Origin of the sequence: Pantoea sp. VS1, assembly GCF_002207995.1 — a bacterium.
Classification (GTDB): Bacteria; Pseudomonadota; Gammaproteobacteria; order Enterobacterales; family Enterobacteriaceae; genus Pantoea; species Pantoea dispersa.
Genome location: NZ_NHZE01000023.1, coordinates 1 through 53,413, shown reverse-complemented (window position 1 = coordinate 53,413; position 53,413 = coordinate 1). Strand labels below are relative to the sequence as shown.

Here is a 53,413-nt window from a genome sequence, read left to right as displayed (position 1 = left end):
ATTTATGGAGGAGTGTTGTTATTAAATATTTGCCTGTCATATAATATAGACTTTGTTGATATGGTAAAAGTGAATGTTTTGATTGTATTTGGATCGGCATCCTTTATCATCACCATGATAATTTCAGCGTTGTTGACAATAATTATTTTTAGTCAGCATTTCACTGCTCGATTCCTCGTTAAAAATTTAATATATTGTTCTAAGATTAAATCGATAAGAAGATATCCAATCATTTTTTTGTTTTTAGGGTGTTTTTTGTTATCATCCTGGCCATACTTTATCCTGCTACAAAACTTAACATTGATTATTTTTTCAATGTTCTTAATTGCTGTGGTTTTTGCTATTTATATCATGGCTTTGACTAAGTATAGGACTAAGAAGGTTACGCTTTATAAACGCCTTATCCATGTAATCCATTGTCTAATGGCTTTATTCTCACCAATGTTTTTTGGATGTCTTGGTTTCGCGATAATAGTTATGGTCTTTCAAGATAGCCTTAGAGGCGTCAGTTTGTCTAAAGCTTGCATGACCGTTTCTATCCTATACTACTTGGTAATATTCCTCACTTTCCAAATGGCGCTGGCTTATAAAACACATAAAGAATTGACATTTTATTGCTTGGTTTTTTTTGTTTGCTTTTCCATGGTGTTTTCCCTTAGGTTTTCAGATAGTATTTTGATAAAGGTTATAGGCAGGGTGGGATTAGGTTTTGCATCTGAATGTTATTTAAAATCTGATTATGAAGAGCTTAAAATTCCTGATGTTTTCTCAAGGGCAACGATGAGTGATAAGACTATTGAACTTTCTGTGGTGACACATTTAGATAATATTTATTACCTAACAAGTAATTTAAATCCAGAATCTCCGGCACAATTAAGATTTGAATCCGAAAAGCTTAAAAGGATTGGCTGCCCCCCACTTAATGATAAAATCATATCAAATGCGAATGGAAGATAATCCGTTTTTTAGTAGATGAAAGGTCTTTGATTGATTTGTTAAAGCAAGATGTATTCAAAATGACATCCCTATAGCGGCATTAATTGAGCAAGATCCATCAGGCCCACTCCCAGCCACACGGGCATACTCATTCCCCAGAGAGGATGCTATGCCAGTAAACAAAAACCATCACCGCGAGACCTACCGCAAGCGCTTTGACAAAGTGTTCGACTACATCGAACGCCATCTTGATGAAGCGCTGCTGCTGGAGCAACTGAGTGAAGTGGCGCACTTTTCGCCGTACCACTTTCACCGCCAGTTCAGCGCCTGGTGCGGCATGCCGCCCGGGCGTTACATCCAGCTGATGCGGCTCAAACGGGCGTCGTACCGGCTGGCATTCAATCCGCACGAGAAAATCATTGAGATTGCGCTCGATGCCGGTTTTCAGCATGCCGAATCATTCAGTCGCGCCTTTAAGCAGGTATTTGACGTGACGCCGAGTGAATTTCGACAGCAGCCGGTGTGGATTACCTGGCATCAGCGCATGCCTCAGCCACCCGTCAAACGGAGAGAGAGTATGTCAGTTGAGATTAAAATGTTTCCCACCACGTCGGTGGCGATGCTCACGCATCACGGCGATCCGCAGCGCATCAACGAAACGGCGGCGCAGTTTATTGCCTGGCGCAAAAGTAGTGGCGCATCGCCGGTGCGCAGCAGCCAGACGTTCGGCGTCGCGCCGCACGATCCGGCCAGCACGCCCGCAGGGGATTTTCAGTATCACCTTTGCGGCTCGGTGACCGCACCGATTAATGAAGACAACGCCTTTGGCGTCGTTAACAGCACCATTCCCGGCGGACGCTGCGCGGTGCTTCGTCATCACGGCTCGCACAGCGCGTTGACCGAACTGGCGCGATCGCTCTACAGCGAATGGCTGCCCGCCAGCGGCGAAGAGCTGCGCGATTTCCCGTTGTTCTTCCACTATCACAACTTCGTGCATGAAGTGGCGGAACACGAATTGCTGACGGATATCTATTTGCCGCTTAAATGATGAGGAATCCCGATGGCGAAGGTCATCGGGAATGACTTCATACAGTAACACTGTCTGCTAACCTGAAACCTTAATTGCACTGAAACCCGCTGATAGCAAGGCTTGTAGGAGACTTGATGTCGTATGTTTGCTTTCCATAATGTCGTATGTTTGCTGTGATGCAAAAATGAACAGAGAGGACGCAACATGACTATTAAAGCGCGCATGCAGTCACGGCTGAAACGCTCTAAGCGTTATGTTTTCACGCGTGATGACTTCAACGATCTTGCCGGTTACGACCAGATTGGCCGTGTACTGCGGGAACTGGTGAACGACGGCCAGCTGCTTAAGGTTGGCTATGGCGTGTACACCAAAGCAAGAAAGAACGCGATTACGGGCAAGGTAATGCCTGCTGCACCCGGTGGTTCTGCTGCCGTTGTCATCGAGACGCTCGAACGTCTGAAGGTTGATTATCGTCTGGTTGGCGCGTCGGATGCCTATAACAGTGGGAAAACCACGCAGATTCCTGCATCCATGCAGATCAAAACGTCGCCACGTTTTAAACGCACCTTGTCAGTAGGAAGCAGTAAATTAAATGGATGACTTCATAGCGTTATTTCCTGATGTAGCTGATGCATTAGGCATCGAATCTGTCGCTATCGTGGAAAAGGATTTCTATATTGTTGAATTGCTGCGGCTGTTACAGCCTTTGAACTTCGGGAGCCATCAGCTGGTATTTTGTGGTGGAACCGCTTTGTCTAAGGCGGGTATTGCGCTTAACCGCATGTCTGAAGATGTGGATATCAAGCTTGTTCCCGTCGCCGATTTCTTTGCTAAAAACTCACGCACGCACGCACGCAGCGCAAAGCCATTCGTAAACAAATCATCGCCGAAATAACGGAAACCATTGCTGCTTCAGCATTTTTTCGTTTTGATGAGGCGCAGCCTAAAACTATTCGCGATGAGTATCGCTATAGTGAACTTCCCATTCGTTATCCGCAGAAATACGCTCAGGTGCCATGCCTGAGACCCTTCATTAAGCCGGAAATCATTGAGGCGACTTTACTTGAACCGCCTGAAAAGCGTGATATTCAGTCGCTTGTCACTGCCCTGACGCAACAAGGCGTTACGGTGCCGGGTTTTCCCTGTGCAACAGTGCTCGCTACCCAGGCGGAAAAGCTGGTGTCCATGATGCGCCGCACTGCGGCACGAATCAGAAGGCCGCAACGGGAAGACGATGCATCTTTAGTACGGCATGTGTACGATAATTTTTGCATTGCCAGCACCCATGAGATTGATTTAGCACGGCTACAAGCGTATGTGCGTCAGTATATTAAAGAGGATATCGAGCGGTATGGTATTCAATATCCCGAATTCTGCACCTCCCCAATTGCAGAACTCAGAATGGGTTTAGAAGAGCTGGCAGAGAACCCTGTTCACCGCCAGCGTTATCAGCAATTCGTAGTGCCCATGGTTTACGGCCAGTCTCCGGCTTCCTGGGAGGAGGCATTTGCCCGTTTTCGGCAGACGGCTATTGAGGTCCTCAGCGCCGCACGTTAATGCTTAGGCGAAGAGGGCAAGGCATGGCAAAATGCCCTGCGATCCTACCAGCACAGGCGAAGAGGCGACGATGACAGAGCAACTCGAACAGCGTATCTATGAACTGGTGCGGCGCTATGACGGCGTGTATCTGTTCAAGCAGAAAACGCTCACGCCGCAGATTGATATCGACAGCGATCTCAACTTCGAGCGCGACGAAGCCGCCGCGCTGATGGAGGAGTTTTTCAGCGAGTTCGCGGTCGATCGCGCGAATTTCGCTATTGAAACTTACTACCCGGACGAACCGTCGCTGGCGCAAATCCTCAACCCGTTCAACAAGCGTGAAGTGCCGGTGGTGCCGGATTTCACGCTGGGCATGCTGATTGCGTCGGCGCAGGCGGGGCGCTGGCTGTTTGAATAATACGGCAGCGCGCCGCTGCGGTTTGGCGGCCTGCGGCTCAGCGTGCCACGTGCACGCCAAATCCGTGCTCGCCTTCCGCAAGATCCTCGCGCAGCGTCAGCGCCGGAATCGCATATTCACCACCGTTCTGGCGGCGGAAGGCAATCGGTTGATCCTGCGCTAAGCGATCCAGTCGTTGCGCCAGCGCGGCGCACCAGTCGGCGAAGTGTTCCTGCGCCGACTTCTGCACGCGATACAGCACCAGCGGTGGCAACACGCTGAAGCCGGGATAGAACAGCATGCCGTGCTGGATCGGAAACAGCAGATCCTCAATCGGGCCGTTGATGCCGCGCGGCGCGTAGTGCGACTCCCAGCCGCCGGTGGTCACCACCAGCATGGCGCGCTTGCCGGCGAGCGTGCCTTCGCCGTAGCGATCGCCCCAGTGATGATCGTTGTGCTCGCCGACGCCATAGGCAAAACCGTTGGCATACACACGGTCAAACCAGCCTTTCATGATCGCCGGCATCGAAAACCACCACAGCGGAAACTGAAAAATCACCGTGTCGGCCCAGCGCAGCTTCTCCTGCTCGGCGGCAATGTCCGCTGCCTGCAGCTGGTGGTCGTAGGCGAAACGCGAATCCAGCGTGGCATCAAAATGCGTGCCCACCGGGGGCGCCAGCGTATCGGCGGCATCCAGCGGCGCTTTCCACTGCATGGCGTACAGATCTGACACCTGCACCTGATGGCCCGCCTGCTGCAGATGATTCACGGCAAAGTCTTTCAGCGATCCGTTCAGCGAGCGCGGTTCCGGATGGGCATACACAATCAAAACATTCATGGCGGTATCCTGTGAGATGAAAACCGCTGCAGGTTAAGCCAGCGCTGGCTATAGTAGAAATCAATTACTGATATCTCAGGTATAGATAGCATGAATATGCACTCGCTGGATTTGAATCTGCTGCAAACCTTAGACGTGTTGCTGGTGGAGCAGAACGTGACGCGCGCGGCGCAGCGCCTCAATCTGTCGCAGCCGTCGGTGAGCGCCCAGCTGGCGCGCCTGCGGCTGTTGTTTGACGATCCGCTGCTGTTGCCCGGTCCGCGCGGCATGCTGCCCACCGCCCGCGCCGAGGCCCTGCGCGAGCCGCTGCGTCTGGCGCTGGAAGCGCTGGAGCGTGCAGTGGCACCGCCGACAGCGTTCGATCCGGCGCGCGCGGAGCTCACCTGGCGCATTGCCGCCACCGATTACATGTCATCGGCGCTGATCCTGCCGGCGCTGAAACTCATTCGTGAAGCGGCACCACGCAGCCGCATGGCGGTGTTTGCACTCAATCCGCCGCAGGTGGCGCAGCAGCTGGAGAAGGGCGAGCTGGATGTGGTGTTTCACACCGGCGACAACGCGCCGCCGACGCTGCATCAGCGCCGCTTGTTCAGCGAGCGCTATGTGCTGGCCGGCCGGCACGATCATCCGCAGCTGCAGCAGCCCCTGACGCTGGACCGTTTTTGTCAGCTGGAGTTTGTGATGGTTTCGCCGGATGGCGGCGGCTTCAGTGCCGCCACCGATCGCGCGCTGGCCAGGCTCGGCCGCACGCGCCGCGTCGCGCTCTCGGTGCCGCATTTCCTGTTTATGCTCGACACGCTGGCCAACAGTGATTTGGTCGCCGTACTGCCGGAGCGCCTGGTGCGAAACGCGCCGCAGCTCTGCGTGGTTGCACCACCGCTGCAGATTGAAGGGTTTGACATCCTGATGCTGTGGCACGAGCGCCTGCATCGCGATCCCGCCCAGCAATGGCTGCGCCAGCAGATTGTGGCGGCGCTGTAAACCTGAACTCTCGCCGAATAAGTCGCGGTCTTCATGCCCTCAGGCCTTGTCCGTCAAGGCTTGATCCTGCTTTGCTGATGCGATTAGCGCCACCGCTCCACAGCACGCATCATATCAACACGACGAAACACTCGCGTTTTAACGTGCAGGAGAGAAGACCATGCAGATATTTGTCACCGGGGCCACCGGCTGGGTAGGTTCAGCGGTGGTGGAAGAGTTGATCGCGGCGGGCCATCAGGTGACAGGGCTGGCGCGTTCGGCGGAAAAAGCCGTGGCGCTGGCCGTCACTGGCGCACAGGTTATTCGCGGTTCGCTGGAGGACGCTGACGTGCTGCGTGACGCCGCGCAATCCGCGGACGCCATCATTCATACTGCGTTTAACCACGATTTTTCGCGCTTCGTGCAGAACTGCGAGCAGGACCGTCAAGTGATCGAGTTGCTCGGCGAGGCGATTGCCGGATCGGATCGCATGCTGCTGGTGACGTCCGGCCTGTCCGGTATGGCGCGCGGAGCGACGGAGCTGGATCAGCCGCAGCCGGTGTCACCGCGTCAGTCGGAAGCGGCGGCGCAGGCGCTGTCGCAGCGCGGCGTGCACGTGGCGACAGTGCGGCTGGCACCTTCAGTGCATGGCCTCGGCGACCACGGTTTTGTGCCGATTCTGGTGCGGCTGGCGCGTGAGAGCGGGATTTCCGCCTGGTGCGGCAGCGGTGAGAACTGCTGGTCCGGCGTGCACCGTCGCGATGCGGCGCGCGTCTATCGGCTGGCGCTGGAGCAGGGCGTCACTGAACGCGTTTATCACGCGGTGGCCGATGAGGCGGTGCCGTTCCGCGCAATCGCGGAGACGATTGGACGCCAGCTCGGATTGCCCAGCGGCGAGCGCGACCGGGCTCATTTTGGCTGGTTCGCCAACATGGCGGCGGGCAACATGGCGGTCTCCAGCCAGCGCACGCGCACGCTGCTGGACTGGTCTGCAACCCGCCCGGACCTGCTGAGCGAGCTTGATACGCCTGCCTATTACACCCATCTCTGATATCACGCTGCCGCTGCGCGCGGCAGTTTTCCTGGATTATATCGATGAAAAATAATGTATTTATCACCTTGCTACCGGTGACGCTGGCGGTGTTTATCGCTTTTCTCACCATGGGGATGCAGCTGCCGGTGCTGCCGCTGCATCTGCAGCAGAACCTCGGCATGGATACGCTGGCGATCGGCACGGTCATTGGCGCGCAGTTTGTCGCGTCGTTGCTGACGCGTTCGTGGGCGGGCAACTTCGCCGATATGCGCGGCGCAAAACGCGCTGTGCTGGCCGGGCTGTTGGTGGTGGCGAGTTCCGGCGTGATCTACCTGATTTCGCTGCTGTTCATTGATCGGCCTGCCAGCTCGGTGGCCATCCTGCTGCTGGGACGAGTGGTGCTGGCGCTGGGCGAGAGCCTGCTGGCCACCGGCGCGCTCGGCTGGGGGCTTGGGCTGGTGGGGCCGGCCAATGCCGGTAAAGTGATGGCGTGGATCGGTATCGCGATTTACGGCGCCTGGGCGCTGGGTGCGCCGCTGGGCGTGGCGATTTATCACGGCTGGCACTTCACCGGCATCGCCATGGCGATCATCGTGGTACCGCTGCTGCCGCTGATGTTTATCACCCAGGTGCGCGCTGTCGCGCCGACCTCGACCAAACGCACGCCGTTCTACAAAGTCATGGGCGCGGTGTGGCGGCCGGGACTGGGTCTGGCGCTCGCCAGCGTCGGCTTTGGCATGATCACCGCGTTTATCGCGCTGCTGTTTGCGGCCAGGGCCTGGGGCAACGCGTCGCTGGCGTTCACCGCGTTTGGCGTGGCGTTTATCGCGGCGCGCCTGTTCTTTGCCCATCTGCCGGATAAGCTGGGCGGCGCGCGCGTCGCGCTGGTATGCGTGCTGATTGAGGCCTGCGGTCAGTTGCTAATTTGGGGCGCTGATAGCGCGACGCTGGTTTATCTCGGCGCGGCGCTGACCGGTTTTGGCTATTCGCTGGCCTTTCCGGCGTTCGGCGTGGAAGCGGTACGCCGTGCGCCGCCGCACACCCGCAGCCTGGCGATGGGGGCTTATGTGGCGTTTCTCGATATCGCCCTGGCAGTCACCAGTCCGCTGGCGGGCGCGCTGGCCGCCCACCGCGGTGTGGCTTCGGTGTATCTCGCTGGCGCGATTGCCGTGGCGCTGGCAATGCTGGTGGCGCTGAGCCTGATGGCGCGTCAGCCACAACCACAGGCAGCGATGGAATAAGACCCGCCGCAAAAAATTCACTTCTCCCGCGCCGCAAAAATCATCACACTAGCCACCTTTACCATTAGGGAGAGATGGCATGAAAAGCCGATTGCTGCTGGCGCTGACGCTGTTCGCCAGCCTGAGCACGCCGTTGTGGGCCGACGAAGGCGTCTCGTTTAGCCATAAAGACTGGGAGCTGGCTTGTGATAATACGCTGACCTGCCGCGCCGCCGGCTACAGCGCCGAAGAAGGCGCGGGCGGATCGGTGCTGCTGACGCGCGCCGGCGGGCCAGACAGCCTGACGCACGGGCGCGTGGTGCTGGCCGATACCGGCGACGATGATGCGCAGCAGGTGAATGCGCTGGCGCTGTGGATTGACGATCGCGCGCTGGGCGAAGTCAGCAAAGCTGAGAACGATGAGTGGACGCTAAGCGACGCACAGACCCAGGCGCTGATCGCCGCCATCAAAGGCAGCGCCAGAGTGGAGTTTCGCGGTGCGGCCGAGCCGTTTGAGCTCTCCGGCAACGGGGCCTTTGCCACGCTGTTAAAAATGGATGAGGCGCAGGGACGGCTGAACACGCCGGGCGCGCTGGTGCGCAAGGGCAACCAGCCGGAAGCCAGCGTGCCGGCGGCAGTGGCGATGCCGGTGATTCAGCAGGTCCATGTGCTGAAAGCCGCGCCGCGCCCGCTGACGCCAGATGAACTGGCACAGGTCAAGCCAAAGCTGATTGCCTCGCTAACCGATGACGACAGCTGTGACAATCTCGCGCCGTCCGACGATCAGCCAGAAGAGGGCGCAGAACCGCCTACGCTGACGCCGGTAGATGCGCAGCACGTGCTGATCGCCGCGCTGTGCTGGCGCGGGGCTTACAACGAAGGCTATGGTTTCTGGCTGCTGGATAACGCGCTGCAGGGCACGCCGCAGCTGATCACCGATTCCGGATCTGATTATCACGACGGCGTGATCAGCGAAGCGCAGAAAGGGCGCGGCATTGGTGACTGCTGGAGCACCGCTGCATGGGTGTGGGATGGCCGCCAGTTCGTGCAGAGCAGCGAGGCCACCACCGGCATGTGCCGTGCCATCCGCGCCGGCGGCGCATGGCAGCTGCCAACGCTGGTCACCGAAGTCAAACCGGCGGGGTAATGTTCAGCGTGCGTCGCCAGGCGGCTGGGGCACTTAATCCGTCACGGATTTTGCCGCGTCCCAGACGGCCATGACATGGGCGATGGCGTTATCGATCTGCGCACCGTTGACGCCGTCGCGCACCAGCACCGACACGCCCAGCAGAAAAGCATCGAGGGCGATGGCGAGGGCGGCGGCATCGGTGTCGGCGCGCAGTTCGCCGCTGTCGATGCCGCGCTGCACGCAGGCCGTCATACCTGCCAGCGTGCGGGCGCGTGAGCGCGCCAGCGGCTGGGTGACGTCCGCGTGTTCGGCGGAAGGCGCACTCATCACGCCCAGGCCGACCATACATCCCAGCGGATGACCGGACTCACACTGCATGCTGGCAGAGCGCCGCAGCGCGGTCTCCATTGCGGTACGGGGCGGCAGGCTGTTATCCCACAGCGGCTCCACCACCTGCGCGTAAGTCGACAGATAGCGCTGCACACACTCCTGAAACAGCGCCTGCTTCGAGCCAAAAGCCGCGTAGAAGCTCGGTGCGGAAATACCGCCGGCAATTCCCGCCTTCAGCTGCGTTAACGATGTCGACTCATAGCCGTGCTGCCAGAAAATCTTCATCGCCTGTTCAATGGCCGCATCACGATCGAACGTACGCGGCCGTCCCATGGTGGCCATCTCAGTGCTCCGTTAAGCTCAATGCTTAAATACTAATCGATACATAAGTCGTTGACAACGGTCTCGCGCGTCAACTAATGTATCGATCAGTATATATCTGTGCCGACGGGCGGCGGATAGCGTATCCGCAGGGTTGTTCCTGAACCGTAACAGGTTGTCGCACTTCGCCAATTTATATACTGATCGGTACATATAATTTCAACGCCAGGCGCGCGCCTTACCTGCACGCTGATGACATCGGGAACGCTGATTGTGACGACTTTGAATACCGCCGCGGATAAAACCCGGCCGCTACCGCTGGGCGCGCTGCTGGCGCTGGCCATGACCGGTTTTATCTGCATCATCACCGAAACCTTACCGGCCGGACTGCTGCCGCAGATGGCGGCGGGCCTCGGTATTTCCACCGCGCTGGCCGGGCAGACCGTAACCGTTTATGCGCTTGGCTCGCTACTGGCGGCGATTCCACTGACCATCGCTACCCAGGGCTGGCGCCGCCGTAACGTGCTGTTGCTGGCTATTGTCGGTTTCCTGATTTTCAACTCCATCACCACGTTTTCGACCCACTTCGCACTGACGCTGGTGGCGCGCTTTTTTGCCGGCGCAGCGGCGGGACTCGCCTGGAGCCTGCTGGCCGGCTATGCGCGGCGCATGGTGCCGGTCCATCAGCAGGGCAAAGCGCTCGCCGTGGCGATGGTCGGCACGCCGATTGCGCTGGCGCTGGGCGTTCCCGTCGGCACCTGGCTGGGCACGGCGGTGGGCTGGCGCACGGCGTTCGGCATCATGTCGACGCTGACGCTGCTGCTGATCGGCTGGGTGCTGCTGCGGGTGCCTGACTATCCGGGACAAAGCAGCGATCAGCGTCTGCCGCTGCGCACGGTGTTCATGACGCCAGGCGTGCGCCCGGTGCTGGGCGTGGTGCTGGCGTGGATGACGGCGCACAACATTCTCTACACCTACATTGCGCCGTTCGTTACCCAGGCGGGTCTCGCCGGGCAGGTGGACAGCGTGCTGCTGGTGTTTGGCATCGCGGCGCTGGCGGCTATCGGCCTGGCCGGTCGCCTCGTCGATCACCACCTGCGCGTCGCCGTGCTCGGCAGTCTGGCGCTGTTTGCACTGGTCTCGCTGCTGTTCATCTGGCTGGCGCGCTTGCCGCTGCTGGTTTATGTCGGCGTGGCGCTGTGGGGGCTGACGTTTGGCGGGGCGGCCACGCTGTTGCAAACGGCGCTGGCGGATGCGGCGGGCGAGGGCGCGGATGTGGCGCTGTCGATGAACGTGGTGGTGTGGAACAGCGCGATTGCCGGCGGCGGTCTGGCCGGTGGCGTGTTGCTTACCCACTGGGGCGTGGCGTCTTTCCCGCTGGCGCTGCTGTTGCTGCTGGCGATTGGCTTCCTCATCGCACTGCAGGCGCGTCAGCACGGTTTCCAGGCCGGCGCGCGGCACCAGCGCGTACAAGGTCACTAACCTGCCGGGCTGACTTAAAAATTTAACCCACTGTTTTAAATGGCATTATGACAAAATGGAGATCAATCACGTGTTCAAAAAATTACTGTTAACCCTGCTGCTTGCCTCGGCCGCGCTGTTTTCCGCCGCCGGGACCGCCGCGGATGAATTCCCGCTGCCCGCCGGTTTCACCAGCAGCTATCAAACTGTGGATGGCGTGCGCCTGCATTATGTGAAGGGCGGCAGCGGACCGCTGGTATATCTGGTGCACGGTTTCGGACAGACGTGGTATGAGTGGCACCAGCTGATGCCGGAACTGGCAAAAAACCACACCGTCGTGGCGGTGGATCTGCCGGGGTTGGGACAGTCTGACGTGCCGCATTCGTATCGCGCCACCGACGTCGCGCCGCTGCTTTATCAGCTGGCACAACAGTTCGCCGGCGGCAAAAAATTCGACCTGGTGGCGCACGACATTGGTATCTGGAATACCTATCCGCTGCTGGTGAAACATCAGGACAGCATCCGCCGCGCCATCTTTATGGAAGCGCCGATCCCGGATGAAAGCATCTATCAGTTCCCGGCCTTTACGCCCGAAGGTGAATCCCTGGTGTGGCACTTCAGCTTCTTTGCGGCGCAGGGGCAACTCGCTGAGCAGCTGATCGCCGGTAAAGAGCGCCTGTTCTTTGAGCATTTCATCAAAGAACATGCCGCCAACAAAGCGGTGTTCACCCCGGCGCTGCTGGATCTTTACAGCAAATCCTATGCAAAACCGCACAGCCTGAACGCCGCCTTTGAATATTACCGGGTGCTGAATCAGGGAGTGGCGGACAATAAAGTGCTCTCACGCGAGAAAATTGCTGTGCCGATGCTGGCGATCGGCGGTGGCGGTCACGGCGGACTGGGTGCCTATGAGCAGCAGGTGGTCAGCCGCTACGCCTCGCAGGTCACCGGCAAAGTGTTACCTGGCTGCGGTCACTGGTTACCTGAAGAGTGCCCCGCGCCGCTGAATGCGGCGGTAATGGAATTTCTCGCGTCCGGGAAATAACGCGGTGCGCAGGCCAGTTTTAGCGCTGGCCTGCGTTGAGGTGAGCGTCTCAGGCTTTATTCAGGCAGCACTGCTTAAATTTTTTGCCGCTGCCGCACGGGCAGGGATCGTTGCGGCCGGTTTTTTCACCGGCAAAATGCGGCAGCTGCGGAGCTGGATCGGGCTGCGCCATGCGCTGTTCCTGCCAGTATTCGTGCAGTTCCAGCGCCGCCGGACGAATCGCCTCGATGCTGGCCTCAAACGCGTCCGGGGTGAAGGCTTCACGCTGCGCCAGCTGCTCTTCACTGCCGTGCAGCGCAATCGCCTGCAGCGCCGGTTGCTGTGCCGCCGGCAGCTGCGACCAGTCCGCATCCAGCGCCACGCCACGCATGTAGCCGTAGCACCAGTCTTCCACCACGGTAAACAGCTGGCCTTCCATCTCCTGCTCGCCGAACAGCGGATCGAACTGCTCCGGGTACTCCGCCAGCCGCTCGGCGATGTCGTTAAAGTGCTGGAAGGTCAGCGCCATGAAGCGGTCCATTTCGCGCGCGTTCGCCCACTGGGGAATCTTTTTCTCACCGCCCCAGATCGCCACCAGCCATTCGCTCGGTTCGATATCGTTCGGGCCGGAGAGCAGGGCAGTCAGCATGCCGTCCAGTTCGGCGGTGTCCACCACGGAGTGTTCGTTGCCATATTTTTCCAGCATGTCATCAAGCCAGTTCAGCTCTTTTTCGGTTAACGGACCCTGATTCATCCGGCGTCTCCTGCGGTGTGCATTGGTGGGCAAAAATTGCTGGGCGCGATTATAGCGGCAGCGCGCCTGATTTACCGCTTTTTGCATATCGATAGCCGAAGTGCGCCTAAAAAGGAATCGCCATAACTTATCGCGCAACAGTATTGGCGGGAAACGGCGGCGAATGTCAGCGTAAACGCAGGATTTACCGATAGCGAGGAGACAACATCATGGCGGATACCCTGCCAGTACTGGATCTGGCCCTGCTGGAACTACCGGACGCAGAGCAGGCAGCTTACCTGGCGCAGCTGCGGGAGACCGCGCGTGACGTCGGTTTCTTCTATCTGGTTAATCACGGCATCAACCCGCAACTGCTGCACAACGTGCAGAGTATCACGCGGGCGTTTTTTGCCCTGCCGCAGGCGGAGAAGCAGCGCGTGGCAATGATCCACTCACCGCATTTTCGCGGCTACAACCACGCCGGTGTGGAATACACCCGCGACCAGCGCGATCAGCGTGAACAGTTTGATATCGGTGCCGAACGCGCGGCGCTGACGCTGCAGCCGGGCGATCCGGCGTGGAAACGGCTGCAGGGGCCCAACTTATGGCCGGAGGCGTTACCGCAATTGCGTCCGGTGATGCACGCCTGGCAGCAGGCGATGACCGCCATCGCGCTGCGCCTGCTGCGGGCCTTTGCCAAAGCGCTGGCGCTGCCGCCGGATGCGTTCGACGCGCTGTATGGCACCCAGCCCAATGAGCACATCAAGCTGATTCGTTATCCCGGTCAGGCGGCAGAAGCCAGCCAGCAGGGCGTCGGCGCGCATAAAGACTCCGGCTTCCTCACCTTTTTGCTGCAGGACGATCAGCCCGGTTTACAGGTGGAAGTGTCACCCGGTCACTGGGTGGATGCGCTGCCCAAGCCGGGCGCGTTCGTGGTTAACATCGGCGAACTGCTGGAGATTGCCAGCAATGGGTATCTGCGCGCCACCGTGCACCGCGTGGTGTCGCCGCCGGCTAATCGTGAACGCGTGTCGATCGCTTTTTTCCTCGGTGCGCAGCTGGACGCCGAAGTACCGCTGTATCAGTTGCCGCCACAGCTGGCGGCAGAAGCCCACGGCCCGACCAGCGATCCTGCCAATCCGCTGCTGCGTGAAGTGGGCTGGAACTACCTCAAAGGGCGTCTGCGTTCCCATCGCGATGTGGCGCAGCGCTATTACGCTGATGCATTAAGCACAGTGAAATCATAAGAAACCTAAGGAAAGCCCATGCAGAAAACGATGATAGCGTCACTGGCCCTGGTGGCCCTGTTCAGCAGCGTGGCGTCCGCCGCGGCACTGCGCGTGGCCGCCGATCCGGTGCCGCACAGTGAGATTCTCAACTACATCAAACAAACCGACAAACAGCTCGACCTGAAGGTGATCGAGCTTAACGGCAATTTAAACGCCAACGAGCTGCTGGCGCGTGGCGACGTCGATGCCAACTATTTCCAGCATGTGCCTTATCTACGCGATCAGGAAAAAGCGCTGGGCGAAAAATTTGCCGTGGTGGCGACCGTGCATATTGAGCCACTCGGGATTTATTCGCACAAAGTGAAATCCCTGAAAGATCTGCCGGATGGTGCGCAGGTGGCGGTGCCCAACAACGTCACTAACCTGAGCCGCGCGCTCTATCTGCTGCAGGCCAACGGCCTGATTACGCTGAAAAGCCGCAGCGCCAGTACGCTGGTGACCACGGCGGACATTAGTGACAACCCGCACCATCTGAAGATCATTGAAGTTGAAGCGCCACAGCTGCCGCGCGCGCTGGATGATGCGCAGCTGGCGATTATTAACGGTAACTATGCCCTGCAGGCCGGGCTGGTGCCGTCAAAAGACGCGCTGGCGCTGGAACAGGCAAAGGATAATCCGTATGCCAACGTGCTGGTCACCACGCCAAAGCTGGCCAGCGACCCGCGCATTCTCGCGTTAGCGAAAGATCTCGAATCAAAGCAAACTGCTGAATTTATCAACCAGCACTACAAAGGATCGGTTATCCCGGTTAATCAATAATGCCCGGCGCCACCTGCGGCTGACAGGTGGCGCACCCGCTGTTCTGTGGTATATTTCGCCACCAACACCAGTGGCACCTGCTGCATAACATAAAAAATAACTTATCAATTGATGGCTACTTCCCGCTTCGTCAGACTTCAGCGGCTGACGCTTTCTCGCGCCTGGTTGCACCTGCGGCTGTCAGCCCTGTGTCTGCTGCTCAGCGGCTGTGGGACGCTGTCGCAAACGTCCGCGCCGGTGGGCGATCGCGTCTATCTTTCCCACGCCTCCTTCCATGAAAACGTCGATGACATTGTGCGCCACTACATGCAGCAAAAGCAGGTGACCGGCATCAGCATCGCCATTATTCATCAGCGCGGCGCGCCGCAGTTTTACAGCTATGGCGTCACCGATGCGCGCCAGCGTTATCCCATCACGCCGGATACGCTGTTTGCGCTGGGCTCGCTGAGTAAAGGCGTTACCGCAGAGGTCATTATCGGGCTGGTGGATCGCGGCGAGCTGCACTGGAACGACACGCTGGCCACGCTGCTGCCGCGCGGCGTGCCGCTGAGTGAGGATGCAAAACGTATCACGCTGCTGCAGCTGGTCACGCACACCTCAGGGCTGCCACGTCAGGATATGGATTTGCCGATGTTCCTGAAATTTATGGCTTACCTGCGCAGCGGCGAAAATTTTTACGGCAATCTGGATAGTGATGCCGTGCTGAGTTATCTGGCCGATTTCAGCGCCCCCGCGCACCCGGCGGCGCAGTACTCCAATCTCGGCTATGCGCTGCTGGGCTATATTCTGCAGCATCGCCTGCATCAGGACATTGAAACGCTGGCGCAGCATCAGCTGTTTGGTCCGCTTGGCATGACCAGCAGCAGCTTCCATCCGCAAACCCTGCGCGGCTATCCGTGGCGCGCGCTGGGCCACGCCGGCGATCAGCCGAAACTGATCGCGCGTGGTCAGCTGACGCCGGACTGGGCCTTTCGCGGCAATATGGTGGCGGCCGCCAGCCTGTATAGCAACGCGCGCGATCTGATTCGCTACCTCGATGCGCATCTGCACAGCGATGCACAGGGCGCGCTCGGCCAGGCGCTGGCGCAGGTCAATCATTCTTATGAGCAGCATGGCAACCAGGCGCAGAATATCGCCTGGGTAACCGATACCTATGGTCAGCAGCAGATCACTTATCAGGTGGGGTATATTGGCGGTTATGCCAGCTTTATTGGCTACGATCGCGCCCACGGCAATGCCATCGTGGTGCTGCAAAATGCCTTCAACTGGAGCAACTATCTCGGCATTGCGCTGCTGCGTGATTTGGCGCGTAAAGATCGCCGGGTGCTGAACACGGTTGCTTGCAATTTTGCTGCTCAGCAAAGCGCGCCGCCTGAGGTATGCTGTGGAGCGAAATTTGACGCGCAAAGCGCGGCGCGGGAACCTTCCGCACGTGGCGCTTGTCAGTAAATGGGACAGTTAAATAATTAACCAGAGTGGAAATCACCAATGCGCAGGACACACGTCACCCTTCTTTCAGCAGGAATTTTTCTGGGCGCTTTAAGCCTGACGCCAGCAGCACTGGCAGAAGGTGAGCCAACCGATAGCGTACCGATGCCGCCGCAGGTGCAGCAAACCGCACCAGACGCCTCAGCGCCAGCGGCCACCAGCGATGCGCCCGCCAGCAGTGAACCGGCAGAATCCAGTGGCGATGTCGCGCCGATTCGCCCGTCACAAAACGGTCCGGGTGAAGCGCCATCCGCCGCCAATAATTACGATCTGCACACCATCATCATCGATTACAAAGAGTATAAAGTCGGTGACGTCGTGCCGGATGAGTACCGTAAAAAGCAGTACACCATCGTTGAGTGGCAGCCGCGCCACCTGCCTGCACCGCAGGAAGGCACGCACTGGGCTTATATCAACGCCAACTACATCCTGATCACCGACGACAGCGGCAAGATCGTGATGGGCAAATCCGGCGACATTTTCTTCAAGGGCTAATGCCCGGCAGCAGGCGCGCCAACTGCGCCACGCCTGCCATTATCTGACTGGTGCTGGTATTACCGTATCCCAGCACCAGTCCCTGCTGTTTTTGCTCGCCCAGATAAAAGCCGGACAGCGCGCCAGGCGCATAGCCATGGCGAAACAGCTGTGCCGTCAGCGCCACATCATCCACCGTATCCGCCAGCGGCAACACCAGATGCATGCCGCATTCACCGCCCAGCAGCGGCACCTGAGCACCAAATGTCTCCTGTAGCGCAGCCCGCAGCGTGGCCTGCCGCTGACGATACAGGCGGCGCATTTTGCTCAGGTGGCGATTGAAATCCCCGCTGCGTAGAAACAGCGCCAGCGCCTGCTGTTCCGGCCGGTTACCGCCGCGTAACAGCTCATGCAAGGCTGGCCGCAGCCGCGGCAGCAGCGGGGCGGGCAGCACCATGTAGCCGATGCGCAGCGCCGGAAACAGGGTTTTGCTGAAGGAGCCGATGTAAATCACCGGCGTCGGCTGCGCCATGCCCTGCATCGCGGCAATGGGCTCACCGCTGTAGCGAAAATCGCTGTCGTAATCATCTTCAATAATCCACGCCTGATGCCGCTGTGCCGCCGCCAGCAGCGCCAGCCGGCGCGCGGCGCTCATGATCGCGCCGGTGGGATACTGATGCGTCGGCGTGGTGTAAATCAGCCGCGGCGGACGCTGCTGCCAGTCCTGTGCTGTCGGTGCCAGTCCCTGCGCATCTACGGCAATCGGCTCGATCTGTAGATCGCCGAGGCGCATCGCCGCTTTGGCACCGCGATAGCCCGGCTCCTCCACCCAGCCGGTGTCGCCACGATTGGTGAGCAGCGCGACGCACAGCGTCAGCGCCTGCTGCGCGCCTTCGGTAATCACAATCTGCTGCGGCGCGCAGCGCACGCCGCGCGCCAGCGCCAGATGCTGCGCCAGTGCCTCACGTAGCGCCAGCTCACCCAGCGGATCGCCGTAGCCCAGCAGCTGTGCCTGCTGCGCGGTTTGATTGAGCGCGCGACGCCACTGCGCCAGCGGGAAATGCGCCAGCGCCGGCGTGCTCGGGCGCAGCGCCAGCTCCTGGCTGGAGAGGCGATGCAGCGAGTGCAACCCGGCAGCGCGCGCGGAAACCGGCCAGTCGGCGCTGTCGTCGGACGCCTGCGCTGGCAGCGGCGTGTGCGCCAGCCGGCTGACGCGGCTTCCCTGGCGGTCGCTGAGGATAAATCCTTCCGCCTGCAGCTGTGACCAGACGGCGATCACCGTATTGCGCGACACCTGCAGTTCAGCCGCCAGCTGACGGGTCGCCGGCAGGCGCGTGCCCGCCGCCAGCTGACCATTCAGTATCGCCTGGCGCAGCCGCTGATACAGCTGATGTTGCAGAGTCAGGCTGCCGTCGGCCTCTAACGGTGCCAGCAGCAGCGAATGCCGGTTCAGTGTGCGCATTCGGCACCTCCGTGGATCTATCGATTTGTCACATTGTGGCGCTTTTTCCTGAACCAGCAAAGTGGCACGCTGCACGCTGTCACCCTCACACAGAAGGAATCGCCGTATGTCACCGCAGACCAATCGTTATGGACAACCCATCGGCCCGGCGCTGGAGGCGTGGCAGCCGCGCCCGCTGCCGCAGGGGCAGATTTTCACCGGCCAGTATTGCCGGCTGGAGCCGCTGGATGCCGCACGTCACGGTCGCGAGCTGTATGCGGCTTATGCGCTGGCGGAAGATGACCGCGACTGGACCTGGCTGCCGGTCGGGCGCTTTGACGATGAAGCGTCTTATCTGGCATTTGCGCAGCAGTGCCAGCAGAGTCCGGATTACCTGCACTTCGCGGTTATTGACCGGCAAAGCGGGCAGGCGGTCGGCTCGCTGGCGCTGATGCGCATTGAACCGCAGCACGGCGTGATGGAGGTCGGCTTTGTGGTGTTCTCTCCGCTGCTGAAGCAAACCCGCATGGCCACCGAAGCCCATTATCTGCTGATGCGTTACGCCTTCGAACAACTCGGCTATCGTCGCTACGAGTGGAAATGCGATAGCTGTAACCAGCCGTCGTACAACGCCGCCCTGCGGCTGGGCTTCCGTTATGAAGGCACGTTTCGTCAGGTGGTGGTGTATAAAAATCGCAGCCGGGATACCGCCTGGTTCTCTATCATCGACAGCGAATGGCCGCAGGTGAAGCTGGGCTTTGAGCGCTGGCTGGCGGCAGATAACTTCGACGCCCGCGGCCAGCAACGCGCCAGGCTGGAGACATTACGTCAGGCCTGACGCGCGCGCCGGGCTGGCTGCCCGGCTAACCGGCAAAAATATATTTGGCGGCTGACAACACAAAGGCACTGGCCATCGCCATCATCAGCCGCCGATGCCAGAGATTATCGCGTTTGAGCTCATTGAAACCGAGCTGCATGCGATGGTCGAGATCCAGCAGGCGCTCATCCACTTTTTCAAAGCGTTTATCAATTTGCCTGAATCGCTCATCGATTTGTTCAAAACGCTGATCGATTTTCCTGAATTGTTCATCGATTTGCTCAAAACGTTGAGCGATTGTCCTGAATTGCGCATCTACCTTTTCAAAGCGTTTATCGATTTCTCTGAATTGTGCATCTACTTTTTCAAAGCGTTGATCGATTAGCCTGAATTGCTCATCCACTTTTTTGAATCGTTGATCAATTTTCCGGAATTGCTCATCGACGTTGTCAAATCGCAGCTCAATGGCTTTAAACGTATGGCGGACCTCATTTTCAAAATGCCTGAGGCTCTGTGCCAGTTTATCGACACGTTGCGCGGTGGCGTGATTTGCCCGCATCACGCCTTCCATGGCCTGCGAAAGGTGCGTTTTGGTCAGGCTGTTTTCCTGCTGCATTTCGGCAAAAATGTCGACCATCACTTCGGCCTGGTGATCGGCCACGCCCGCCTGCTGCAGTGCTTTGAATGCCTTATGGGTGTTCATCATCGTCGGTATCATCCCTGTTGCTCCTGGTCGCCTTTCCTGTTGCCTGCAAGGTTATCCAGGTGGTGATAGTTGCACCATGTGATGATGTGGATTTTGCGCGACGTCTCGAAAAATATCAATTCGTACAATGAGTAACGCTAAGCGGCAATAAAAAGGGCCTGCACGCTGGCAGGCCCTGGTCTGGCACGCATTTTTATCAATTTTCGGGCTGCGGAATTATTTTTATCTCCGCCATGCCGATACCGAGTTTGCGTGGATCCTGACCGGTAATGTTGCCGAGATTAGACAGCTGTGGTTCTGGCGGCGTGATGATCAGGTTGCGGCTGGCGCCGGGGTTGGTGAAATGCAGCGTTTGCGTGGAGAACGCGTCACCCAGATTGAGCTGCTGCACTTGCTCGCCGACGCGCACCGGAATCGGTCGATGGGCGTTAGCCCCATAGGCGCGTGCGGTGATCACTACGTCAAAACGCGCCGGCAGCGGATCGACATATTCAATGTTCACCTCCGGCGCGAGGTTGGCGTTCGACCAGCGCCCCCAGCTTTCCGGCCGTGAAATACCGCTAAAGCGCTTCACGCTGGCCGGCGCGCCCGGCACGGTCAGCAGGAAGCTGTCCGCCTGGTAGCGAATGGCATTATCCTCGATGCGCATTTGCTGCTCGTTGAGCTGATATGTCTCGGCGCTGACTTTCACCTGCGGGAACTGCGCTTTGCCCTGCCACACCGGCTGGTCGATGCGCGTCACCGTGGGCTGTCCGCCGGTCTGGCCCATCGCCAGGCAGAGATCGGTCGACAGCGCCAGCGCCGGCTGCCACAGCCGGCCCATTTTGAAGCAGCGATCGACCCAGACAAACTTATCGCTGGCGGCAAAATCGGCCAGCTGGAAGCGTAGCGGCGCGGCGTATTCGCCTTCCGGCAGCGGCTCTACCTGATGATCGGATACGCGGAACAGGATCGGCAGCCTGAACGTCGCGCCCGAGAAGCTAAAGGTATTTTTGGGCTGGTCGATGGTGAACGTCTTCATCTGGCTGGGGAAATTCCACAGCTGAATGATATCGGCTTTCCACGCCGTGACCTTCTTCGCCATGTCATCGAACTGGCTGGAGAGCGAGGCCGAAGACAGCCCGCTGCGGCCAAGGCCAATCGCGTTATCCCCGCCGAGAATATCCAGCACCGTGGCGCCGTTATCCAGCGTGCTGCGCTTGCCGTCCAGCACCTCGGCCTGCGGCTGATCGCCACGGATCACCATAAACAGATCGCGGCGCGGCTGCTTGATCAGATACTGATGCGCCGTGTTATTCATCGCCAGATGATCGGAACTCACCACAATCACGGTGTTTTTAAACCACGGCGAGGCTTTGATGCGGGCAATCAGGCGCGCCACGTGCTCCTGGGAACAGGCCACCGCGCTAAACGACTGATTGGGTTTACCATCATAGCTGTAACTTTTGCGCTGACAGCTGCGCGAAATAAAGCCGTCCGGATGGTGGGTGTCCACGGTGAGCGTAAACAGCGCAAAGCGTTTCTGCTGACGCGACAGCTCCTCATACTTTTCAAACACTTCATCCATCACCGTATCGTCGTAAAAGCCCCAGTTGTTACGGTAGCTGGGGTCGGCGACGCGGCTCTTCAGCTCCTGCGAGCCGTACATGTTGGCGGCGTCAAAACCGTGTGACAGCAAAAAAGTGTCTTTACCGGCAAAGCGCAGGTCTGCGCCCTGAATAAACCAGTTCTCATAGCCGGAGTGTTTGAGGATATCGCCGAGGCAGATATTTTGCGGATAGAAGCTGGAAAGCGAAGCCGAGGCGTTGCCGTCGAACGGCGCAAACAGCGGAATACCGCACTGCGACGCCACCATGCCGGCGATGGTGTAATCGGTGCCGGGCAGTTGCTCGGTGTTGCTGAAGTCAATGCTGTGATCTTTTTCGCGGCTCAGCTCCGGTGCCAGGCCAGGAAAAGCCTGTTGATCGAAGTAGGTGCGCTCAAGGCTTTCGCCGTAGATATACACCAGGTTGAGCTTCGGCGCGTTAATCTGCTTGTTCGGCGTTTTGTAATAGGTTTCGAAATCCGAGTCGGCCTGGCGCGCGTGGGAGGCGATCAGCTCTTTCACCTGGCGAAACGCCGGCGTGGTTTGCACCGAGCCGGCAGCACAGGCGATCGCCAGCAGGCTCCAGCCGAGATGATGCGGACGTTTATGCCGGCGCAGCACCCAGGAGAGAAAACAGAACAGTAAAAATAGTCCGATGATCAAGCCAAGCGCCGGTACCACATATTTGCTCACGCCCGCGCCGGTCAGGCTGTTGGTCAGGGTATAGAGCACCGCATCGTTGATGCCATCGCCGGTAAAATAGTTGCTGGCATACAGCGTGGCGTTGAGCACGATGAACAGGGTGAGCAGCAGCAAGATCAGGATAAACCAGAATTTATTTCGCCCGGCTTTATACGAATAGACTGCGATCGCAGCCAAAAAGAGCACTATTGAAAGCAACTCCAACGGCAGATCCTCACATTAAGTAAAAAGAACGCGTTACCTGCGTCTGCGGCCCTCTGCGGGGGTTTTGCGTCAATCTATATTGGCTGTCACAGGGCTGCAACACATCCAACCAGATTTGTGCGATGCATTGCGAATCGTTTAAGGCGGGTTTAGGCGGAGTCTGATTTAGTCTGGCAGCAACCGGCGCGCTGCTGCCAGACAGGGCGGGCGCGGGTGTTATAGCTTACCGGTGAGATACTGCGCTTCGCCGTCGGCAAAGCTCCAGTCACCTTTGCTGTTGGTAATAAAACTGATCATCAGATCGTTGCCCTGCACGCCACAATTCTCCCGCAACTCGCGCGCTAACTCTGCCATGAAGTGCGTTTTCTGTTCTTCACTTCTTGGGCTGGTGTACACGCGCACCATCACCAGATTGTCGCTGCGCGCAAAGCCCAGCCCGGTATCCTGAAAGACCATCTGATAACGCTTGTTTTCATGAACAATCTGGTAACGATCGCGCGCCGGAACCTTAAATGCCGTGAGTACCGCGCGATGCGCGGCGTCGAGTAAGGTACGAATCTCTGCTTCAGAACGGCCCTGAATAACATCAAAAGTCAGTAACGGCATCAATAAATCCTCGTTTTTGCCCACGCGGAAAGAGTAGGATGAAACGCTATGCTGCCGCTTGCTGCCGGAAAGAAAAAGCGCGCTGATTAAAATGATTATTTATTATTTTGAACAATTCTGATGAAAGAAATTAAAACCGATGCACTCTGGGTGCATTTGCACTGGCTGACGGTGCTGGCGGAACAGGGCAGTTTTACCCGCGCGGCTGAACGCCTGGATGTCAGTAAAGCGGCGATGAGCCAGAAAATCAAAGAACTGGAGCAGATGGCGGGCGTGGCGCTGGTGCAGCGCACCACGCGCAGCGTGCGGCTGACGTCGGCCGGTGAAAAGCTGGTGGACGACCTGCGTGAGCCGTTTGCGCGCATCGCGCAGAGCTTCTTTAGCGTGCGTGACGAAGCCGGGCCGGTGCGCGGTCTGGTGCGCATCAGCGCGCCGGTGGCGTTTGCCCGGCAGCAACTGGTGCCGATTATCGGCGACTTTCTGCGCGACTATCCGCAGGTGCGGTTGCAGCTCAACGTCAGCGATCGGCTGGTGTCGCTGGGCAGCGAAGGATTCGATCTCGCCATTCGCCACAGCCAGCAGCTGCCGGAAACGCACGTCGCGCTGCCGCTGTGTGAAACGCGCACGCTACTGGTGGCCGCGCCGGACTATCTGACCCGTCACGGTACGCCAGATACGCCGCAGGCGCTGCAGCAGCATAACTGCCTCTATTATCCGCGCGGGCTGGAGTCGCCGCAGTGGCGCTTTCGTCTGTACAGCGATGACAGCGAAACGGTGCAGGTGAAGATTCAGGGTAATTTCGCCACTAATAACAGCGAGTCGATTCGTGACGCTGCGCTGCAGGGGCTGGGCATTGCCATGCTGCCGGACTTCAGCGCCAGCGCGGCGCTGGCCAGCGGCACGCTGCAGCAGGTGCTGCCGGAGTGGCAGGCGGTCGATGCCTTTGCCGACCGCCTGTGGGTAGTGCGGCCCTACGCGGCGCAGGTACCGCGTGCCGTCACCACCTTTATCCACTGGCTACGCACGCGCTTTGTTGATGGGTGAGGCCAGCGGCGCGCTGAGCGGTGCGCTGGGCTGCATCATCGCTCCCAGCAGGCTGCGACGGTTATAGTTACCGAGACGCAGATTGAAGTCGAGATGCAGCTGCTCAATACCGCTCAGCTTGATCACCGGCGGCGGCGTATGCGGGCGCTGATGGAATAGCACCGTGTGCGCAAAGGCGTCACTTTGCCAGTTGTTCAGCCGCTGATAGTAATAGGCGTTGGCCTCACATTTACGCAGATACAGGTTCACGCGGCGATGTTCGCGCATCGCCGCCTGCTGCGCCAGCGAACCCAGCTGCTGTGCCGGCTCGGCGATTTTCTGCGTCAGCAGGGCAAAATCATCGCGCTTTGCCAGCTCATTAAAATAGTTGTGCGCCCCCAGATGTTTGATCGGCGCGTACTGTTTTTGCCACTCGCGTATAAAAGGATTATTGGGCGCAGCGGCGAGAAACCAGTTTTCAATCACCGGTGCCAGATAGTTGACGGTGGCAATTTCACGGTAATAGCCAATCACATCCATGCGGCGTTCCTGATGCGCACGGTGCACCCAGCTCAGGTCTTCAAATAACAGCGTGCTGCAGTCAATCGCAATGCCGCCGTAGCGTAATAATAATTCGAGGCGAATGACTTCACTTTTTTGCTGCTCACTTAATTGTGTCGAGGTAAAAATAAAATCCGGCAGGACTTCTTTAAGCGTTAAACGGTTTAATACATACACCTGATGGTCGGGATTATCCTGACGCAGCTGCTGGATATTTAACGCCATCGATTTCGGTAAATATTCATTGTCCCAGTACATCCAGATTTTTTTGGGTATTTCCGGCAGCGCTTTCTCACCCGAAAGCAACACGATATTGTCCTCTTCGCTGGGATCATATTCCGGCGCGCAGAGCGCAGTATGCTGTTTTTTCTGCAGTAATGTCTGGCCGGTGAAGGCGATTCTCTGCCAGTGTTGCCAGAGCGTAAGGGCTGGCTGGAGACGTTTTTTTGTCATGATGCACCTGATTATTGTGATTATGGGGAGCAAGGATTCCCTGATGCTGGCGGCTTGAGCGCGCTTATGTGTCCTGACGGCTGTGTGTAAAAAGACTACCCTTGCTTAATAATCGATCCGCAGCGGCAAGGCTACGAATTTTTTTCGCTTTCAGATTTACCGGAAACGCCGGGATCCGGGATGGCTAAAAAGAGGTATCAATAAAATGATGAGGTACGGCATTTTTTATTTTTACTTGATTAAGACTATTCCTAATAAAATAACCTCCTGCAGGCGCAGGCCGCGGCGCGGAATAAAAATGAGCGATCGGCGGTCCGTTAACCGCGCTGTATTTTCCTCTGGCCTCGCCGCCGCTTGCCCAACGCGGAGGCAGGTTAGCTACGCTTAGAGCAGGCAACGAAAAAAAGGAGGCACTATGCAGCCACACAAGCGTGGGTTACTGGCGGTTGATAAGCAGGGCAACCGCGTGCTGTTTCTCAATCCCGATAGCTTCGCCGTTGAGCAGGAGCTGAATGCCTTACCGCCGCGACCGCATGAGCTGCTGATGCTGCCCGCGCTGGAGAAGGCGTATGTGCCGATCTACGGTGATGGCGTCCATGGCGACAATCCGCATCCGGGGCACAAGGTGGCGATTATCGATTTGCGCCGGCGGCAGATTCGCGGCTTTATCGATCTGTCACCGCTCAAGGCGCCGCACAGCGGCCAGCTGGGACGCGATGGCAAAGTGTATTTGTGCTGTGAACACAGTGCCGCGGTGGCGGTGATCGATCCGCACAGCGACACGCTGGAGAAAACCATCCGGCTGCCGTCGCACAACGCGCACCGGCTGACGCTGTCGCCCAGCGGCCGCAAGCTGTTTACTGAAAACGAAGAGGACGCCAGCATCACGGTGGTGGATCTGTGCGAGGCGGAAGGGCGCATCATTGACAACATCCTGCTGCCGGGACCGATTGCCGGCATTGCCGCCTCGCCAAAGCACCCCTATCTGGTGGCCAGCGCGGCAGACGCGCCGCTGCTGTACGTGGTGGATCGTCAGAGCCATCGTATCCGTCAGCGCATCACGTTGCCTGGCCATCAGCAGCCGTGCCAGGTGGTGCGCTTCAGCGCCAGCGGTGAGCGGCTGGTGGCGATTGGCGACGGGGAAGGAGTGGTGACGCTGTTTGACGACTTGCTTAATCCGTTGGGGGACGTCGCGGTCGGCAATCAGCCGATGGATGGCTGTTTTAGCGCCGATAACCGCAGCCTGCTGATCGCTAATCAGGGTGACGGTTCGCTTAGCCTGATCGATCTGACGCAGATGAAGGTCATCGCCACGCCGCAGGCTGGCACCGGCTGCGAAGTCCTGAGCTACTTTCAGCTGTCGTCCTGAGTGCGAAAGCCGCCATCAAATAAACGGCCGGTGATAAATCGCGCTGCTCCAGTGGCGGCTGCTGGCGTGTTTTTCTGCCTGCCAGCCGCGCTTGCGCAGTTGGCGCGCAATCAGTTTGTTCATAATACCGTGGCCCACCAGCAGCACCGTGCCCTGTTGCGACAGGGCAATCAGTTTGTCTGCCGCCCGCTGCGCGCGCTGCCGGGCATGCTGCACTGATTCCACGCGCCCGGCGTAACCGCATAGCCACAGCAGGCGCAGCAGCGCCAGCCACAGCGTCAGCGGCAGATGCAGGCGCGCGAACGGCAGCAGCGGCATCGCCACTTCACTGAACACCTCATCCACGTCCTGCGCCTGCAGACCGAGCCGCGCCAGCGACGAACGCGCACGCGGCAACGGACTGCAGGCAATTACGCTGGCCATGCGCGCAATCGCCATACTGCGCGGCGGCGGCGCATCACAAATCACCGCCTGGTCGTAGCCTTCACACCAGTCCGCCAGCGCCCGCGCCGTAAAGCGCCCGCTTACCGGATGGTCTGGCTTGCCGTGTCGCATGAGGATAATGGTCATAATGCTCCTGAGTGAAGGTCATCCAGTCTACTGCAGGCGCGCAGGATTTCGCGCGGCCCGGGCGGTTTTAAGAATAATGCCCGGGTGTCATCAAAACTTAACTGAAATGTGCGAAAACGGCGCGGTGAAAGTTTGGTCGCCGTTTTTGCCAATGATAAGCAATAGTCGTTAATCACGTAGCGTGCGTGGATTTTTTAATGACGCTGGCTGTAATGTAATATCATGAATTAACGCCGTTTTTATCTTTCTCTCCTGCACCAATGTGAAGATAAGTTAATTATTTTCCTGTTGATCACTTGATTTATCTACGCGCGTAGATAGACTGTCTTCACAGTGACAACTCACGGTGCCAGAGACGAAGTTGGCCTTGAGATGACCCAGTTACATTTGCCGTGCTAATGCGATCGATGAAAAAAACATCGGCGAAATCAGGCAAATAGATGAATTCCAACACCAGGGAATTCTTTACTGACCTTTCATCCAGGTTTGCCTACTGAACGTCGCCACCGGGGAGTTCCGCTTGTTGCCAGGGAACCGACCCACGGATGGGCGTTTACTGTTTTCACCTCTTTCAGGGAAATGGTTATGACGGTACATCACTCCGTTACGCAACAAGGTTCACCCGCTTCCGCCGCCGATGCGCGGCTGAAAACCACCTCCGGGCGCAAAGATTTCTGGCGCGCCACCTTCTCCTGCTGGCTGGGCACCGCGATGGAATACGCGGATTTCGCCCTGTATGGCCTCGCTGCCGGCATCATTTTTGGCGATGTGTTCTTCCCCGAAGCCACCCCGGCGATGGCGCTGCTCTCCAGCTTTGCCACCTGGTCGGTCGGCTTTATTGCGCGCCCGATCGGGGCGCTGCTGTTTGGCTGGATTGGCGATCGCAAGGGCCGCAAGGTCGTGATGATCAGCACCATCATTCTGATGGGTGCTTCAACCACGCTGATCGGCCTGATTCCTTCCTATGCAACGATTGGCCTGTGGGCGCCGGCCTGCCTGGTGCTGCTGCGTTTCACGCAGGGGCTGGGCGCCGGCGCTGAGCTCTCGGGCGGCACGGTGATGCTGGGTGAATACGCGCCGGTTGAGCGCCGTGGCCTGGTGTCGTCGGTGATTGCGCTTGGTTCCAACAGCGGCACGCTGATTGCGTCGCTGGTGTGGCTGGCGGTGATTCAGATGGATAAAGCCACGCTGCTCGACTGGGGCTGGCGTATTCCGTTCCTCAGCAGCGTGCTGATTGCTGCGGTCGCGCTGTGGATTCGCCGTCATCTGCGTGAAACGCCGGTGTTTGAGCGTCAGCAGGCGGAACTGCAGGCGCAGCGCCATGAAACGCTGGCGCAAAGCGCGACGCAACCCGACAGCCGCAGCTTCTGGCAGCGCAGCCGCGCCTTCTGGACCATGGTGGGCCTGCGCATCGGTGAGAACGGCCCGTCCTATCTGGCACAGGGCTTTATCGTCGGCTACGTCGCCAAAGTGCTGATGCTGGACAAATCGGTGCCGACCACTGCGGTGTTCATCGCCTCGCTGCTCGGTTTCCTGATCATCCCGTTTGCCGGCTGGCTGTCAGACCGCTTTGGCCGACGCATCACCTATCGCGGCTTCTGCCTGTTACTGATGGTCTACGCCTGGCCCGCCTTTAGCCTGATGGACAGCCGCGAGCCGGCCATCGTGATTCCGGTGATTGTGGTGGGCATGGCGCTGGCGTCGCTGGGCATCTTTGGTGTGCAGGCGGCGTGGGGCGTGGAGATGTTTGGCGTCAAACACCGTTACACCAAAATGGCGGTTGCCAAAGAGCTGGGGTCTATCCTCTCAGGAGGTACCGCACCGCTGGTGGCGGCGGCGCTGCTGTCGTTTACCGGCCACTGGTGGCCGATTGCCGTGTACTTCTCGGCCATGGCGACCATCGGTTTCCTCACCACCTTTGTGGCACCGGAAACGCGCGGACGCGATCTGAATCTGCCGGAGGATGCTATCTGACGCGCAGGATCGTGCAACATTCTTTGATTACGCTGGCCGGTACTCCCGGCCAGCGGCATTAACGCAGAGGCAATATTGGCGAAATCCCCAACCGGAAATGTGACACGCAGTGACGTCGCCAAAGCCGCCGGAACCTCGGTGGCGGTGGTCAGCTATGTGATCAACAACGGACCGCGTCCGGTGGCCGAAGCCACGCGTCAGCGCGTGCTGGCCGCCATCCAGCAAACCGGCTATCGCCCGAATGCGGTGGCGCGCGCGCTGGCCTCCGGCAGTACCAAAACCTTTGGCCTGATCGTGCCGAATATCGCAAACCCGTTTGTCGCCTCAATGGCGCACGTGCTGCTGCAGGAGTCGCTGAACCACGGCCACGTAATGCTGCTGGGCGATGCCGGCGACGATCGCCAGCGCGAGCTGGAGCTGATTCAGGGTTTGCTGAATCGCCAGGTGGATGGCCTGTTTTACACCAGCGTCGATCGCCATCCCTATATTGATGTCATCCAGGCGAGCGGAACGCCGCTGGTGATGCTGGACCGCATCGAACCGCGCCCCGGCGTCAGCATGCTGTGCGTTAACGAACGTGAAGCGGCGCGCCAGGTTACGGCGCATCTGCTCAGCCACGGCTATCAGCAGGTCGGCATGATCAGCGGTCCGCGTGAGATGCTTAACGCGCAGGATCGTATTCAGGGCTGGAGCGACGCCATGGCGCAGCACGGGCTGACGGTAGATGAAGCGCTGATTTTTCCGGCCGGCTATTCGCGCCAGGGCGGTTACGACGCCGGGCAGCGCATGATTGCCAGCGGCCGGGTGCCGCGCGCGCTGTTTACCAGTAACGAAGGGCAGGCGATTGGCTGTATCCGCGCGCTGTCCGAACACGGTCTGCGCGTGCCGCACGATGTCGCGCTGGTGTGTTTCAACGGTACCGAGCAGTCGGCCTTTCATGTGCCCACGCTCACCACCGTGCGCCAGCCGCTGCGCGAAATGGCACGCAGCGCCATCGCCATGCTGAAAAACGGTCATGGTGAGGCGCAGCTGGCCGAATTTCCTCACCATCTGGAGATCGGTGAGTCCTGTGGCTGCCCGCACCCTCAACAAAAATAAATATATAACACCATGAAAAGACTAATTATTGATTGTGATCCGGGGAATGGTATTGCTGGCGCTAACACCGATGACGGGCTGGCGCTGGCCTTAGCGCTGGCGTCACGCGCGCTAGCAGTTGAGCTAATCACCACCGTGAGCGGCAACACGCCGAGCGCGGTGGGAGCGCGGGTGGCTAAAGATCTGCTGCAGCGGCTCGGACTGAACATTCCGGTGGTGCAGGGCGCGCTGCAGGCGCTGCGCGAAGATCCGGCGCCGTGGCGCGCGCGGCTGGATAACGTCGCCGACCCGGCGCTGGGCGAACTGTGGCGCGGCGTGCGTCAGCCGCAGACGGTGGCAGCGGACGGCAACGATGCGGCGGGCGTGATGGGCCAGCTGATTTGCGACAATCCCGGCGAGTTTACGCTGGTGGCAATAGGCCCGCTGACCAATGTGGCGCAGGCGCTGCAGCGCTATCCGCAGATGGCGGATTCCGTAGCGGAGATCGTCATCATGGGCGGCGTATTCGCGCTGGATGACTACATCAAAGACACCAATTTTGGCCTCGATCCGGAAGCGGCGCATCAGGTGCTGCACAGCGGCGCCACCATCACGCTGGTGCCAATGGATGCCACCACGCAGACGCTGCTGACCCATCAGGATCTCACGCGCCTGACCGCCTGCGATCATCCACTGCCGCAGTTTGTACGCGAAACGCTGCGACCGTGGATTGATTACTCCATCCGCACCCGCCATCTGCCGGGCTGCTGGATCCACGATGCGCTGGTCATTGCCTGGCTGCTCAACCAGCGCGTGGCGGATGGCGTGGATTATCACGTCGATATCGAGCTGCGTCCCGGTGCCACGCGCGGCAAGACCTGGCGCTACCGCACGCCGCTGCGGCTGGACGTCGGCGTGCCGGCGGACGCGGGCGCACTGGTGCATGTGATGCAGAACGTAAACAATCCGCTGCTACTGGAAGTGATTGAGCAGACGTTTAACGGATTGAAACGCTAAGATTTTGCTGCGGCGCGCGGTCTCCCGGCCGGAGTACCGCGCGCCGCTTTCCTGCCGACACGCTTCCTTACATCGCGAATCACTCGCTGACAATTCCCCGCCGCGCGGTGCCTTTCTGACATGCTATATACAAATGGTTAACACAATAATAACCAGTGCAACCATTCGCTGGATAACGTTCCAATAAAAATCTGGCCGCGAGCCGGAAGCAATCAGACAGGATACCCTTATGTTTAACTGGACTGCGACCCAGCGCAACGTGGCTTTCGCCAGTTTCGCCAGCTGGACGCTGGATGCGTTCGACTTCTTTATTCTGGTGTTTGTGCTCAGCGATCTTGCGCGCTACTTCAACACCAGCGTCTCCGATGTTTCCATTGCCATTATGCTGACGCTGGCCGTACGGCCGGTAGGCGCATTGATCTTTGGCCGGCTGGCGGAAAAATATGGCCGCCGGCCGATCCTGATGCTCAACATCGTGCTGTTTTCGCTGTTTGAGTTGCTGTCGGCATGGTCGCCCAATTTTGCTGCTTTCCTGACCTTCCGCGTGATTTACGGCGTGGCGATGGGCGGTATCTGGGGCGTGGCCTCTTCGCTGGCGATGGAAACCATTCCCGACCGTTCACGCGGCCTGATGTCCGGCATCTTCCAGGCCGGTTATCCGTGCGGCTATCTGCTGGCGTCGATAGTGTTTGGCCTGTTCTTCGAACAGGTGGGCTGGCGCGGCATGTTCCTGATTGGCGCGCTGCCGATTCTGCTGCTGCCGTTTATCTATTTTAAAGTGCCGGAATCGCCGGTATGGCTGGCGGCGCGCGAGCGTAAAGAGAATCACGCGCTGCTGCCCATCATCCGCCAGCACTGGAAAATCTGTATTTACATGGTGCTGCTGATGGCCTGTTTTAACTTCTTCAGCCACGGCACGCAGGATCTCTACCCGACGTTCCTGAAAGTGCAGCACCAGTTTGACGCTCACACGGTGAGTATTATCGCCATCGGCTATAACATCGCGGCGATGCTCGGCGGCATTACGTTCGGCTCGTTGTCCGAGCGTATCGGGCGTAAAAAAGCCATCATGCTGGCGTCGTTTCTGGCGCTGCCGGTGCTGCCGCTGTGGGCGTTCTCCAGCGGTTCCTGGGCGATTGGTATCGGCGCGTTCCTGATGCAGTTTATGGTGCAGGGCGCATGGGGCGTGGTGCCGACCTACCTGACCGAGCTGGTGCCGGCCAATGCGCGTGCGGTACTGCCGGGCTTCGTTTACCAGCTGGGGAATTTAATTGCTTCGGTCAACGCCACGCTGCAGTCACGCATCGCCGAAGCCCACGGCGGTAACTACGGGCTGGGCATGGCGATTGTCGCCGGCACGGTGGCAGTGCTGATTTGCGTGTTCGTGGCGTTTGGCCGCGAGACGCGCGGCATCGAAATATCCGGGGCGGTGGCGAAAGAGACGCGTTAACGCGCCTCGCAGACGTCAATCCATTTCGCCGCCGTGAGCTCAGCCATGCGCTGCGGCGAAATGCGCACCGCGCTGTGAATCGAGCCGGCCGCAGGTAACACTTCATCGAAACTGCGCAGCGACACATCGCAATAGACGGTCAGCGGATTTTCCAGCCCGAACGGGCACACGCCGCCGACCGGATGGCCGGTCCAGTTCACCACTTCATCCACGCTCAGCATGCGCGCTTTTGCCCCGAGCGCCGCCTTCAGCTTGCGGTTATCCAGCCGGGCGTCGCCGCGCGTGACAATCAGCACCACGCTCTCTTTCACTTTCAGCGACAGGGTTTTGGCGATTTGCCCCGGCGCCACGCCATGTACGCGTGCGGCCAGTTCTACGGTGGCAGTGCTTTCCGGCATCTCGATGATGTCGATATCCGGTGCGTGTTCGGCAAAGAAGTGCCGTACCGACTCCAGGCTCATTTTTTTCTCCGGTAAAAACAGAGCGTAAAAGCTGCCATAAGGCGGGAAAGCTGTAAACGGGAGAAACGGAGAATCTGTAACAGAATACGCCGCGCTTACACGGCATTTAACGTGCAGTTACCGCAGCGTTCGACGTCCGGAATGCGATAGCGCTGGCAGCAGCTGCGCCGCTCCATCGCGCCGTTACGCGGGATCATGGTGCGATACAGCGGATTATCACTGCCGTCGGACAGGGATTTGCTGAAAAACAGCGCCTGTTCCAGTTGATGCCGGGTAGCCGCAGGCAGCTGCTGCTGCAGTTCGCCGAGGAACCAGTAAAACGAGAAGCCTAAGTTGTTCCAGATCAGCCGCGCGTTGATGTCACCGTGCTGCGCCATGCCGTTGACGGCGGGGATCAGGCCATGCTGAATCAGGCGTTCGATACGCTGCTGCGGATTGAGATAGCGCGCATCCTCATCCTCCTGCACATCAATCCAGAAGGCGCACGGATGGCCATTTTCGTGGAACTCAACGTGAATGCGCTGCGGCGAGCAGTCGAGCGCGCGCGGCTCCTGCAGCAGCGCCAGCATTAATGGCGGCAGCAGCAGGCCAAAATACCACTGGGCCCACAGCGACTGCAGCGGTTTGGCTTCCTGCGGAACATCGGGATGGTGGCGATAGAGATAGTCGCTGTAGCGCTGCGTCAGGCGGCGATAGTGAAACGGCGTGGACCATTCGGCCAGCGTCAGGGTGCCTGCAGGGGCCGGCTGGCCCAGCTTTACGTTTTCCCGCATGTAGCTGCGCTGGTCGCACATCAGATCTTCCAGCGCGCTGGCTAAGCTGCGATCGCTCTGCATAAAGATCAGCGGATGCGCGCTAAAGCGGTGATCCTGACGCGTGATGATGGCCATGCGGCTCCTGAGTGAAAACGGGAAGCGAAAAACAAATGATAATCGTTCCCGATTCACTGAGCAAGATGCCAGCAGCGCTCACTGCCAGGCCGCCGTGCATTTTGCGTGAAATCCTGCGGAGAGGGCGCGGCGTTGTCGCCGCACCGCTTACACCAGATCGCTGCTTACCGGCGCCAGCTTCGGTAAATCCTCCCATGCCAGAATGGTGTTACGTCCCTGATTTTTCGCCACGTACAGCGCGCGGTCGGCGTTGGCCACCGCCTGGTCGAAGTCTTCTGCGAAAATCGGCGCGATACCGGCGCTGATGGTCACGTGGGTCGAGACTTTATCATTGAAGCGGTGGGGAATTTCCAGATCGACTACGTACTGACGGATGCGTTCGGCCAGCTTCATGGCAATCGAGGCGTTAACGTTGGTCATCAGCACCAGAAACTCTTCGCCGCCGTAGCGCGTCACCACATCGCGCGAGCGCACCGCATCGCGAATCGCAACCGACACCCGCGCCAGCGCCTGATCGCCCATGGCATGACCGTAGTTATCGTTGTAGGCCTTGAAGTGATCAATATCCAGCAGCAGCACAAAGTGGCTGCCGGCATGATTTTCCATGATGGTGTCCAGCCGGTTCTTCAGCCCGCGCCGGTTATACAGGCCGGTGAGCGGATCGAGCATGCTCAAATCGCTGAAACTTTGCTTCTCCTCATACAGCTGGCGCACCAGCCGCAGAGTGAAGGTGTCGAAGCGGCGGCGCATCAAATGGTGCAGCGAGAAGCCGATCAGCGGCAGCGTAATGGTGAACAGAATGGTCATTAAATGCTGACCATCGTCCAGTAACAGTACGGTTAATACCGGTGGCGTAATATGTAAACAGAACGCAAGCAAATAATCACTCAGGGCAATCGCGCTGATAAAAAATACGCTCAGCAGACTGATTATTAAAAAGCTACCGTCAAAATAAAACACCAGATGGTAACGATGATTGATATGCCAGGCCCACAGCGCGCCTAATAGCAATGCGACAGGATTTAATAACGGGAATTTTAGATTTGGCGCGATTAAACATAGCGCCAGCAGCGTGGTGCTAAAGCCCGCCACCAGTGTTACCGGCAGCGAATTGATGGGATTATCCGTGCCGAAAAACGGCAGCAGACAAAAAAGCGAAACGGCGACATTCAAAAACAAAAATAGCATCAGCGACAGCCGATACTTGCTGTGTTTCAACTCATCATAAGATTGTAATTTCATTATTATTACTCGTGACAGCCCTGAAATATCAAAGCGCTACCCGCAGGAAATAATCCCACAACGCGGATAGTGAGCACGTTTTTGCTGTGTTATCAAAATAGTTATCGGCGGCAATCTATCATTTTCCAGTAATTCTGTCATCCGGCGCGGGCAGGGCAAAAAATTCGCTGCAAGATGAGAAATATTGTCATATGATAATGGGAATATTTATCATTTAAAGGGTTGCGCGATGATCATGGCGATGATGGCCGCCTGCGGCTTGTGGGGCGTAAGCTGGGTGATGGGAAAACGCCTGGATAGCGGCTGGGGCGTATTGCTGCCCTGTGCGGCCATGCCGGTGTTTGCGCTGTGGGAGCCGAGTTTCAGCCAGTGGCGCTTAGTGATGATTGTCGCGCTGCTGCTTACCGTGGTGATGCTGTTCCACCATCGTCTGCGTCATTATCTGCTGCTGCCTTCCTGCCTGGCGCTGGCGGGCGGTCTGGCGGCTATCTCGGTGAATTTTCACGTCATTTAACGGCGAGCAGAAACGACAATATCACGCAAAGGCGTGATAGGAGCGGCAACAATCAATGGGGACGTACTGCAGAAGAAGTGTGACAACGTTGGTGCGAAGAGAGGGACTTGAACCCTCACGTCCGTAAGAACACTAACACCTGAAGCTAGCGCGTCTACCAATTCCGCCACCTTCGCATCGTAGTTGTCTGTTTATATCACCGCATGGTGCGAAGAGAGGGACTTGAACCCTCACGTCCGTAAGAACACTAACACCTGAAGCTAGCGCGTCTACCAATTCCGCCACCTTCGCGCAGTGCACGCGATATAAACTCTGTGATTATTGGTGCGAAGAGAGGGACTTGAACCCTCACGTCCGTAAGGACACTAACACCTGAAGCTAGCGCGTCTACCAATTCCGCCACCTTCGCCTACCTGCAATACATTACAGTATTGCTAACCACGGAGGCGCATTTTAGAGATTTTACTCATTGCGTCAACACATATTTTGCGACGGTGAAACGACTGCTGCAAAAAGCAACGTTTTCCCCGTCGCATCGCGGATTTTACTACGCTTAGCGCGCTTTCGCGCCGCGGCCATATACGGCGCGATACACTTTGAAGCGGCCGGTCTGCGCCAGCACTTCATGGTTACCGAAGGTTTCATCCAGCACCTGCGGATAAGGCAGGAAGGCGTTGGCCACGATGCGCAGCTCGCCGCCGCTGTTAAGATGTTTCACCGCACCGCGAATCAGCGTGTGGGCGGCATCAAGGCTGGTTTGCAGCCCGTCATGGAACGGCGGGTTAGAGATGATCAGATCAAAACGGCCGCTGACGTCTGAGAACACGTTACTGGCAAACACTTCGCCTTCCAGACCGTTAGCGGCCAGCGTGGCTTTACTCGCCTCGATGGCGGCGGCGTGCACATCGCACAGCCACAGCCGGACTTTCGGCGAATGCTGCGCCAGCGCGGCGGCTAATACGCCACTGCCACAGCCGATATCCAGCACTTTGCCTTTGGTGTGCGGTGTCAGGGTGGAAAGCAGCAGATCGCTGCCGATATCCAGCCCGTCGCGGCTGAACACGCCCGGCAGGGTATGAATGGTGAGATCGTCCAGCTGATAGCGATTGCCGAACGCGCTGGCGTCAAAGCTGGCCTGCTGCGTCAGCTGACCGTGATACAGCCCGCAACGGCGCGCGCTGTCGATCTTCTCCAGCGTGGCCCAGCTCTCCAGCATGCCTTCGGCGCTGCGCACGCCGCTGCGGTTTTCACCGACGACAAAAATATCGCAGCCCAGCGGCAGCAGCGACAGCAGGTTTTGCAGCTGGAATTGCGCTTCCGGTTTGTTCTTCGGCCAGAAATAGACCAGCGTGTCGCAACCGGCTACGTCGGCCGCACCGGCCACCAGCCCGTACACTGCCCGTTCACCGAGGCGACGGCTGAGGTTCTGCCAGTGATGGTACTGCTGAGTGTGCACGCGGCTCGACGCGGTCTCCAGCTGGGCGGGCAGGTCATCCTGCAGGTCGCCGGCGAACAGTACGTGGCGGGCGGTAAATTCATCACTGTGGCGCAGAATCACTTCGCTGGCCGGGGTAAAAGCAGACATGGAACGCTCCTGTTAAATCAGAGCGGCGATTATAGTGCTTTGTTGGCGCATGTTCGATGGGTTTGCTAGCATAGCGTCGCATTCTGGCAGGATTACAGGTAACAGCATGAGCACAAGGCGCGACTGGCTTCTACAGCAAATGGGGATTACGCAGTATCAGCTGCGACGTCCGCGCGTGCTGCAAGGCGAAATTGCCGTCACGCTAACGCCGGACACGCGGCTGGTGCTGGTCGCTGAGCAGGCGCCGGATTTGCAGGAGCCGCTGGTGCGTGACGTACTGCGGACGCTGAGCATTCAGCCGGGGCAGGTAATGACGCTGACGCCAGAACAGCTGCCGATGCTGCCGGAGCAGGTCGACTGTGCTGGCTGGCTGCTGGGTGTGACCAGCGATCATCCTTTTAACGGCATCACATTCACCAGCGCCGTTTTCAATGAATTAATCAGCAGCGGCGCGGCCAAACGCGCGCTGTGGCAACAGATGTGTAACCATGACAGCCATCTCTTTCATCACCCCTGATTTACAGCCGCGGCTGCTGGAGATCGAGCGCCGCGCGCATGCGTTTCCGTGGAGCGAGCAGACCTTTGCCTGCAATCAGGGCGAACGTTACGTCAATCTTTGCCTGCACGCGGACGGCCAGCTGGCCGGCTTCGCCATCACCCAGGTGGTGCTGGATGAAGCGTCGCTGTTTAACATCGCGGTCGATCCCGCGTTCCAGCGCCGCGGCTATGCGCGTCAGCTGCTACAGCAGCTGATTGCCGAACTGGAGCAGCGTGCGGTAATGACGCTGTGGCTGGAGGTGCGCGCCTCCAATCAGCCCGCCATTGCGCTGTATCAGCAGCTGGATTTTCATCAGGTCAGCGTGCGGCCAAACTACTATCCCACCGCCAGCGGGCGCGAGGATGCCATCATCATGGCGCTCACGCTCTGACGTTATTCAAAAGGGGCACTATGTTAAACGACTGGGACTGCATCCTGTTCGATGCGGATGACACACTTTTCCACTTTGACGCCTTCGCCGGCCTGCAGCGCATGTTTGCCAGCTACGACGTGCACTTCAGCGATCAAGATTACGCTGATTATCAGGCCGTCAACAAACCGCTGTGGGTCGATTACCAGAACGGCACCATTTCAGCGTTACAGCTCCAGACGCGCCGCTTCACGCTGTGGGGCGAAAAACTGCGCGTGGCGCCGGAAGTGCTTAACAGCGACTTCCTTAATGCGATGGCCGAGATCTGCCTGCCGCTGGATGGCGCAGCCCGCCTGCTGGATACGCTCAAGGGAAAAGTAAAAATCGCCATCATCACCAACGGTTTTACGGCGCTGCAGCAGGCGCGCCTTGAACGCACCGGCTTCCGTGACTACTTTGACGCGCTGGTGATCTCCGAACAGGTGGGCGTACCCAAGCCGGACGCGGCGATTTTTGACCATACGCTGCAGCTGCTGGGCAATCCCGATCGCCGCCGGGTATTAATGGTCGGCGACACGCCGGAATCAGATATTCTCGGTGGTATGAATGCCGGCGTGAAAACCTGCTGGATCGATCACGGCACGCGTCCGCTGCCGGCGCACATCACGCCCACCTGGCAGGTGAAAACCTTGCCTGAGCTGCAATCTATTCTGACTGCTTAACAATCCAGAAACCCGCTATTTTAGCGAATTAAACCAGCCTTGTCCGCCTGGCTGGTTTTTTTAACTGCCAGTTTGCCTTTATAACCCCTTTTTTACCGCCTGCCTGGGTTTTATCGCGCGCAGACAAAATGCGTGCCGCTCAGCGCCATTTTTTTTATGACAATTTTTAATGATCGCGCGAGCAAATTTTCATCTTTCATTTACAATCTTTCACAGTTTTAATGGATTGATAAGAATAGTCTTAGGTTTACGGGCAAAAGTGACGCAAATTTGCATTAAAAATATTTGTTAACCTTTACTGAACTAATTTCCTCTGCTAGCGGCGCGTTGAAATTTTGTCAGGCTTCTGTAAACTTCCGTCAGACATTAACAAATGGATTGTGATTGCATGCTCACGGGCAGGTTTTACCTGGCTCGTGCGGTAGCTATGATGTTTCCAGTCTTTTATATGTTGTTGATATATCTCAATAAATAGCAATACTGGCAGCGAATGCCGTAAGTTGTTGCTGTTATCCTCTTAATCGTTACCGATTAACCAGATTCATTGAACGTGATAGTTTTTATACCAGGGATGGCATAAGAGAAACCGAGGTTTGGCTGTGGCTGACCCCTTCGCTTAGCAAAAATTGATCATGTTGCTGATCGTTTGTGAAACGATCAGAATTCTTCCGACATCATCCCTGTCACTAATGTTGCATTTTTAATACTTAATTCAGACTGATCAATTTCTGCCTCGCTGGCGCGATGCGTTAGCCACACTCATTAAAGGGTCAACTTTTTAACTGGTACTGAATCGACGCCGGCTCCCGCCGTGCGCACGGTTCATTTTGCTCTTAACCGGCCTCTGGCCACTTTTTAGGCGTTAATGGAACTAAACATGAAGAAAATGGTGAATCTCCGTATGGCGTTGGGCCTGATGTTTGTTTTCGCAGTGGCTGGCTGTAAAGCACCGCCAAAGATGACAGACGACACTATTGTCAGCAGCACCGTTGACGGCGTCACGCTGTCGCACCGTTATGCCGTCCAGCCGCCGGCACAGTTCAGCCCGGTGAACGAGGCTTATCGCGCGCTCTATCCGGCTTCGATCATGACCCGGCCCAGCTTCGGCGGCAAAGTGGTGGATACGCTGAAAAGCGGTGAAACCTACACCGTGATTGGCCAGGTTGAAAACAACTGGCTGGCACTTGGCGAGTCGGCGCAGGCCGCAGACGAAGCGCAGCCTGAGACTGCAACGGCCGATGACAAAAAAGCGCAGCAGCCAGCGGCTCAGCCTGCGGTACAGCTGATCGGTTATGTCCCGTTCCGCGCGGTGGTGAAAAGCGCGCTGTATGAGCAGACCATCAAAGCGGACCAGCCGAAGCGTCGCGCCCGCGCCAGCAGCAAGAAAAAGACCTGCGTCGCGGTGGATGGCGACAGCAAAGCGTGCCAGAACAGCAACAGCGGCACCTGGATCATCAACTAACACGGTAAGCAGGGAGGGCTGAATGATGACGATGATTTCTCTCCGCCGCGCCGGATTACTGCTGCTGGCTTGCCTGCTGGCCGCCTGCAGCAGTAACAGTCCGGCGCCGGTTGCACGCTACAATCTCGACTTTCAGGCGCATCCGCAGATCAACGCGGGTGCGCCGCTCAAAGTCCGGGTGATGTTGCTGACCTCCGATGCGGAATTCATGTCCGCTGATTTCTACTCCCTGCAGAACCAGCCCGCCACCGCGTTGGGCAGCACGCTGCTCAACAATCAGCAGTTCTTCCTGATGTCAGGTCAGCTGAGTAAAACCCTCAGCGCGAAAAGCCTGCCGGAAGCGCGCTTCATCGGCATCATGGCCGAGTATCAGGCGCTGGACGGTAAAGTCTGGCGCCTCGCGCTGCCCTTCCCGGATGGCGACGACAGCGCATTCTGGCAGTTCTGGAAAAACAACGATGGTGAGTTGAATGCCCGCGTCGTGGCGGATATCAACGGCCTGCGCGTGGTTAAGCAGTAAGGATGCCTATGAACCGAGCCGAAAAGGTTGTCTGGACCGAGGGGATGTTCCTGCGCCCTCACCATTTCCAGCAGTCGGAAAATTTTCTACACAGCACCCTGCGCGAGTGGGGGCAGTCGCAGCGCGCCTACACCTGGGGTTTTTTTGATCTCGAATTTGATGAAGCGCTGCTGCGCCAGGGAAAACTGGCGCTGAGTGCCGCCAGCGGATGTCTGCCTGACGGCACCTTCTTCTCTTTCAGCCAGCCACAGCACGGTCCGGCCCCGCTGGATCTGCCGGCGAATGTCGATCGCAGCAAAGTGGTGCTGGCGATCCCGGCCCGGCGCAACGGGCGCGAAGCGGTGGCGTTTCAGGAGACACAGGATTCACTGGCGCGCTATCTGGCGTGGGAAGCCGAAGTCGAAGATGACAACGCTCAGGCGGTCGGCGCTGCCACCGTTCAGTTCGGCAAACTGCGCCTGCGCCTGATGCTGGAACAGGATCTCACCGCGGAGTGGACGGCGATGGGCGTGGCGCAGGTGATTGAAAAACGCAGCGATAACCACGTGCGCCTCGACACCGATTACATACCGCCGATGCTGACGCTCAACGCCAGCCGGCCGCTGCAAAGCATGCTCAATGACCTGCACGGCCTGATTCAGCAGCGCAGCCAGCAGCTGAGCCAGCGCACGCCGGGTACCGGCCGTTTTAACAGTGCCGACATGGTCGATTTTATGCTGCTGACCTTACTCAACCGTCAGCTTGGCCTGCACGCGCACTTACAGCATCTGCCGCTGCTGCACCCGGAAACGCTCTACAGTCACTGGCTGCAGCTGGCCGCTGAATTGAGCAGCTGGATGCCGGCGCGCACCCCGGACGCGCTGCCGCTGTATGACCATGACGATCTGTACAGCTGTTTTGCCCGCTTAACGCTGCTGCTGCGCCAGGGACTGTCGCAGGTGATGGAAGAGAGCGCCATCCAGCTGCCGCTGACGCAGCGCTCGCACGGCCTCAACGTGGCCACGGTGCCGGAAAGCAGCATGGTGCGCGAGTTCGGCTTTGTGCTGGCGGTCAAAGCCAGCGTGCCAGCCGAGGCGCTGAAAACCCACTTCCCGGCGCAGATGAAAGTCGCGCCCGTCACCAAAATCCGCGATCTGGTGCAGCTGCAGCTGCCGGGACTGGCGCTGAAAGCCATGCCGGGCGCGCCGCCGCAAATCCCGTGGCATGCCGGCTACAGCTATTTCGAGCTCGATAAGAACAGCGAGCTGTGGCAGGAGATGGAGCGCTCAGGTGCCTTTGCGCTGCATCTGGCCGGTGAGTTTCCGGGCCTGAACATGGAGTTCTGGGCCATTCGTAGTCAGTCAGAATAATCAAAACTGAGCACGCCGCATGATGCAGGAACAACAGAAACCGAACAGTGACGTCACACAGCAGGATGTCAGCCATCAGAATGTGCTGGTCGCCGCGGCGAATCCGCTGATTAACGCGATCCCGCAGATTCGCCACTCCGTCTCGCACGACGATCCGGCGCGGCTGCGCCAGCAGCTGATCGATCAGATCCGTCGCTTTGAGCTCAGCTGCCAGCAGTCGGGGCTGAGTTATGAAGTGATCGTGGGCGCGCGCTACTGCCTGTGCACCGCGCTGGATGAAGCGGCGGCGCTGACGCCGTGGGGCAGCCGCGGCGTGTGGACCAGCAACGGCCTGCTGGTGACGTTTCACAATGAAACCTGGGGCGGTGAGAAGTTCTTTCAGCTGCTGGCCAAGCTGTCGCAAAACCCGCGTCAGCACATCCTGCTGCTGGAGCTGATCTATTTCTGCCTGCTGCTCGGCTTTGAAGGGCGCTACCGCGTGCTGGATAACGGGCGTTCGCAGCTGGAAACCATCAAACAGCGTCTGCTGCAGATGATCAAAAGCGTGCGCGGCAGTTACCCGGCGGCGCTGTCACCGCATCCCACCGATCAGCCGGTGCTGCGCAAGCTGTGGCGGCCGATGATTCCACTGTGGGCCTGTGCGGCGGTGGCCGGCTTTGCTGCCTGCCTGTTCTACATCGTCCTGAACTGGCGTCTCGGCGACTACACCTCGCCGGTGCTGGCCAGCATCTATCAGACCGCGCTGCCGGAAGTCAAAATTAGCAATCCGGCACCGCCGCCGCCCGCCACGCTGAACCTGAAAGCGTTCCTCAAGCCGGAAATTGATGCCGGCCTGGTGGCGGTGCGCGATGAAGCCGACCAGAGCGTGGTCACCCTGAAGGGCGATGGCCTGTTCGCCTCGGCATCCACCGAAGTGCGTGGCCGCTACGATGCGGTGATTCAGCGCATTGCCGCCGCGATGAATAACGTCAGCGGGAAGATTCTGGTGATTGGCTACAGCGACAACGTGCCGATTCGCAGCGCCCGCTTCGCCTCCAACTATGAACTCTCGCTGGCGCGCGCGCAGTCGGTGCAAACCCTGCTGCAGCAGCAGCTGGCACAACCGTCGCGGGTTAAAGCCGAAGGGCGTGGCGAAAGCCATCCGCTGGTGCCGAACACCAGCGCGGAGAATCGCGCCCGCAACCGTCGCGTAGAAATTACTCTGCTGGTCGCGCCGGATGCGACGCAAGCGGAACTCAACGGCCTGGCGAGAGGGAACTAATCCATGCTGAATATGCTTTTTGCGGTGCTGACCAGCCGCCTCGCCTGGGGTTTTGTCGGCATTACCGCGCTCTCCTTTATCATCTGGGTGATTGGCCCGGTGTTTTCCATTGTTGACTCGCGGCCGCTGGAGCCAGAGCAGAACCGCATCATCAGTATTGCGCTGCTCTATCTGGTGTGGGGGCTGAGCCAGGCGATTCCGCGCCTGTATAACTTCTGGCTCAACCGCAAACTGATGTCGAGCCTCGAAACCAGCAAAAGCGATGCGCCGGAGCAGGACCGCAAACGCCTGACCAATGAAGAGCAGGTGCTGGCGAGCCGTTTCTCCGAAGCCACCGACATGCTGAAAAAAGCGCACTTCCAGCGCGCCAGCAGCAAGGGCGCGCCTTTCTGGGCGCAGCGCTTCAGCCATCAATACCTCTACCAGCTGCCGTGGTACATGATCATTGGCGCTCCGGGTGCCGGTAAAACCACTGCGCTGGTCAACTCCGGGCTGCAGTTCCCGCTGGCGGACAAGTTCGGCAAAGCGGCGTTGCGCGGCATCGGCGGCACGCGCAACTGCGACTGGTGGTTCACCAACGAAGCGGTGCTGCTGGATACCGCTGGCCGCTATACCACCCAGGAGAGCCAGCAGGAGCGCGACGCCAGCGAGTGGCATCACTTTCTCGACCTGCTGCGCAAATATCGCGGTCGTCAGCCCGTCAATGGCGTGATTGTCACGCTCAGCGTGTCCGATTTACTGACGCAATCGCCGGAAGCGCAGCGCAATCAGGCGATCGCACTGCGTCAGCGGCTGATGGAGCTGCACGATCGCCTTGGCATTCGCTTCCCGGTTTATGTGCTGGTCACCAAAACCGACCTGCTCAAAGGTTTCCGCAGCTACTTCGCTGCGCTGGATAAAACCCAGCGCGAGCAAATCTGGGGCTTTACCTTCCCGTGGGCGCAGGCGTCGACCGCAGAGTTTGAGCTCAACAGTCAGTTTCAGCAGGAGTATTCACTGCTGCAGCAGCGTCTGGATGCCGGCCTGGCCGATACGCTGTTAGCGGAAAGCGATGCGCAGGCGCGGGCGGAAAGCTATCTGTTCCCGCAGGAGTTCGCCGCGCTGCGCCCGCTGCTGGCGGAGGCGCTGGATACGCTGTTTGCCCGCTCTGATTTCGAAACCCAGTTCGCGCCGCGCGGTATCTATTTCGCCAGCGGTACTCAGGAAGGGCTGCCGTTTGACCGCGTGATGGGCGAGCTGAGCCGTGCCCTGCATCTGCCGGGACAGCGCAGCGGCGAGTCCGGCAGCTGGGACCAGGTCGACAAAGAGTCACCGATCCCGCCGAACAAAGGCCAGAGCTTCTTCCTGAAAGGCGTGCTGGAAAATGTCATCTTCCAGGAGTCGGGCCTGGCGGGCAGTAACCGCTGGTGGGAGCTGCGCAATCGCGCCGGATTGTGGTCCGGCTATCTGGCGCTGCTGGTGCTGGTACTGATTGCCGGAGCGCTGTGGCTCACCAGCTACAGTAAAAACAAAGCCTATTTACAGGAGATGGCGGGTAAAACGCCGCAGGTGGAACAGCTGGGACAACAGCTGGAACGCCAGGGCAATGGCGATCTGTTTGCGCTGGTGCCGTATCTCAACACGCTGCTGCAGCTGCCGAAAAGCGCCGACTTCTCGCTGGAAGATCCCCCGCTGACGCGCCGCATGGGGCTGTATCGCGGTACCGAAGTCAGCGACGCCACGCGCACCCTGTATGACAAAGCGCTAAAACAGCTGCTGCTGCCGCAGGTGGCGCAAAACATCACCCGCTGGCTGCGTAACGACAACGGCAGCGATGCGGATTACAGCTACGAAGCGCTGAAAGCTTACCAGATGCTGTATCAGCCAAAACATTATGACGGCAAGTTCCTGCATGCCTGGCTGATGCTGAATATTAGCCGCGAACTGCCGCAAAACGTGACGCAGCAGGAAGTGAAACAGCTGGCGTGGCATCTGCAGCAGCTGCTGGAGACACAGATTCAGTCCTCGCCATACGCGAAGGATGACGCGCTGGTAAAGCGCGAGCAGGCGCTGATTAATCAAATGCCGCTGTCGCAGCGCGTCTACGGACGTCTGAAGCGCCTGCTGCAGCGTGACGGCAGCCTGCAACCGGTCACCCTCGCAGCGCTGGGCGGGCCGCAGAGTGAGCTGGTGTTTTCACGCAAAAGCGGCAAATCAGTCAATGACGGCGTGGCCGGCCTGTTCACGCCAGACGGTTACTGGCAGCACGTCGATAAACAAATCGCACCGGTCACGCAGGCGCTATTCCAGGATGATGTCTGGGTGCTGGGCGGCGTTGCGTCGCCGGAGAACAGTCAGCAGACCGATCTCGCGGTGCGCCAGCTCTACGTGCAGGATTACATCCGCCAGTGGGAGCAGTTCCTCAGCGATATCCAGCTCAACAGCAGCGCGGATTTGTCGCAGCGCATCAACACCGCACGTCTGCTGTCGGGCAACCACTCGCCGCTGCGCCAGCTGGTGGTTAACCTCAGTAAGCTGCTGACGCTGAACCGCGCACAGCCGGATGAGCAAAGTGCCCAGGCACAGCCGGCGACGGGCAACAGCGCCACGCGCACTTTAGAAGCGCTGTTCAGTTCCTCCAAAGCCAGCGCAGCGCCGGGCCAGGGCGCAGCCCAGCAGGCACCGGAGCAGGCGGTGGCGGTGCACTTCGCGCCTGTGCTGGAGCTGGCACAGCCGCTGCAGCAGGGCAGTAAAGTGCTGGCGGTGGATGATTTTCTGCATCAGATCGACGATCTCTATCGCTATCTGACGGCGGTGCAGGACGCTGCCAATAGCGGCATGCCGCCGCCGTCCGGTGATGCCATCAGTCGCCTGCAGGCCAGCGCCGGTCGCTTACCGGGTTCGCTGCAGAATATGGTTTCCAGCATGGCCGTGGGCGCCAGCAGCGATGCACAGCGCCGCGATATGGATAACGTGCGCAAGCGCATCACCATGGAAGTGGGCAGCTTCTGCCGCCAGGCGATTGCCGGCCGTTATCCGCTGGTGCGCAATGCGCGCAGCGAAGTGACGCCGGACGATCTGGCGCGCATGTTCGCGCCGGGCAGCGGGCTGATGGACAGCTTCTTCCGCGACAATCTGGCCAGCAAAGTGGATACCACCAATACGGCGTGGCGTTTCACGCCAGGTATCGACGGCAAAACGCTGCCGGGCGGTGAAGCGCTGCTGCGTCCTTTCCAGCAGGCGCAGTCGATTCGTGATGCCTTCTTTGCTAACGGGGCGACCACGCCGTCGTTCCGCGTCACGCTGCGTACGGTGAAGATGGATAACGACATTCTCAACCTGACGCTCGACGTCGATGGCCAGATTCTGCGTTACAGCCACGGCCCGCAGGCGGTGCAGATGGTGAGCTGGCCCGGACCGGGCGGCACCAGCCAGGTGCGGATGCAGCTTGGCCTGACCAACGGCACCACCTCAACGCTGGTGACCAGCGGTCCGTGGGCGCTGAACCGCTTTTTCGATCGCGCTCGTGTAACCGCGGTCGGTGGCCTGACCCGCGAGGCCAGTTTTAACGTCGATGGCCATCAGGTCACGTTGTCGTTCACCCCTGGCAGTATTCGTAACCCGTTCCAGCTTCCCGGCTTTAGCTGCCCCTGAAACAGGACCTGATAATGACTCATTACGCAGCACCCGGCTGGTACGGCAAATTGCCCAGCTCGGGTGACTTTGTGAAGCGACGCTTCCCCGATGTGCTGTACCGGCAGTGGTCGAACTGGTTTCAGGTCGGACTGCATCACTGGCAAACCAGTGAGGAGAGTAAAAACGCCCCGTCGCGCGCCTTTCTCAAAGCGCCGGTGTGGAATTTTGTCGTACCGCCGATGCTCGGCAGTCAGCTGATCCAGATGGGCTGCCTGATTGCCGCCCGCGACAGCGTCGGCCGCAACTATCCGCTGTGCGCGCTGCGCCATTTTACGCCTGCCGAGTGGTCACCGGCGCTGCTGGCCCGCTCGGGCGAGTGGTATCAGCAGGTCGGCAATATGCTGCTGCGCGTGGTGCAAAACGGCGGTACGCCAGAGCAGCTCGACCAGGCGCTGCTGAGTATTCCGCAGCCCCAGCAGCCGCAAACTGACGGCGAACAATCGGACATTTTACAGGTGATTGGCGACGGCGAGCCGTCGACGCTCAACTGGAAACTGCCGGGTGACAGCTTCGACCCGCAGTTTTACACCAGCTTCTGGTGGACAAACCAGAGCGACGGTTTCCCGCTTTACACCCAGGTGCACAGCGGCAACTTCACCGCACAGCTGTTCTCACTGCTGTTCGACCCGGCCGGCGGGGCAAAACCCGGACGAAACGGACTTTATCCTCCGATGTTTGAATCCTGAGGCCAACCGCTATGACGATGAATATTGACGCGCTGCTGGCGCCGGTCAGCAGTGATAACCCCTGCGGCGACAACCTGGAGTATCACGCGGATTACCAGGCGATGGAGCAGGCCAGTACCGGTAAAGCCGAACAGCAGTTTGGCGAGACCATTATCCCGGCTGAATCAGCGGACTGGAATAAAGTCGAAAAGCTGGCGATTGACTTGCTCAGCCGCAGCAAAGACCTGCGAGTGATGTTAGCGCTTACTCACGCATGGACCGAGTTGAAAGGGCTGCCGGGCTATGCGCAGGGGCTGAAGCTGATTGAGCAGGCGCTGCTGCTGTACTGGGAGCCGCTGTGGCCGCGACTGGAAGAGTACGGCGAACAGGATCCGTTTTACCGCATCAACGCGGTGGCGCTGCTGGGCGATAAATCAGCGCTGAGCAGCGCGGTACGCCAGAGCTGGCTGCTGCGCTACGCCTCGGATGGCATCACGCTGCGCGATGCCGCAGCGCTGTGCGACGGCAGCAAGACCGAAGTTGCGGACTATCCTGGCGGTCTGCCGCGCCTGACCGATGAGCTGGCGCGCGGCGAGCAGCCCGGTATTGAAGCGGTGCTACAGATAAGTGAGCGTTTGCAAACTATTACCGAAACTCTGACCGAACAGCTGGGTGAAGCGGCGGTGCCGGAGCTGTCGCAGCTGCGCAGGCAGATCGCCATGATCGCCGAACGCTGTCAGGCCACTGACCTCAGCGCGCTGCAGCCGGCCGCGGTAACAGAGCCGCCGCCGGAACCGAGCGTCGCCGCGCCCGCCGCAGCGGTTCGCACGGCTGACTGGCGCAGCGTGCAGCTCAGTTCGCGCGCCGATGCGCAACTGATGCTGGAGAAGGTGAAGCACTACTTTGCTCAGCACGAACCCAGCCATCCGGCACCGCTGATGATCGACCGCGTACAGCGGCTGATTGAGCTCGATTTTATGGACATCATCCGCGATCTGGCGCCAGACGGCGTGCATCAGCTGGAAAATATCTTTGGACGCCGCGACTAAGCGAGCGTAACAACTCAACGCAGCGAGACCTGCGCGCCTCCTGCGAAACTTTACCCGCGCACCCTTAATGGAGAAAACCATGGCACCAACGAAATCCAGTGGGCAGAAGTTCATTGCCCGCAATCGCGCGCCTCGCGTTCAGATTGAATATGACGTGGAAATTTATGGCGCGGAACGCAAAATTCAGCTGCCGTTTGTGATGGGCGTCATGGCGGACCTGGTCGGTAAACCACTCGAGCCGCAGGCGAGCCTTGATGAGCGTAAATTCCTGGAAATTGATATCGATAACTTCGATGAGCGCATGAAAGCGCTGAAGCCGCGCGCGGCGTTTCAGGTGGATAACACGCTCAACGGCGAAGGCAAGCTTAACGTCGAACTGACCTTTGAGAGCATGGACGATTTCTCACCGGATGCGATTGCCCGCAAAGTCGAACCGCTGAGCAACCTGCTGGAAGCGCGTACCCAGCTTTCGAATCTGCTGACCTATATGGACGGCAAAAACGGTGCGGAAGAGCTGATCGGTAAGATTCTGCAGGATCCAACGCTGTTGAAAGCGCTGACCCATCTGCCGAAGCAGGATGAAAGCGCTGAAGGTAAGGAGGAGTAATCATGACCCAGTCTTCGCATCAGCAGCAACAGGGCGCCTCGCACTACAGCGAGAATGAACTCAGCGCCCTGCTGAACAAAGAATTTCGTCCAACCAGCGATCAGGCGCGTGCAGCCGTCGAAAGTGCCGTGAAGACGCTGGCGCAGCAGGCGCTGGAAAACACCGTCACCATCTCGAACGATACCTATCGCACCATCCAGGCGCTGATCGCTGAGATTGACGACAAGCTGTCACAGCAGATCAACCAGATTATTCATCATGAAGAGTTTCAGCAGCTGGAGAGCGCGTGGCGGGGTCTGAGCTACCTGGTGAACAACACCGAAACCGACGAGATGCTGAAAATCCGTTTCATGAGCATCTCCAAGCAGGAGCTGGGACGCAGCCTGAAGCGTTTTAAAGGCGCTGGCTGGGATCAGAGTCCGCTGTTTAAGAAGATTTATGAGCAGGAGTACGGTCAGTTCGGTGGCGAACCGTTTGGCTGCCTGGTGGGCGATTACTATTTCGATCACAGCCCGCAGGACGTGGAGCTGCTGGGCGAAATGGCGCGTATCAGCGCGGCGGCACACTGCCCGTTCATCACCGGTACCGCGCCGACCGTCATGCAGATGGAGTCATGGCAGGAGCTGGCGAACCCGCGCGATCTGACCAAAATCTTCCAGAACACCGAATATGCCGCCTGGCGCAGCCTGCGTGAATCGGAAGATGCCCGCTATCTCGGCCTGGTCATGCCGCGCTTCCTGGCGCGCCTGCCGTATGGCATTCGCACCAATCCGGTGGATAGCTTTGATTTTGAAGAGCAGACCGATGGCTCAAATCACAACGGCTACACCTGGAGCAACGCCGCCTACGCCATGGCAGCCAACATCAACCGTTCGTTCAAAGAGTACGGCTGGTGCACCGCGATCCGGGGCGTCGAGTCTGGCGGTGCGGTTGAAAACCTGCCGTGCCACACCTTCCCGAGTGATGACGGCGGCGTAGACATGAAGTGCCCGACGGAGATTGCCATCAGCGATCGTCGTGAAGCCGAGCTGGCGAAAAACGGCTTCATGCCATTGGTGCACCGCAAAAACTCCGACTTTGCTGCCTTTATTGGTGCGCAGTCGCTGCAAAAGCCTGCGGAATACCATGATGCCGATGCGACCGCCAATGCACGTCTGGCTGCACGCCTGCCGTATCTGTTTGCCTGCTGCCGCTTCGCGCACTACCTCAAGTGCATCGTGCGCGACAAGATCGGTTCATTCCGCGAGCGTGATGAAATGGAGCGCTGGCTGAACGATTGGGTGATGAGCTATGTCGACGGTGACCCGGCGAACTCGTCACAGGAAACCAAATCGCGTAAGCCGTTGGCTGCTGCCGAGGTGAGCGTGGAAGAGCAGGAAGATAACCCGGGCTACTACGCCGCGAAATTCTTCCTGCGTCCGCACTACCAGCTGGAAGGCCTGACGGTGTCACTGCGTCTGGTATCTAAACTGCCTTCACTCAAATCGAATGAGAATTGATTAACTGTATCAGGCCGTCATGTATGGCGGCCAGAATGCTCACAGAGCTTTGCAGTTAATGTGCAGACGCAAAACGCTTATTTGCGAGCCGGCTCCACGTTTCGATATTAATATCGAGGAACTAAAGGATTCACTATTTTTTATTGCTCCATCCAGTGGGACAATAAAAACACTCTCTGAATAAACCATGTAGCGATATTCAGAAAACGAGGCAGAGGTAAAATATGGACTGTTTTATTCAGCCCCATGCTTTCCTGTTTGCCATAACGATGCTTTATCAAAGCAGAACGTAAATCAAGCAAGAGAAGATAATTATGGCTATTGATATGTTTTTAAAAGTTGATGGTGTGACCGGCGAGTCTAAAGACTCCAACCACACCGGCTGGACCGATATTACCTCTTTCAACTGGGGTGCTAACCAGCCGGGTAATATGTCTGTTGGCGGCGGCGGTGGTGCAGGTAAAGTAAATTTTGCTGACCTGAGCGTAAATGCACTGATTGACAAATCCACCACTGCAATCCTGAAAAATTGCGCCAGCGGTAAGCATATCAGCAAAGTAGAGCTGTCCGTATGCAAAGCAGGCGGCACACAGATTGAATACGCACGTATCACACTGGAAGATGTGCTGGTGTCAAAAGTTGATTATACCGGTGCTGCTAATGGCGATACCCTGAGCGTGACTTACGCGTTCCAGGCTGCCAAAGTGAAGCAGCAATACTGGGAGCAGAGCTCTTCAGGTGGTAAAGGCGCTGAAAGCAGCGCTGGCTGGAACATCAAAGAAAATAAAGAAGCGTAATTGCTTTATTAAGCGGCCCTGTGGGGCCGCTATAAATATTTCAGAATACTTATCTGAAAATATAATTGAGCGGGATACAACTTACAGAAGAGATGTTAATAAGATTATCTTTTAATTAAATAAATATTTAACTGCAAAAGGAGATTGTGATGACAGGTAAAACTTCCATCGAACCGGGATTTTGTGTAGTGCAACGCCCTGGAAGCCTCACCGAGCAAGCGATGTGGCTGTACGGGACGCGCAACATGCCGGCGGCAAATTACTTTTTGCAGTTAAATGCTGATGTCGCATGGGCTAAACCGGGACAAATCCTAATCGTTGCTGATCCGGAAGGAAACAATCATCCTGCGGCGATGAGTGCCCTGGCAACGGCAAAAGCGACAACCAACAATAGTCTGGCACATCTATCCGTTGATGAGGCGAGTTTTTTTCATCAACATTATAAATCCATCGCAGCAATTACAAATTTCATGGATACAGCGTCTGGTTTAATTAGTGATGCAGGCGAAAAGTATTTCAATGAAATTAGCAAAAAGTTAACCGCTATAGAAGTCGCTTATCAAAATCAATATATAACTTCGGGTTCGCTTATCAGTGAGCAGTTTTATGCGGAAAGAAGGCGATTGTTTTCAGAGCTTGATAGTTTATTAAATAGATTTTCAAGATTGATTATTAATTTAAGACCCTACGATAAGCTTAAAAGTGCCCTCAACCTTTCGAGTTCTTCGATTGTACATGATTGGCAAACTGCGGGGGTTGGTGCTATTCGTGGTTACTCAACATATGTAGACGGTGCTGCAAAAGCCGCAAGGATTATCAAGACAGGCGGTTGGATAGCGGTAGGTTTCAGCGCTTTGAATACCACAAACACCGTGTATGATGCATGTACAGTTAACCGTAAAAACGAGTGTTTGCAAGTTGCAGTTACCGAATACTCTGCTTTTGTTGGTAGCACATTTGCCGGATTATACGGTGCTATGGGTGCAAGTATCGCTATGCGAGGTGCTTGTCTGGCGTTTGGTGTTGCTACAGGGCCGGTAGGTTTTTTAACGTGTAATGTGGTAAGCTCCGTTGCTGGCGGGTTAATTGCGTCTAAAGGCACTGAAAAAATAGTAAAAAAGGTTATGGAGAAAATCCTATGAATGGAGCTGATTTTTTTCTTTATTTAGCTTTCCTATTGATTTTCTTTGCGTTAATTATGCAGGTTTTTTCATACTACATCTTTAAAAAGAATGAACGTAAATACGTTGAGTTGATCAGTGAGTTTAGACGCCGTGATCTCGACCTGGATATAGTAACGAATATCTATTCTTTTTTGGGGCCTCTATTTAATGCCAATAAGATAGTCTATTTTATTGATCTTTATAATGGGAAAGCGATGAATTTAGCGAAAGGAAAGCCTGTAAGTAAGAATACATACAATTTCATCCAGTCTCAGCCTAAAGAAAATATATCATGGATGCTGAGGCTTCATAATTTAAATCTTATCAGTTTTTTTCTTTTGTTTTCAGGCGTGGGTATCGGTTTTACTATTGGCTTTATTTAATAAGCTAAAATTTTTTTTCACGATTTTTTATAATATAATACCGAAAAAAACTTCTGACGTTTGTATAGTGAGCAACGGAATAAATAATGAATTATGCTTTATGAGTCTTTCAGATGTTTTAATTTCTCTATCTGTATTTTCTTTC

General features: G+C 57.8%; 50 protein-coding genes, 3 tRNA genes and 1 pseudogene. 38 read left to right on the top strand and 16 right to left on the bottom strand.

The genetic code is table 11. From position 1 onward, the window contains the following. The 5 genes and pseudogenes from CBW22_RS11945 to CBW22_RS11925 all read left to right on the top strand — a co-directional run. The coding region (locus CBW22_RS11945; RefSeq protein WP_217899519.1) for a hypothetical protein at positions 1–957 on the top strand (957 nt) is incomplete at its 5' end. Between the two features lie 148 nt (positions 958–1,105). After that, a complete protein-coding gene (locus CBW22_RS11940; protein ID WP_088516727.1) occupies positions 1,106–1,984 on the top strand; it encodes an AraC family transcriptional regulator in 879 nt (292 codons plus the stop codon). 186 nt (positions 1,985–2,170) lie between these two features. Further along, positions 2,171–2,566 (top strand): DUF6088 family protein, encoded by a 396-nt coding sequence (locus tag CBW22_RS11935; protein WP_088516726.1) that lies wholly within the window; start codon positions 2,171–2,173, stop codon positions 2,564–2,566. Next, a pseudogene (locus tag CBW22_RS11930) lies at positions 2,559–3,523 on the top strand (nucleotidyl transferase AbiEii/AbiGii toxin family protein). The gene CBW22_RS11935 and the pseudogene CBW22_RS11930 overlap by 8 nt, the downstream one beginning before the upstream one ends. A gap of 70 nt (positions 3,524–3,593) precedes the next feature. After that, the gene (locus CBW22_RS11925; RefSeq protein ID WP_058757234.1) at positions 3,594–3,923 is read left to right on the top strand and encodes a DUF1493 family protein; all 330 of its coding nucleotides are present in this window, start codon (positions 3,594–3,596) and stop codon (positions 3,921–3,923) included. 37 nt (positions 3,924–3,960) lie between these two features. Here CBW22_RS11925 and CBW22_RS11920 read toward each other — a convergent pair whose 3' ends face one another. Continuing rightward, on the bottom strand, positions 3,961–4,740 hold the full coding sequence (locus CBW22_RS11920; protein WP_088516725.1) for an NAD(P)H-dependent oxidoreductase: 780 nt from the start codon (positions 4,738–4,740) through the stop codon (positions 3,961–3,963). 90 nt (positions 4,741–4,830) lie between these two features. Here CBW22_RS11920 and CBW22_RS11915 point away from each other — a divergent pair, with 90 nt between their 5' ends. From CBW22_RS11915 to CBW22_RS11900, 4 genes are all read left to right on the top strand, one after another. Then, positions 4,831–5,721, top strand: coding sequence for a LysR family transcriptional regulator (locus CBW22_RS11915; RefSeq protein ID WP_088516724.1), 891 nt, complete (start codon positions 4,831–4,833; stop codon positions 5,719–5,721). Between the two features lie 160 nt (positions 5,722–5,881). Then, positions 5,882–6,751, top strand: a complete 870-nt coding sequence (locus CBW22_RS11910; protein ID WP_058776425.1) for an SDR family oxidoreductase — start codon at positions 5,882–5,884, stop codon at positions 6,749–6,751. Positions 6,752–6,795: 44 nt separating this feature from the next. Continuing rightward, positions 6,796–7,974, top strand: coding sequence for an arabinose transporter (locus tag CBW22_RS11905; RefSeq protein ID WP_088516723.1), 1,179 nt, complete (start codon positions 6,796–6,798; stop codon positions 7,972–7,974). Between the two features lie 79 nt (positions 7,975–8,053). After that, entirely contained in the window at positions 8,054–9,100 is a 1,047-nt protein-coding gene (locus CBW22_RS11900) for a DUF1176 domain-containing protein (RefSeq protein ID WP_058776427.1), read from the top strand. A gap of 33 nt (positions 9,101–9,133) precedes the next feature. Here CBW22_RS11900 and CBW22_RS11895 read toward each other — a convergent pair whose 3' ends face one another. Next, positions 9,134–9,754: a TetR/AcrR family transcriptional regulator gene (locus tag CBW22_RS11895; RefSeq protein WP_058757190.1), complete on the bottom strand. Its 621-nt coding sequence runs from the start codon at positions 9,752–9,754 to the stop codon at positions 9,134–9,136. A gap of 321 nt (positions 9,755–10,075) precedes the next feature. On the opposite strand from CBW22_RS11895, the gene CBW22_RS11890 reads away from it, so the two are divergent. Further along, positions 10,076–11,215 carry an MFS transporter gene (locus CBW22_RS11890; RefSeq protein WP_254919485.1) on the top strand — a complete coding sequence of 380 codons (1,140 nt, stop codon included), beginning with the start codon at positions 10,076–10,078 and terminating at the stop codon, positions 11,213–11,215. Positions 11,216–11,285: 70 nt separating this feature from the next. Further along, entirely contained in the window at positions 11,286–12,239 is a 954-nt protein-coding gene (locus CBW22_RS11885) for an alpha/beta fold hydrolase (protein ID WP_088516730.1), read from the top strand. Positions 12,240–12,288: 49 nt separating this feature from the next. On the opposite strand, the gene CBW22_RS11880 is transcribed toward CBW22_RS11885, so the two are convergent. Further along, on the bottom strand, positions 12,289–12,972 hold the full coding sequence (locus CBW22_RS11880; RefSeq protein ID WP_088516721.1) for a YecA/YgfB family protein: 684 nt from the start codon (positions 12,970–12,972) through the stop codon (positions 12,289–12,291). A gap of 206 nt (positions 12,973–13,178) precedes the next feature. Here CBW22_RS11880 and CBW22_RS11875 point away from each other — a divergent pair, with 206 nt between their 5' ends. The 4 genes from CBW22_RS11875 to CBW22_RS11860 all read left to right on the top strand — a co-directional run bounded on the left by CBW22_RS11875 (position 13,179) and on the right by CBW22_RS11860 (position 16,982). Then, positions 13,179–14,198, top strand: coding sequence for an isopenicillin N synthase family dioxygenase (locus CBW22_RS11875; RefSeq protein WP_254919484.1), 1,020 nt, complete (start codon positions 13,179–13,181; stop codon positions 14,196–14,198). Between the two features lie 18 nt (positions 14,199–14,216). Next, a complete protein-coding gene (locus tag CBW22_RS11870; protein ID WP_088516719.1) occupies positions 14,217–14,999 on the top strand; it encodes a MetQ/NlpA family ABC transporter substrate-binding protein in 783 nt (260 codons plus the stop codon). A gap of 111 nt (positions 15,000–15,110) precedes the next feature. Then, complete coding sequence (locus CBW22_RS11865; RefSeq protein ID WP_254919483.1) at positions 15,111–16,448, top strand: serine hydrolase domain-containing protein; 1,338 nt, start codon at positions 15,111–15,113, stop codon at positions 16,446–16,448. Between the two features lie 39 nt (positions 16,449–16,487). Continuing rightward, a complete protein-coding gene (locus tag CBW22_RS11860; RefSeq protein WP_058757185.1) occupies positions 16,488–16,982 on the top strand; it encodes an RcnB family protein in 495 nt (164 codons plus the stop codon). Here CBW22_RS11860 and pdxR read toward each other — a convergent pair. Beyond that, entirely contained in the window at positions 16,972–18,423 is a 1,452-nt protein-coding gene (gene pdxR / locus CBW22_RS11855; protein ID WP_088516718.1) for a MocR-like pyridoxine biosynthesis transcription factor PdxR, read from the bottom strand. The genes CBW22_RS11860 and pdxR overlap by 11 nt on opposite strands. A 106-nt stretch (positions 18,424–18,529) precedes the next feature. Between pdxR and CBW22_RS11850 the strand changes: the two genes are divergently transcribed. Further along, positions 18,530–19,240 carry a GNAT family N-acetyltransferase gene (locus CBW22_RS11850; protein ID WP_088516717.1) on the top strand — a complete coding sequence of 237 codons (711 nt, stop codon included), beginning with the start codon at positions 18,530–18,532 and terminating at the stop codon, positions 19,238–19,240. A 25-nt stretch (positions 19,241–19,265) separates the two neighbouring features. On the opposite strand, the gene CBW22_RS11845 is transcribed toward CBW22_RS11850, so the two are convergent. From CBW22_RS11845 to CBW22_RS11835, 3 genes are all read right to left on the bottom strand, one after another. Continuing rightward, complete coding sequence (locus tag CBW22_RS11845; RefSeq protein ID WP_176428107.1) at positions 19,266–19,925, bottom strand: hypothetical protein; 660 nt, start codon at positions 19,923–19,925, stop codon at positions 19,266–19,268. A gap of 196 nt (positions 19,926–20,121) precedes the next feature. Next, entirely contained in the window at positions 20,122–22,422 is a 2,301-nt protein-coding gene (opgB, locus tag CBW22_RS11840) for a phosphatidylglycerol--membrane-oligosaccharide glycerophosphotransferase (protein ID WP_088516715.1), read from the bottom strand. 210 nt (positions 22,423–22,632) lie between these two features. Continuing rightward, positions 22,633–23,022 carry a tautomerase family protein gene (locus tag CBW22_RS11835; protein WP_021506760.1) on the bottom strand — a complete coding sequence of 130 codons (390 nt, stop codon included), beginning with the start codon at positions 23,020–23,022 and terminating at the stop codon, positions 22,633–22,635. A gap of 120 nt (positions 23,023–23,142) precedes the next feature. On the opposite strand from CBW22_RS11835, the gene CBW22_RS11830 reads away from it, so the two are divergent. Next, positions 23,143–24,066 carry a LysR family transcriptional regulator gene (locus CBW22_RS11830; RefSeq protein WP_088516714.1) on the top strand — a complete coding sequence of 308 codons (924 nt, stop codon included), beginning with the start codon at positions 23,143–23,145 and terminating at the stop codon, positions 24,064–24,066. Here CBW22_RS11830 and CBW22_RS11825 read toward each other — a convergent pair. Next, positions 24,040–25,059, bottom strand: coding sequence for a glycosyltransferase family 32 protein (locus CBW22_RS11825; RefSeq protein WP_058776437.1), 1,020 nt, complete (start codon positions 25,057–25,059; stop codon positions 24,040–24,042). The genes CBW22_RS11830 and CBW22_RS11825 overlap by 27 nt on opposite strands. 415 nt (positions 25,060–25,474) lie before the next feature. On the opposite strand from CBW22_RS11825, the gene CBW22_RS11820 reads away from it, so the two are divergent. Further along, entirely contained in the window at positions 25,475–26,428 is a 954-nt protein-coding gene (locus tag CBW22_RS11820) for a YncE family protein (RefSeq protein WP_021506763.1), read from the top strand. 15 nt (positions 26,429–26,443) lie between these two features. Here CBW22_RS11820 and CBW22_RS11815 read toward each other — a convergent pair whose 3' ends face one another. Then, on the bottom strand, positions 26,444–26,998 hold the full coding sequence (locus CBW22_RS11815; protein WP_021506764.1) for a histidine phosphatase family protein: 555 nt from the start codon (positions 26,996–26,998) through the stop codon (positions 26,444–26,446). 585 nt (positions 26,999–27,583) lie between these two features. On the opposite strand from CBW22_RS11815, the gene CBW22_RS11810 reads away from it, so the two are divergent. The 4 genes from CBW22_RS11810 (at position 27,584) to CBW22_RS11795 (ending at position 32,516) form a co-directional block, all read left to right on the top strand. Continuing rightward, complete coding sequence (locus CBW22_RS11810; RefSeq protein ID WP_088516713.1) at positions 27,584–28,972, top strand: MFS transporter; 1,389 nt, start codon at positions 27,584–27,586, stop codon at positions 28,970–28,972. 75 nt (positions 28,973–29,047) lie between these two features. Further along, positions 29,048–30,070, top strand: a complete 1,023-nt coding sequence (locus tag CBW22_RS11805; protein WP_088516712.1) for a LacI family DNA-binding transcriptional regulator — start codon at positions 29,048–29,050, stop codon at positions 30,068–30,070. Between the two features lie 12 nt (positions 30,071–30,082). Continuing rightward, entirely contained in the window at positions 30,083–31,066 is a 984-nt protein-coding gene (locus CBW22_RS11800) for a nucleoside hydrolase (protein WP_021506768.1), read from the top strand. Between the two features lie 229 nt (positions 31,067–31,295). Continuing rightward, positions 31,296–32,516 carry an MFS transporter gene (locus tag CBW22_RS11795; RefSeq protein WP_021506769.1) on the top strand — a complete coding sequence of 407 codons (1,221 nt, stop codon included), beginning with the start codon at positions 31,296–31,298 and terminating at the stop codon, positions 32,514–32,516. On the opposite strand, the gene CBW22_RS11790 is transcribed toward CBW22_RS11795, so the two are convergent. The 3 genes from CBW22_RS11790 to CBW22_RS11780 all read right to left on the bottom strand — a co-directional run bounded on the left by CBW22_RS11790 (position 32,513) and on the right by CBW22_RS11780 (position 35,109). Further along, on the bottom strand, positions 32,513–32,977 hold the full coding sequence (locus CBW22_RS11790) for a YbaK/EbsC family protein (RefSeq protein WP_021506770.1): 465 nt from the start codon (positions 32,975–32,977) through the stop codon (positions 32,513–32,515). The two genes, CBW22_RS11795 and CBW22_RS11790, sit on opposite strands and share 4 nt — an antisense overlap. Before the next feature lie 95 nt (positions 32,978–33,072). Beyond that, the gene (gene fhuF / locus CBW22_RS11785; protein WP_088516711.1) at positions 33,073–33,867 is read right to left on the bottom strand and encodes a siderophore-iron reductase FhuF; all 795 of its coding nucleotides are present in this window, start codon (positions 33,865–33,867) and stop codon (positions 33,073–33,075) included. A 147-nt stretch (positions 33,868–34,014) separates the two neighbouring features. Continuing rightward, positions 34,015–35,109 carry a GGDEF domain-containing protein gene (locus CBW22_RS11780; RefSeq protein WP_021506772.1) on the bottom strand — a complete coding sequence of 365 codons (1,095 nt, stop codon included), beginning with the start codon at positions 35,107–35,109 and terminating at the stop codon, positions 34,015–34,017. Positions 35,110–35,338: 229 nt separating this feature from the next. Here CBW22_RS11780 and CBW22_RS11775 point away from each other — a divergent pair, with 229 nt between their 5' ends. Further along, the gene (locus CBW22_RS11775; RefSeq protein WP_058757170.1) at positions 35,339–35,623 is read left to right on the top strand and encodes a DUF1435 domain-containing protein; all 285 of its coding nucleotides are present in this window, start codon (positions 35,339–35,341) and stop codon (positions 35,621–35,623) included. A gap of 89 nt (positions 35,624–35,712) precedes the next feature. Here the strand turns inward: CBW22_RS11775 and CBW22_RS11770 are convergent. The 4 genes from CBW22_RS11770 to rsmC all read right to left on the bottom strand — a co-directional run bounded on the left by CBW22_RS11770 (position 35,713) and on the right by rsmC (position 37,208). After that, positions 35,713–35,799 (bottom strand) — tRNA-Leu (locus tag CBW22_RS11770). 28 nt (positions 35,800–35,827) lie between these two features. Next, a tRNA-Leu gene (locus tag CBW22_RS11765) sits at positions 35,828–35,914 on the bottom strand. A gap of 31 nt (positions 35,915–35,945) precedes the next feature. Further along, positions 35,946–36,032 (bottom strand) — tRNA-Leu (locus tag CBW22_RS11760). Positions 36,033–36,176: 144 nt separating this feature from the next. Then, positions 36,177–37,208 carry a 16S rRNA (guanine(1207)-N(2))-methyltransferase RsmC gene (rsmC, locus tag CBW22_RS11755; RefSeq protein WP_058776440.1) on the bottom strand — a complete coding sequence of 344 codons (1,032 nt, stop codon included), beginning with the start codon at positions 37,206–37,208 and terminating at the stop codon, positions 36,177–36,179. Between the two features lie 106 nt (positions 37,209–37,314). On the opposite strand from rsmC, the gene CBW22_RS11750 reads away from it, so the two are divergent. The 15 genes from CBW22_RS11750 (at position 37,315) to CBW22_RS11680 (ending at position 53,268) form a co-directional block, all read left to right on the top strand. Next, a complete protein-coding gene (locus tag CBW22_RS11750; protein ID WP_031279565.1) occupies positions 37,315–37,725 on the top strand; it encodes a DNA polymerase III subunit psi in 411 nt (136 codons plus the stop codon). Beyond that, entirely contained in the window at positions 37,697–38,137 is a 441-nt protein-coding gene (gene rimI / locus CBW22_RS11745) for a ribosomal protein S18-alanine N-acetyltransferase (protein ID WP_088516710.1), read from the top strand. Before CBW22_RS11750 ends, rimI begins: the two co-directional genes overlap by 29 nt. A gap of 20 nt (positions 38,138–38,157) precedes the next feature. Then, positions 38,158–38,838: a pyrimidine 5'-nucleotidase gene (gene yjjG, locus CBW22_RS11740; protein WP_021506777.1), complete on the top strand. Its 681-nt coding sequence runs from the start codon at positions 38,158–38,160 to the stop codon at positions 38,836–38,838. Positions 38,839–39,703: 865 nt separating this feature from the next. Continuing rightward, the gene (locus tag CBW22_RS11735; RefSeq protein WP_088516709.1) at positions 39,704–40,300 is read left to right on the top strand and encodes an SH3 domain-containing protein; all 597 of its coding nucleotides are present in this window, start codon (positions 39,704–39,706) and stop codon (positions 40,298–40,300) included. 22 nt (positions 40,301–40,322) lie between these two features. Then, entirely contained in the window at positions 40,323–40,820 is a 498-nt protein-coding gene (gene tssJ / locus CBW22_RS11730; RefSeq protein WP_021506780.1) for a type VI secretion system lipoprotein TssJ, read from the top strand. An 8-nt stretch (positions 40,821–40,828) separates the two neighbouring features. Next, complete coding sequence (tssK, locus tag CBW22_RS11725; RefSeq protein WP_058757167.1) at positions 40,829–42,169, top strand: type VI secretion system baseplate subunit TssK; 1,341 nt, start codon at positions 40,829–40,831, stop codon at positions 42,167–42,169. Positions 42,170–42,188: 19 nt separating this feature from the next. Further along, positions 42,189–43,430, top strand: coding sequence for a DotU family type VI secretion system protein (locus CBW22_RS11720; protein WP_021506782.1), 1,242 nt, complete (start codon positions 42,189–42,191; stop codon positions 43,428–43,430). Between the two features lie 3 nt (positions 43,431–43,433). Beyond that, entirely contained in the window at positions 43,434–47,063 is a 3,630-nt protein-coding gene (gene tssM, locus CBW22_RS11715; RefSeq protein WP_088516708.1) for a type VI secretion system membrane subunit TssM, read from the top strand. A 14-nt stretch (positions 47,064–47,077) separates the two neighbouring features. Then, the gene (gene tagF, locus CBW22_RS11710) at positions 47,078–47,791 is read left to right on the top strand and encodes a type VI secretion system-associated protein TagF (protein WP_021506784.1); all 714 of its coding nucleotides are present in this window, start codon (positions 47,078–47,080) and stop codon (positions 47,789–47,791) included. 17 nt (positions 47,792–47,808) lie between these two features. Then, on the top strand, positions 47,809–48,819 hold the full coding sequence (gene tssA, locus CBW22_RS11705) for a type VI secretion system protein TssA (RefSeq protein WP_058776448.1): 1,011 nt from the start codon (positions 47,809–47,811) through the stop codon (positions 48,817–48,819). Between the two features lie 79 nt (positions 48,820–48,898). Beyond that, positions 48,899–49,426: a type VI secretion system contractile sheath small subunit gene (gene tssB, locus CBW22_RS11700; RefSeq protein WP_021506786.1), complete on the top strand. Its 528-nt coding sequence runs from the start codon at positions 48,899–48,901 to the stop codon at positions 49,424–49,426. 2 nt (positions 49,427–49,428) lie between these two features. Then, a complete protein-coding gene (gene tssC, locus CBW22_RS11695) occupies positions 49,429–50,925 on the top strand; it encodes a type VI secretion system contractile sheath large subunit (protein ID WP_021506787.1) in 1,497 nt (498 codons plus the stop codon). A 314-nt stretch (positions 50,926–51,239) separates the two neighbouring features. Then, positions 51,240–51,722 (top strand): Hcp family type VI secretion system effector, encoded by a 483-nt coding sequence (locus tag CBW22_RS11690; protein ID WP_021313206.1) that lies wholly within the window; start codon positions 51,240–51,242, stop codon positions 51,720–51,722. A gap of 149 nt (positions 51,723–51,871) precedes the next feature. Then, positions 51,872–52,864: a hypothetical protein gene (locus CBW22_RS11685; protein ID WP_088516707.1), complete on the top strand. Its 993-nt coding sequence runs from the start codon at positions 51,872–51,874 to the stop codon at positions 52,862–52,864. Then, positions 52,861–53,268, top strand: coding sequence for a hypothetical protein (locus tag CBW22_RS11680; protein ID WP_088516706.1), 408 nt, complete (start codon positions 52,861–52,863; stop codon positions 53,266–53,268). The genes CBW22_RS11685 and CBW22_RS11680 overlap by 4 nt, the downstream gene beginning before the upstream one ends. The last annotated feature ends 145 nt before the right edge of the window (positions 53,269–53,413 follow it).

What these genes read in the sequence shown, in the direction of transcription:
- CBW22_RS11810 (WP_088516713.1), top strand. Translation starts at nt 27,584, where the DNA reads ATGACGGTACATCACTCCGTTACGCAACAAGGTTCACCCGCTTCCGCC.
- CBW22_RS11690 (WP_021313206.1), top strand. Translation starts at nt 51,240, where the DNA reads ATGGCTATTGATATGTTTTTAAAAGTTGATGGTGTGACCGGCGAGTCT.
- CBW22_RS11905 (WP_088516723.1), top strand. Translation starts at nt 6,796, where the DNA reads ATGAAAAATAATGTATTTATCACCTTGCTACCGGTGACGCTGGCGGTG.
- CBW22_RS11940 (WP_088516727.1), top strand. Translation starts at nt 1,106, where the DNA reads ATGCCAGTAAACAAAAACCATCACCGCGAGACCTACCGCAAGCGCTTT.
- CBW22_RS11860 (WP_058757185.1), top strand. Translation starts at nt 16,488, where the DNA reads ATGCGCAGGACACACGTCACCCTTCTTTCAGCAGGAATTTTTCTGGGC.
- CBW22_RS11910 (WP_058776425.1), top strand. Translation starts at nt 5,882, where the DNA reads ATGCAGATATTTGTCACCGGGGCCACCGGCTGGGTAGGTTCAGCGGTG.
- CBW22_RS11935 (WP_088516726.1), top strand. Translation starts at nt 2,171, where the DNA reads ATGACTATTAAAGCGCGCATGCAGTCACGGCTGAAACGCTCTAAGCGT.
- rimI (WP_088516710.1), top strand. Translation starts at nt 37,697, where the DNA reads ATGACAGCCATCTCTTTCATCACCCCTGATTTACAGCCGCGGCTGCTG.
- CBW22_RS11800 (WP_021506768.1), top strand. Translation starts at nt 30,083, where the DNA reads ATGAAAAGACTAATTATTGATTGTGATCCGGGGAATGGTATTGCTGGC.
- CBW22_RS11830 (WP_088516714.1), top strand. Translation starts at nt 23,143, where the DNA reads ATGAAAGAAATTAAAACCGATGCACTCTGGGTGCATTTGCACTGGCTG.
- CBW22_RS11815 (WP_021506764.1), bottom strand. Translation starts at nt 26,998, where the DNA reads ATGACCATTATCCTCATGCGACACGGCAAGCCAGACCATCCGGTAAGC.
- CBW22_RS11790 (WP_021506770.1), bottom strand. Translation starts at nt 32,977, where the DNA reads ATGAGCCTGGAGTCGGTACGGCACTTCTTTGCCGAACACGCACCGGAT.
- CBW22_RS11880 (WP_088516721.1), bottom strand. Translation starts at nt 12,972, where the DNA reads ATGAATCAGGGTCCGTTAACCGAAAAAGAGCTGAACTGGCTTGATGAC.
- tssB (WP_021506786.1), top strand. Translation starts at nt 48,899, where the DNA reads ATGGCACCAACGAAATCCAGTGGGCAGAAGTTCATTGCCCGCAATCGC.
- CBW22_RS11925 (WP_058757234.1), top strand. Translation starts at nt 3,594, where the DNA reads ATGACAGAGCAACTCGAACAGCGTATCTATGAACTGGTGCGGCGCTAT.
- CBW22_RS11865 (WP_254919483.1), top strand. Translation starts at nt 15,111, where the DNA reads ATGGCTACTTCCCGCTTCGTCAGACTTCAGCGGCTGACGCTTTCTCGC.
- CBW22_RS11870 (WP_088516719.1), top strand. Translation starts at nt 14,217, where the DNA reads ATGCAGAAAACGATGATAGCGTCACTGGCCCTGGTGGCCCTGTTCAGC.
- CBW22_RS11775 (WP_058757170.1), top strand. Translation starts at nt 35,339, where the DNA reads ATGATCATGGCGATGATGGCCGCCTGCGGCTTGTGGGGCGTAAGCTGG.
- CBW22_RS11920 (WP_088516725.1), bottom strand. Translation starts at nt 4,740, where the DNA reads ATGAATGTTTTGATTGTGTATGCCCATCCGGAACCGCGCTCGCTGAAC.
- fhuF (WP_088516711.1), bottom strand. Translation starts at nt 33,867, where the DNA reads ATGGCCATCATCACGCGTCAGGATCACCGCTTTAGCGCGCATCCGCTG.
- CBW22_RS11820 (WP_021506763.1), top strand. Translation starts at nt 25,475, where the DNA reads ATGCAGCCACACAAGCGTGGGTTACTGGCGGTTGATAAGCAGGGCAAC.
- pdxR (WP_088516718.1), bottom strand. Translation starts at nt 18,423, where the DNA reads ATGCGCACACTGAACCGGCATTCGCTGCTGCTGGCACCGTTAGAGGCC.
- tagF (WP_021506784.1), top strand. Translation starts at nt 47,078, where the DNA reads ATGACTCATTACGCAGCACCCGGCTGGTACGGCAAATTGCCCAGCTCG.
- CBW22_RS11915 (WP_088516724.1), top strand. Translation starts at nt 4,831, where the DNA reads ATGAATATGCACTCGCTGGATTTGAATCTGCTGCAAACCTTAGACGTG.
- CBW22_RS11735 (WP_088516709.1), top strand. Translation starts at nt 39,704, where the DNA reads ATGGAACTAAACATGAAGAAAATGGTGAATCTCCGTATGGCGTTGGGC.
- rsmC (WP_058776440.1), bottom strand. Translation starts at nt 37,208, where the DNA reads ATGTCTGCTTTTACCCCGGCCAGCGAAGTGATTCTGCGCCACAGTGAT.
- CBW22_RS11890 (WP_254919485.1), top strand. Translation starts at nt 10,076, where the DNA reads ATGACCGGTTTTATCTGCATCATCACCGAAACCTTACCGGCCGGACTG.
- CBW22_RS11685 (WP_088516707.1), top strand. Translation starts at nt 51,872, where the DNA reads ATGACAGGTAAAACTTCCATCGAACCGGGATTTTGTGTAGTGCAACGC.
- CBW22_RS11680 (WP_088516706.1), top strand. Translation starts at nt 52,861, where the DNA reads ATGAATGGAGCTGATTTTTTTCTTTATTTAGCTTTCCTATTGATTTTC.
- CBW22_RS11795 (WP_021506769.1), top strand. Translation starts at nt 31,296, where the DNA reads ATGTTTAACTGGACTGCGACCCAGCGCAACGTGGCTTTCGCCAGTTTC.
- CBW22_RS11900 (WP_058776427.1), top strand. Translation starts at nt 8,054, where the DNA reads ATGAAAAGCCGATTGCTGCTGGCGCTGACGCTGTTCGCCAGCCTGAGC.
- tssC (WP_021506787.1), top strand. Translation starts at nt 49,429, where the DNA reads ATGACCCAGTCTTCGCATCAGCAGCAACAGGGCGCCTCGCACTACAGC.
- tssK (WP_058757167.1), top strand. Translation starts at nt 40,829, where the DNA reads ATGAACCGAGCCGAAAAGGTTGTCTGGACCGAGGGGATGTTCCTGCGC.
- tssM (WP_088516708.1), top strand. Translation starts at nt 43,434, where the DNA reads ATGCTGAATATGCTTTTTGCGGTGCTGACCAGCCGCCTCGCCTGGGGT.
- tssA (WP_058776448.1), top strand. Translation starts at nt 47,809, where the DNA reads ATGAATATTGACGCGCTGCTGGCGCCGGTCAGCAGTGATAACCCCTGC.
- CBW22_RS11750 (WP_031279565.1), top strand. Translation starts at nt 37,315, where the DNA reads ATGAGCACAAGGCGCGACTGGCTTCTACAGCAAATGGGGATTACGCAG.
- yjjG (WP_021506777.1), top strand. Translation starts at nt 38,158, where the DNA reads ATGTTAAACGACTGGGACTGCATCCTGTTCGATGCGGATGACACACTT.
- CBW22_RS11850 (WP_088516717.1), top strand. Translation starts at nt 18,530, where the DNA reads ATGTCACCGCAGACCAATCGTTATGGACAACCCATCGGCCCGGCGCTG.
- tssJ (WP_021506780.1), top strand. Translation starts at nt 40,323, where the DNA reads ATGATGACGATGATTTCTCTCCGCCGCGCCGGATTACTGCTGCTGGCT.
- CBW22_RS11845 (WP_176428107.1), bottom strand. Translation starts at nt 19,925, where the DNA reads ATGATGAACACCCATAAGGCATTCAAAGCACTGCAGCAGGCGGGCGTG.
- CBW22_RS11835 (WP_021506760.1), bottom strand. Translation starts at nt 23,022, where the DNA reads ATGCCGTTACTGACTTTTGATGTTATTCAGGGCCGTTCTGAAGCAGAG.
- CBW22_RS11825 (WP_058776437.1), bottom strand. Translation starts at nt 25,059, where the DNA reads ATGACAAAAAAACGTCTCCAGCCAGCCCTTACGCTCTGGCAACACTGG.
- CBW22_RS11895 (WP_058757190.1), bottom strand. Translation starts at nt 9,754, where the DNA reads ATGGCCACCATGGGACGGCCGCGTACGTTCGATCGTGATGCGGCCATT.
- CBW22_RS11780 (WP_021506772.1), bottom strand. Translation starts at nt 35,109, where the DNA reads ATGAAATTACAATCTTATGATGAGTTGAAACACAGCAAGTATCGGCTG.
- CBW22_RS11720 (WP_021506782.1), top strand. Translation starts at nt 42,189, where the DNA reads ATGATGCAGGAACAACAGAAACCGAACAGTGACGTCACACAGCAGGAT.